Genomic DNA, 55,515 nt, shown 5'->3' with positions numbered 1-55,515 from the left:
TCTTTGCAGATGGGGTTTCGCACCTTGGCGCTGGAAAAGCGCTCCAGCGAAGTCTGGCAGGTGCTGGGTGCTGTGAAAACGGAGTTCAGCAAATTCGGCGATGTGCTCGCCAAGGTCAAGTCACAAACCGAGACCGTACTCAAAACGCTGGACAGTGCCGAGGTGCGCAGCCGAGCCATGGGCCGTGCCCTTAAAAAGGTAGAGGCTCTGCCAGAAACCCAGTCGCAGGCGCTGCTCCCTATCGATAGGGATCTAGACCGCGACCCTGACAGCGCGGGCCTATGACACCTCCAGCGCAGAGTCCTTGGGCCTTGTTGCGGCTCATCTCAGGCCATGTCTGCCTGCATGCCAGCATGGCAGGCATGCGCTTGGCGGCTCCGCTGTGGGCCTTGCAGCAAGGGTACGGGCCCTTGGCGGTGGGCTCTTTGCTGTCGCTGTTCTCCCTGTCGCAAGTGTTTCTGGCATTGCCGGCCGGGCGGTTTGCGGACCGCCATGGCTTGCGCAAGCCGGTATCGTGGGCCGTGGGTGCCTCCATGGCCGGGCCTGTGGTCGCCGTGCTGTTTCCCAGCTTTGAAGCGTTGTGCATTGCGGCGTTGATGATGGGCGGTGCCACAGGGGCTGCTGCAATTGCCTTGCAACGCCATGTCGGTCGGGCGGCTGCCGATGCCACCGACCTGCGCCGTGTGTTCAGCTGGCTCTCCATCGGGCCTGCGGTGTCCAACTTTTTAGGGCCGGTGTGTGCGGGTTTGTTGATTGACCATGCGGGCGTCTGGTCCGGGGGGCAGGTGGCCGATGCACAGGGTTTCACCGTTGCATTTGCTTTCACCGCCTTGTTGCCATGTCTAGCGTGGTGGTGTGTGCGCTCCAGCCAGGAGCTGCAGCGGGTGCCGCAGCCGGCGGGCGGCCCGGCCAGCGCATGGCCTTTGCTGCGTGACCCGATGATGCGCCGGCTGTTGCTGGTGAACTGGCTACTTTCGAGCTGCTGGGATGTACACACCTTTGTGGTGCCGGTGTTGGGGCACGAGCGGGGCTTTAGTGCCTCGGTGATCGGGACCATCCTCGGTGCGTTTGCCGTGGCTGCGGCGGTGGTTCGTGTGTTCCTGCCGCTGATGGCAGCCCGTTTGCGGGAGTGGGCGGTGGTGACTAGTGCCATGGTGATCACGGCAGTCTTGTTTGCCGTCTATCCCTTCATGCCCACCCCGTGGGCCATGGGCGCCTGCTCGGTGCTGCTGGGGCTGACACTGGGTACGGTGCAACCCATGATCATGAGCACCTTGCACCAGATCACCCCCCATGCCTTGCACGGCCAAGCCATTGCGCTGCGCTTGATGACCATCAATCTCTCCAGCGTGCTGATGCCCATGTTTTTTGGCACCGCTGGCGTGGTGGTGGGGGTCTCGGTGGTGTTTTGGACCGTGGGCGCCCTCGTGGGGCTGGGCTCACACGCAGCCTTTGGGCTGCGTGCCGGAACTCAGAGCGGCAGTCCGTAGAAGGTCCGGATAAATTCCCAGGCCTCTTCGGGGTCGTCGGTGTATTTCAGCAAGTCGAGGTCGCCGGGGGAAATCGCGCCTTCTTCGACCAACACGTCCATGTTGATCAGGCGTTTCCAATAGTCGGTGCCGAACAGGATGATAGGCACCGGCTTGGCTTTTTTGGTCTGAACCAGGGTGATGACTTCGAACAGTTCATCTAAGGTGCCGAAGCCGCCCGGAAACGCCACCAGTGCTTTGGCGCGCATCATGAAATGCATTTTGCGGGTGGCAAAGTAATGGAACTTGAAGCTCAGGCTCGGTGTGACGTAGGGGTTGGCACGCTGCTCGTGCGGCAGGGTGATGTTGAGCCCCGGCGTGAGGGCACCCATTTCATGGGCACCCCGGTTGGCCGCTTCCATGATGCCGGGGCCGCCACCGGTGCAAATGAACAGGCGCTCTTCGCGTGGCTTGCGTGCGCTGTGGCCGGCAACCAAGCGGGCAAACAGGCGCGCGTTGTCATAGTGCTTGGAGTTGCGCATGTGACGCTGGGCAACGGCCATTTCCTGCGCGTCGCCGCTGGCCGTGGCGGCTTCGAGTGCAGCGCTGGCTTCTTCGGGCGAGGGGAAGCGCGCGCTCCCGAAAACCACGACCGTGTTGTCCACGCCTTGTGCCGCCTGGTCGAGGTCGGGCTTGAGCATTTCGAGCTGGATGCGGATACCGCGTGTCTCGCGGCGCAGCAAAAACTCGGGGTCCGCAAATGCCAAGCGGTAAGCGTCGGTGTCGAGCGCACCGCCTTGGTCAGAATGGTTTTGCAGATCCGCCCAAGCGTTGGCGATGCGGCTTTCGTTGAGGTTTTGGGTGTTTTCCATGGCTTCATTGTGCGGTAGTTTCGAGGCACTTTGAACGCAAGGGGCATGCCATGTTGTCTCGGGTGTTTGGGCCCATAAAAAAAGCTCCCGAAGGAGCTTGTTTTCTGGAGGCGAGGGGTTGCCCGCTCGCTTCAGGCGGGTATCAGACGCGCTTGCGGTATTCGCCGGTGCGGGTGTCGATTTCGACCTTGTCGTTTTGTGCCACGAAAATTGGCACGCCGATTTCGAAGCCGGTTGCGATCTTGGCAGGCTTGAGCACCTTGCCGGAGGTGTCACCCTTCACAGCGGGCTCAGTCCAGGTGATTTCGCGAACGACGCTGGTTGGCAGTTCCACAGAAATGGCCTTGCCTTCGTAGAACACCACTTCGGCGGTCATGCCGTCTTCGAGGTAGTTCAGGGCGTCGCCCATGTTTTCGGATTCGACTTCATACTGGTTGTAGTCAGCATCCATCCAGACGTACAGAGGATCTGCAAAGTAGGAGTAGGTGCAATCCTTCTTGTCCAGAATGATCTGGTCCATCTTGTCGTCGGCCTTGAACACCACTTCGGTACCGAAGTTGGCGATCAGGCTCTTGAGCTTCATGCGCACGGTGGCAGAGTTGCGGCCGCCGCGGCTGTATTCGGTTTTCAGGACGACCATGGGGTCTTTGCCGTGCATGATCACGTTGCCGGCGCGGATTTCTTGTGCGATTTTCATAGGGTTGCTAGAGCGAGTGTCGCGAGTGGCGACTGTAGGCCGCAGTCTGCGGCGGGGCATGAATCGCCCCAAAACTCGGGCGGCAAATTCAGCAAAGCCTCGTATTTTATCGCTTTTTCTCTACGAAATTGAGGAGCTGGCTGACCAGATCGGGCTGCGCCATGAGCCGGCTGCGCCAGTTTTGCGCGGCTGCGAGCATTTCTGCGGCGTGCAAAGTGTTCCAGTCCCACGGTTTGCCGTCAGCCTCGCCCGCCAGTGCGACCCCATTCCACGCGCCGTGAAGTGCGCGCAGTGAAGGCGGCGCATTCAGGCAGTCCAGAAAGGCCTGCAGTTTGTCGGCGTGGGCGCCGTCGTCCTGGGGGTAAATGTTCCAGATGAACGGCTTGCCTGCCCAGAGCGCGCGCACCAGCGAGTCTTCGCCCCGCACCAGATTGACATCGCAGCTGCCCAGCAAGCCGTCAAATTCGGTTTGGCTGAGTAAGGGCAGGTAATGAACCCGCAAATGCCCTTGGCCGTCTTGCAAGCCCGCTGCAGCCAGCGCTTCGGTCCAAATGGCTTTCACCGCGCGGGTAGCCCGCCCCGGCGTCACCAAAAGGAGAGTGGGCTCGGGGCCGGCCATCCAATGCGCCAGTGCGGCACCGAGGGCAGGGGGCTCGTAGCAAAACAAGCTGATGAGGCGCTCACCCTGCCATGCCACTCCATGGACCTGGAGCCAGGCAGTGCGCTCAGTTGGTCCCCAGTTTGCCTCGTCCTGAAGCAATGCCGGCTCGCGCAACAGCCCCCCGGTTCCTTGCGTAAAGCCGGGGTAATAAAAGTTCTTGGTCCAGCCCTTTGCGGGGCCTTGCATCACCGGTGAGGGCAGGGCATGGCAGCGCTCAACATAGCTCTCGGCGGAAAGGTACTCTAAGTTGATCCAGACCGGTGGTTTGAAGTGATTTTCGCTTCCGGCCCTTATAAAATCTGCGCATGCCGCTATAAATTCAGGAGCAATTTCGCAGCCGAACCCTTCAATCCACACCGTGGCCGGTGGCAGGCTCGCAACATAGGCGCTGTTGTGGCTAAGGGCCCAATCCAGTACCTGCACTCCGGGCCATGTGCCCTCGAGTGCACCGGGCGCCATCCATTGGAGCGGGCTGCTGTCGTCGGCCCACAGGCGAACGTGGTGCCCGCGGCTCGCAAGGTCTGCGCACAGGCGCCAGCACACGCCGATATCGCCAAAATTGTCGATGACCCGGCAAAACACTTCCCACTGGGAGTGGGGCAGGTTCGTTAATGGGGCGTCAGGAGGCAACAGGTGGGCGGGCAAGGACATGCGCCCGATTGTGCACAAGCCCGGCCACTGGGCTGACAATAGCGCCCCATGAGTGAAACCCATCCCGAAGAGCTGCTGCGCGAAGTGGCAGCCCTGCCGTCTTTGCCCGGCGTGTACCGCTATTTCGATGCCGAAGGCCAGGTCCTGTATGTGGGGAAAGCGATCAGCTTGAAGAAGCGGGTGAGCAGCTATTTCCAGAAAAATCATGGCGGCACCCGTATCGGCCACATGGTGAGCAAGATTGTGCGCATGGAGACCACGGTGGTGCGCTCTGAGGCCGAGGCCTTGCTGCTGGAAAACAACCTCATCAAGACGCTGAACCCGAAGTACAACATCCTGTTCAGGGACGACAAAAGCTACCCCTACCTCAAGATGACTTGCACGCCGCCTGTGCCCAAGAACATGGCGCCTGCGGAGTCACCGGTGTCTGCCCGTGCGCCGCAGCCGGTGGAGTTTGCCCGTGTGTCGTATTACCGTGGGGCGGTGGAGAAAAAGCACCGCTATTTCGGGCCGTACCCGAGTGCTTGGGCCGTCAAAGAGGCCATCCTGCTGATGCAAAAAGTGTTCCGTCTGCGCACCTGCGAAGACTCCATTTTTGCCAACCGCACCCGGCCTTGCCTGCTTTACCAAATCAAGCGTTGCTCAGGGCCCTGTGTCGGGCACATCCAACCCTTGGACTATGCGCAGGATGTTGCGAATGCCGAGCGTTTTTTGCGGGGGGAGGCGCAAGATGTCATGCGCGGACTCGAAACCCGGATGATGGCCCATGCCGACAAACTGGAGTTTGAGAAAGCGGCCGAGTTGCGCAATCAGGTGGCGGCGCTCTCGAATGTGCTGCACCAGCAATCGGTCGACAACGTGTCGGACCGCGATGTGGACATTCTTGCGGTCAAGGTTCAGGGCGGCAAAGCCTGCGTAAACCTCGCCATGGTGCGCGGCGGGCGGCACCTGGGAGATCGCCCTTATTTTCCGGTGCATGTTGAAGATGCCTCGCTCATGGAAACCGTGGAGGAGAGCATGCGAGCCTCTTCCGTAGAGGCCCAGGTTCTGGAGGCATTCATTGCCCAGCACTATTTGCAGGTTCCTATGCCGTCGGTGCTGGTGGTGAGTGAGCCGGTCAGCAAAGCGCTGATGCAGGCACTCGCAGAGCAAACCGGTGTGAAGGCCAGTGCGGTACATCAGCCGCGGGAGCAGCGGCGGGCTTGGTTGGACATGGCTCAGACCAATGCGGCCCTTCAGTTGGCGCGCTTGCTGTCCGAAGAGGGTTCCCAGCAGGCCCGGACACGGGCCTTGGCCGACGCGCTGGATCTGGCCATGGACAACCTCGATGACTTGCGGATTGAATGCTTCGACATCTCACACACCGCAGGCGAGGCAACCCAGGCCTCGTGTGTGGTGTTCCAGCAGCACAAAATGCAAAACGCGGAGTACCGGCGTTTCAATATTGACGGTATTACCGGCGGGGATGACTACGCGGCGATGCGGCAGGTGCTAACCCGGCGTTACAGCAAGCTTGCTGAAGCGCTGCGGGAAGCCAAGCACAGCGGGAGTGCACCGACGGGCAGCGCGCGCTTGCCGGACCTGGTGCTGGTGGATGGGGGAAAGGGTCAAGTCTCCATGGCCAAGGAAGTGTTTCAGACCTTGGGACTGGATCTATCGCTGATCGTTGGCGTAGAAAAAGGGGAGGGGCGGAAGGTCGGTTTGGAGGAGTTGGTGTTCGCCGACGGGCGCGACAAGGTGTACTTGGGCGCCGACTCAGCGGCGCTCATGCTGGTGGCGCAAATTCGCGACGAAGCACACCGTTTTGCGATTACCGGCATGCGGGCTGCCAGAGCCAAGGTCCGGACCGGCGGCAGCAAGTTGGAGGAGATTCCTGGAATCGGTCCAAAGCGACGGGCCCGCTTGCTGCAGCGTTTCGGCGGGGTGCGCGGCGTGGAGCAGGCCAGTGCCCAAGACATCGCCTCAGTCGATGGAATCTCTCGCGAATTGGCGGAGGAAATCTACCGGGCGCTGCATTAAGCCGTGCCACAATCCTGACATGTTTACCACCATCCCCACCATCATGACCTGGGCGCGGATTTTCGCGATTCCCCTCATTGTGGGCGTGTTCTACCTGCCCGGTAGCATGGCCAGCGATTACGATAAAAATCTCGTTGCGACCGTCATGTTCGTGTTGTTCGCGGCGACCGATTGGCTTGATGGTTATCTGGCGCGCAAGCTTAATCAGGCCTCTTCATTTGGTGCTTTTTTGGATCCGGTGGCGGATAAGTTTTTAGTCTGCGCCTGTGTCCTGGTGCTGGTGCATTTGCAGCGGGCAGATGTATTCGTGGCGCTGATCATCATCGGGCGGGAAATCGCTATCTCCGCCCTGCGCGAATGGATGGCCCAGATTGGCGCGAGCAAGAGTGTCGCGGTCCACATGATCGGCAAACTCAAGACGGTGGTCCAGATGGTGGCTATTCCGTTTCTGCTATTCGATGGCATGTTGTTCGGGGTGATTGACACCCATCTCTGCGGAGTGTGGTTGATCTGGATTGCTGCTGTTTTGACAGTCTGGTCGATGGTGTACTACCTGCAAAAAGCGATTCCTGAAATTCGTGCACGTGCACAGTGAATGCTGCTAACTGCCTCAGATTCACCTTTCAGTCCACTGACAATTACGCACAATAAAAAAATTAAGCATCGGCGAGAAGGGCCTTGATTTCGGTCTAGAATTTGCCTCCGCACTGTTTGAAAACAGATGCACAAAGCGTGGTTCGTAGCCTCCCGCAGAGCGGATGTGTGCAGATACGACCCACCAGAAATTTGAAGAGACATTGTCTAACTCCGTTTCCGATTAAGGGGCCCTTGTGAACAAAACAGAATTGATCGAGCACATTGCCAAGCACGCAGATATTTCTAAGGCTGCTGCTACACGCGCTTTGGAATCCACTATCGGCGCAGTGAAGACCACCCTGAAAAAAGGCGGTACAGTGTCGCTCGTAGGTTTTGGTACATTTGCAGTGGGCAAGCGCGCTGCACGTACAGGTCGCAATCCTCGCACCGGCGATGCGATTAAAATCAAAGCCGCCAAGGTTCCAAAGTTCCGTCCAGGCAAAGCATTGAAAGATGCCCTGAACTGAAATCCGGTTATCGGGAGGGTGATTAGCTCAGTTGGTAGAGCGTCTGCCTTACACGCAGAATGTCGGCGGTTCGAGCCCGTCATCACCCACCACCCCTACCCAGCAAAGGCGAACAAATTGTTCGCCTTTTTTGTTGTTCAAATGGAGAGTTAGCGCATGTTTGATTTTGTTCGCAAGCACACCAAGGTGTTGATGTTCTTGATGTTCTTGCTGATCATTCCCGCCTTCGTGTTGGTGGGTGTTGATGGCTACAAGAGCATGGCAGGGCAGGGCGAGACGGTCGCGACCGTTGGCAACGTCAAGATCACACGCGAAGAGTGGGATTTTGCGCACAAGAATGAGTCGGATCGTTTGCGCTCTTCGGTGCCTAATTTGGATCCAAAGCTCTTGGATTCCCCCGAAGCCCGTTACGCTACGCTGGAGCGTCTGGTGCGTGACAAGGTAATGGCGGAGGCGGTGGAGTCAGCCCATTTGACAATGAGCAATGCACGTCTGGCGCGCGAGTTGCAGCAAAACCCGACGATTGCCGGCTTGCGCAAAGCCGATGGCACCCTGGATATGGAGCGCTACCGTCAACTAGCGGCTAGCCAAGGCCTCACGCCCGAGGGCTTTGAGGCCCGCGTACGCCGTGACTTGTCTTTGATGCAAGTTGAATCTGCAGTCTCTTCGACTGCGTTCTCACCCAAGGCCTTGTCCGATATTGCACTGAATGCGTTTTTCGAGCGCCGGGAAATCCAGGTGTTGCGCTTCAATCCGGCAGATTACCTTGCCAAGTTGAATCCTTCTGACGCAGACCTGGAGGCTTATTTTCAAGCCAACACGGCGCAGTTCCAATCAGTGGAAACTGCCAACATCGAGTACTTGGTGCTGGATCTTGAGGCGCTGAAAAAGACAGTCGTGGTAAGCGAGGCTGATTTGCGCGCCTACTTTGAGCAAAATGCAAGCCGCTTGAGTGGGAAGGAAGAGCGCCGTGCCAGCCACATTCTGATCAATGCACCCAAGGACATGGCGGCGGCGGACCGTGCCAAGGCGAAAGAGCGTGCGACTGCCTTGCTTGCGCAAGCACGCAAAGCCCCTGATTCTTTTGCAGAGCTCGCCAAGAAGAACTCCCAAGACGCGGGTTCTGCTGTTCGCGGCGGAGACCTCGACTACTTTGGCCGCGGTGCCATGGTGAAGCCTTTTGAAGATGCTGCATTTGCATTGAAAAAGGGAGAAATTAGCGAAGTGGTGGAGTCCGACTTTGGCTTCCACATCATCAAATTGGTAGATATCAAAGGTGCGAAGCAACCGACTTTTGATGAAGCAAAAGCTAGTTTCGAGCCCGAACTGCGCGCCCAGTTGGCGCAGCGCAAATTCGCTGAAGCCGCTGAATCATTCACCAACGGCGTCTACGAGCAATCAGACAGTCTGAAGCCGGTAGCAGAACGTTTGAAGTTGGAAGTCAAGACTGCAAACAACGTTCAGCGTCAGGCGCAACCTGGTGCCACCGGACCTCTGGCCAACAGCCGTTTGCTTGAAGCTATTTTTAATGCAGATTCTCTGGAGAAAAAGCGCAACACAGAGGCTTTGGAGTTGGGTGCGAACCAACTGGTATCGGCGCGCGTGGTTTCCTACAACCCGGCCCGAGCGCTGACCCTCGCAGAGGTCAAGCCGCTGGTTCGTGAGCGCTTGATTGCAAGTCGTGCTTTGGAGCAGGCTAAAAAAGAAGGCGCTGATAAGCTGGCCGCTGCGCAGAGCAACCCCACTGCTGGGAATTTTTCGGCTGCGATTACCGTGTCCCGTGATGCTCCCCAGGGTCAACTAGGTTCTGTAGTAGATGCTGCACTGCGTGCGAACCCCTCTAAGCTGCCTGTTGTGGTCGGCGCTGACCTGGGTACTCAGGGTTACGCGGTGGTTCGCGTCAACAAGGTCATGCAACGCGCGGCGGTAGAAGAAGCAAAGGCAAAACAAGAGCAAGCGCAGTACTCTCAATGGGTTGCCGCAGCGGAGAGCACGGCCTATTACGAGAGCCTGAAGCAGCGCTTTAAGGTCCAAATGAAGGTTGCCGCACCCTGAATCGAATCTGGGCGCACTCGGGAAAAAGGACTTTTTTTCGGGTTATAATTTAGCTCTACGGTGGCTGTAGCTCAGTTGGTAGAGTCCAGGATTGTGATTCCTGTTGTCGTGGGTTCGAGCCCCATCAGCCACCCCAAAATAAAAAAGCCCGCTAGCGAAAGTTAGCGGGCTTTTTGCTTTGTTGATTCCTCTATTCGGGAACCGGTGCGAAGGCGTTTCTACAAACTTCCCTCGCCGGATTAACCCGTCAGGCCTTCAAGTCTTCAGGTATTCACCAAAACCAGTTTGCCCATCACCTTGCGCGAACCCATGTGGGCATAAGCTGCCTTGGCGTCTGCCATTGGCATAGTCCGGTCGATGACTGGCTTAATTTTTCCCTGCAAATACCAAGTGGCAAGTTCTTGCATCATGGCGGCGTTTTTCGCTGGTTCTTTTTTTGCAAAGTCGCCCCAGAAAACGCCGACAAGGGAGGCGCCCTTCAGCAGTGCAAGATTCCAGGGAAGTGCAGGGATGGGGCCGGCCGCAAAACCCACCACCAGGTAGCGGCCGCGCCATGCAATGGAGCGGAAGGCTGGCTCAGCCAGATCGCCACCGACAGGGTCGTAGACGACGTCGGGTCCGCGCCCTCCGGTCAGTGCTTTGACGGCCTCGCGCAGGTTTTCGGTGCTGTAGTTCACCGTCGCATCGGCACCCGTGCGGGTGCAGAGGTCGCATTTTTCTGCGCTAGAGGCTGCCGCTATCACCTTGGCCCCCATGGCTTTGGCAACTTGAATGGCGGCGGTTCCCACCCCTCCTGCGGCCCCGAGGACCAGCACCGTTTCACCGGCCTTTAGCTGTGCCCGATCAATTAACGCATGGTGTGAGGTCGCGTAGGTCATGATGAATGCTGCCGCATCCACCATCGGAAACCCCTTGGGTAGGGGCATGCACAGTGCGGCGGGAGCAATAGTGTGGGTTCCGAACCCGCCGGTGCCGCTCAGACAGGCGACGGCCTGTCCCGGTTTCAAATGGCTGACGCCGTCACCCACAGCCACCACGGTTCCCGCGTACTCGGAACCGGGCACAAAAGGGAGCGCCGGTTTCATTTGGTATTTGTTCTGAACGATCAACAGGTCCGGAAAATTCAGACTGGCCGCGTGAATTTCCAAAAGAACTTCGCCATCTCCCGGTGTCGGGGTGGGCATTTCCGTCCAGGTTAAGGCGTCAACGCCGGTCGGGTTTTCACATAGCCAGGCATGCATGGTGCTTCTCCAAAAATGAGCATCCAAATCATAGGGCTCACGGTAGAAGGCAGCCGCGCGGATTGTCCTGACGGCGACCCCGGCCAGCCCTGCGACCTACAATGCCTCAACACTACTTTCCGCTATGAAAATTCTCATTTCCAACGACGACGGTTATCAGGCTCCAGGTATCGTGGCTCTCTATGAGGCGCTCAAAGATGTTGCGGAGGTCGAAGTCATTGCGCCCGAGCAAAACAACAGCGCGAAATCCAATGCGCTGACGTTGCATTCCCCCCTGTATGTGCATCAGGCCGTCAATGGGTTTCGCTACGTCAATGGCACGCCGGCAGATTGTGTTCACATCGCGTTGACGGGTCTTCTGGACTACCGGCCTGATCTGGTGGTGTCCGGCATCAATAACGGCGCCAACATGGGTGATGACACCATCTACTCCGGCACGGTGGGTGCGGCCATGGAAGGGTTTTTGTTCGGGATTCCAGCTGTTGCGTTTTCTCAGGTCGAGCGTGATTGGGTTCACCTGCAGTCCGCAGCCCAAAAAGCCCGCGACATGGTGCTTGCCATGCAGCAACAACACATGATCACCACGGCACCATGGCTGCTCAATGTCAATATTCCCAACCTGCCGTTTGAAGACATTGGTGTTGCCAAACTGTGCCGTCTGGGCAAGCGTCATGCGGCGGAAAAGGTGATCAAGCAACAAAGCCCGCGCGGCGAAACCATGTTTTGGATTGGTGCGGCCGGTCCGGTGAAAGACGATGCGGATGGCACGGATTTTCACGCCACAGCACAGGGCCATGTGTCGGTCACGCCACTCAAAGTCGATCTGACGGACCATGACAATTTGGGGTATTGGGCTCAATCCATAAACAGATTGAGTGCCGCAGCGCCGGTATGAAAGACCGGCCCTCTTTTCCCGCGCGTCTGGATACGACGCTCGCTCAAACCCGCCCTCATCCTTCAGGCTCCGCGGTGGCGTTAGGCGCCCGTGCACCGGCAGGGGCTGCGGCAGTTTCACTGAAACTCCAGACTGGAAAGAGTCCCGTGCCTGGTATCCCCAGGCCCCAGGGCCTGGGCATGGATTCGTTGGCGGTCAGGCAGCGCATGGTGCAAAAACTGGCAGGGCAGGGGGTAACGGATCCCTTGGTCCTGTCGGCCATGGGTTCGATCGAGCGGCACCGGTTTGTGGACAGTGCATTGGTCAACCAAGCCTACGAAGACACCAGTCTACCCATCGGCCTGGGGCAAACTATTTCTAAGCCCGGCGTGGTATCGCGCATGATCGAGCTATTGCGCAACGGGGTGAGTGGTCCCATGGGACGGGTCCTGGAGATCGGCACGGGTTGCGGCTATCAGGCCGCGGTGTTGAGTTGCGTGGCCACCGAGGTGTACAGCATTGAGCGACTGCGGGGCTTGCATGACAAAGCCCGCGACAACCTGAGGCCTCTGCTCCTGCCCAATGTGCACTTGCTGTTTGGTGATGGCATGGCCGGCTATGCGAAAGGCGGGCCGTATTCGGGCATCATTTCTGCCGCTGGTGGCGACGCTTTGCCGCAAGCCTGGGTGGATCAGCTGGCCATGGGGGGCCGACTAGTGGCGCCTGTGGTTCATGCCGGGGGACAGGCTTTGCTGGTCGTGGACAAAACTCCCCAAGGCTTGCGCCAGAGCATTCTGGAGGCGGTACATTTTGTACCCCTAAAATCGGGCGTTGCCTGAAGGGAAAATTCAATATGGTCGGTTTGCGTAGTGTGTGTTTTGGCGTAGCGGGTGCTGCGCTGGTGGTGCTTGCCGGGTGTGGCTCAAAGCCGATTACCCGGGCACCGGTGGAAGATCGTTCCAACCAGGCGCCTCAGCAAACTGTCAGCACAGACCCGCGGACCCAGGCGGTCAAGCAGCCTCCGGGTTTTGAGAATGCCGGCAAACCCGGCTACTACACGGTCAAGCCCGGCGACACCTTGATCCGCATCGGGCTGGAGAGCGGGCAGAGCCACAAAGACATTGCCCGCTGGAATGCCTTGGACAACCCCAACAAAATTGAAGTGGGACAAGTGCTGCGAATTGTTCAGCCGCTTGCGGTAGTGGAAGCGGCGGGAACCAAGCCTGTGGTTGCGAGTACCGCGACCGTGACGCCTTTGCCACCTGCTGCAGCCAGCGCACCTGCCAAGCCCGCATCGGCCACGGCGGCGGCCAGTGCACCCGCACCGGCCAAAGCGGCTTCCGCAGCGGCCAGTGCCCCGGCCGTCGCAGCGGTCACTCCCGCAAGCGCCACCGATGACGCGGTCGCTTGGATCTGGCCGGGCAATGGTGCCGTGTTGGCGGGTTTCGATGAAGTCAAAAACAAGGGCTTGGACATTGGTGGCAATGCCGGTGACCCTGTGTTGGCGGCAGGCGAAGGCAAGGTGGTTTACGCCGGTGCCGGCCTGCGAGGCTATGGCAATCTGATCATCTTGAAGCACAACAATACCTATCTCACCGCCTACGCCCATAACCAGACCCTGCTGGTGAAAGAAGACCAAACCGTCAAGAAGGGCCAAAAAATTGCGGAGATGGGCAGCAGTGATGCAGACCGCGTCAAGCTGCACTTCGAGGTACGCCGCCAGGGCAAGCCGGTGGACCCTGTCAAGTACCTGCCAGCACGGTAGCCCGTATGCCTGACGATCCCGCCCCCGCTCACGATGACCCGCAAGTCGGTCGTGAGTGTGGTGAGTGGGAAAATGAGGTAAATCGGCCTCTAGCCCCCGTAGATATTGCGCAGGTAGCTCCTGATTTTATAGCGGATACAGCTCCGCCCGGCCCGCGTGAGCTCTTGGCCGAGGCCGATGAGTCCGGCTTGGGGCCTGATGCCTTGGCTGTCTATTTGCGGGGAGTCAGGCGAACCCCCTTGTTTACCGCAGCAGAAGAACTGGATGCCGCAACCCGGGCCCGCGCCGGGGACTTTGCTGCGCGGCAGAGCATGATCGAGCACAACCTGCGGCTGGTCATCAGCATTGCCAAGAGTTATGCCGGACGCGGGGTGCCACTGGCCGACCTGATTGAAGAGGGCAACCTGGGCCTGATGCATGCCATCGACAAGTTTGAGCCGGAACGGGGTTTCCGGTTCTCCACCTATGCAACATGGTGGATCCGGCAGGCGGTGGACCGGGCTTTGATTTACCAGGGGCGGGCAGTCCGCCTGCCTGTGAATGTGGTGCGCGAAGTGCAGCAAGTGCTTCGGGCCCGGCGACTGCTTGAAAACGATGGACTGCTTGCGGCGCAGCGGCCGGAGGGAATCCGGGTGGACGACATTGCCCATCTCCTGGGACGGGATGCCGCGGATGTTGCCGACCTGCTGGCCCTGGCTGAGGCGCCGCGCTCCTTGGACGCACAGTCTGATGCAGGCGGGGATCAAGCTACCTTGGGCGACAAGCTGGCGGACACGCATTCCGTGTCGCCGGATTCCAGCGCGTTGGCCCATGAGGTCGACGCCTTGCTCCATCAATGGCTGGCTACCTTGAATGCCCGTGAGCAAGAAATACTGGAAGCGCGTTTCGGTCTGGACGACCGAGATGCAGAGACGCTCGAAACCCTCAGTGCCCGGCTGGGTCTGACGCGTGAGCGCGTCCGGCAGATCCAGAACGAAGCACTTTTCAAACTGAAGCGGCACCTGGCTCGCCGCGGAATCAAAGCGGAGTTTTTGATGTGAGGCGGTCTGACCTGAGACAATTCAGGCATGACAGACGCAAACAACAACGAAATCGTAGCAACGCCGCAGCTGCCCGACGGGTGGCTGGCCGTGAAATCTCTTGACCTCGAAGCCCAGGGTGTGGCGCACCGGCCTGACGGCAAAGTGGTGTTTATTGAGGGTGCGCTTCCATTTGAGGTGGTCAGTGCCCAGATGCACCGCAGCAAAGCCAGCTTTGAAAAGGGCACGCTCACCGAAATCCACACCGAGTCCTCGCAGCGGGTGCAACCGGCATGTCCGCATTTCGGCTTGCATGAAGGCGCTTGCGGGGGCTGCAAGATGCAGCACCTGCACGTGGGCGCCCAAGTGGCGGTTAAGCAGCGGGTGCTGGAAGACAACCTGCACCACATCGGCAAGCTCAAGCCTGATAACGTGGTCCGCCCGATCGAAGGGCCCTCATGGGGCTACCGTTACCGGGGGCGTTTGTCGGTGCGCTTTGTCCGCAAAAAAGGCGCGGTCCTGATCGGTTTTCATGAGCGCAAGAGCCGCTATGTGGCCGACATGAAGGTGTGCCACGTGTTGGCACCGCGGGTGAGCGCCATGTTGATGCCACTGCGCCAGTTGATTGAGTCCATGGACGCGGTGGAGACCATTCCGCAGCTGGAATTGGCCATGGGGGACATCAGTGACCAGCAGGACAACCAGGCCGGCGTGATAGCGTTGGTACTGCGGCACATGGAGCCCTTGTCGGAGGCTGACAAAGGCCGCCTGCGGTCGTTTGCTGCGACGCAAGCCGGCCTGCAATGGTGGCTGCAGCCCAAGGGCCCGGAAACCATTCATCGCCTCGACGAACTACCCGGCCACGAGACCGGCGAGCTGGCCTACAGCTTGCCCGACTTCGGCATCACCATGCCCTTCCGGCCCACCGATTTCACGCAAGTCAACCCGCATATCAACCGGGTGCTGGTATCTCGCGCATTGGGGCTGTTGCAGGTGCAAAAGACGGAGCGGGTGATTGACTGGTTCTGCGGTCTGGGCAACTTCACTCTGCCGCTGGCTACCCAGGCGCGCGAAGTGCTGGGGATTGAAGGCGCAGAAGCCCTCGTGGCCCGTTCGCGTGAGAACCTTGTTTTCAATGCACAGCGCAAAGCGGCTGCAGTGCCCGCAGAGTCTGCGCTGGCAGCTACAGAATTTGTAGCGCGCAACCTGTTTGAGATGACGCCTGACCTGCTGATTGCAGACGGTTCTGCAGACAAGTGGCTGATTGACCCTCCGCGTGAAGGCGCTTACGCACTCGTGCAGGCGCTCGCAGCGCTGCATGTCCAACCCGAGCTACGCAAAGGCTGGACACCACCGAAGCGGATTGTGTACGTGAGTTGTGCGCCATCCACCCTCGCACGGGACGCGGGTGTACTGGTCAACGAAGCAGGCTACACCTGTACCAAGGCCGGGGTGGTGAATATGTTCCCCCATACGGCCCACGTGGAGAGCATTGCGGTGTTCGAGCTTAAGGACTAAAAAAGCGGAGCCTAGTGCTCCGCTTTTGCTTTGGGCTTGGCCTTGGTGCCCTCTTCCTTCTCTGTGACCATCTCATCTGCCGATGGCGGAGGTGGTGGAGGAGGAGGGGGCTTCAGGCCCTGAGGCGCCACGCCCTCGATTTTGTTCTCACGCATGTAAAGGTCCATCTCTTTCCAGCCATTGAAGATGGCGGATTTGGATGCCTTTTCGTTGAGCGAATAGCAGTCTTCAATGCTGCGCAGGCCGTGCCTGCAGGCACTACCGATGGCTTTGGCTTCGGCCTCGCGCTGGGCGATCTTCGGATCGGCCATGGCTGCCTGGATGGATTGCAGATCACAACCCGAGAGCAGCATGGCAGAGAGCAACAGGAGAGGGCGTAGTGTCATAGGGCGGATGAAGTGCTACTAGGGTTATCGGCAGCCAGAGTTTTAAGTTGACAATAAAAAAGGCCCCGGAGGGCCTTTTTTTGATAGGCAGTTCGCTGCCGTCTTCCTGGAGTAGCGCTTAGTCGCGCTCGCCGCCGAAGATACCGAGCAGTGCCAGCAAGTTTTGGAACACGTTGATGATGTTCAGGTACAGGCTCAGGGTCGCGGTGATGTAGTTGGTTTCGCCACCGTCTACGATGCGCTTCACGTCATACAGCATCCAGAAGCTGAAAATACCGATGGCGGCTACCGACAGCGCCATCATGCCCGCTGTGGAGCCCACAAAGGCGTTCACCAGCCCACCCACCAGCAGCACGATCGTGCCTACAAAAAGCCACTTGCCCATGCCGCTCAGGTCGCGCTTGATGACGGTTGCCAAGCTGGCCATCGCAAAGAACACGCCGGCGGTACCTGCAAAGGCCGTCATGATGAGCTGAGGTCCGTTGCTAAAACCCAGCGTGCGCTGGATCAGGGGCGACATCATCAGACCCATGAAAAAGGTGAAACCCAGCAGGACTGGAACACCTGCCGCAGAGTTCTTGGTTTTTTCAATCGCAAAAATGAAACCGAAGGCCACTGCCATAAACAGCACGAAGCCCAAAATGCCGCTGAAAACAGGCGCCAGATTGAACGCCACGCCGACCCAGGCGCCCAAAACGGTAGGGAGCATGCTCAGCGAGAGCAGCCAATAGGTGTTGCGCAGCACTTTATTGCGTTGCGCGCTTGATGCGCCATAGCCCAGGCTCTGGCCAAAGGTAGTAGTGCGATCGGTCATGATGTAGCTCCGTTGTGTGTCTTCCCGGGCCACACCAATGTGCAGCCTTAAAGAACAGTGAAAACATTCTAGGGCTTCGGCCTCCCATCCCCACGGCTTGTGTGCCTATTGCAGTGAAATTGGGTGGGGCAGATCTCCGGCAGACAGCAGTAAACAGCGCCCTAGTTTGGTTATGCTCAGAGTTTTTACTCAGCCCACGAGCACATTCCATGAAAACCAAAGCCGTTCTTGAATTTTCCGACGTTGCTGCCATTGCCGCTGCTGCACAGGCCGAGGCTGCTAAAAACAGCTGGGCGGTGAGCATTGCCATCGTGGACGATGGTGGTCACCTCTTGTCTTTCCAGCGCCTGGACGGTGCTGCCCCCATCTCTTCGCACATTGCCCCCGGCAAGGCGCGCACAGCCGCATTGGGCCGTCGCGAAAGCAAGGTCTATGAAGACATGATCAATGGCGGACGGGTGTCTTTCCTGAGTGCGCCCAACCTCGACGCATTGCTGGAAGGTGGCGTGCCGATCATGAAGGACGGCCAGTGCTTGGGCGCGGTGGGGGTGAGCGGCGTCAAATCCAATGAGGATGCGCAGATTGCCAAGGCTGGCATTGCAGCCATCGGCCTGTAAAGCACCGCACTGCTATCAAAAAAATAGCTCTTGGCGCACGTTCTACGTGGGCTAGGAGCTATTTTTGTATCTAAACGGCTATTTGGTCAGAATCAGCTTGCCGGCCTTGGTGGTTTGCAGGCGGTAGCGCTGGCCCTTGTATTCAATGTCCACGCTCTGGCGCTCGCCTAACAGCGTGCTGGCTTTCAACACCCGGGCGTTCACCGCCACAGCCGGCGTGGCCGCTTGGCCATTGCCCAGCCCGATCGAGCCGGGCATGGGCGCCAAGGTTCCGGGCACTATGTTCGGAGCTTGCATAGGTCAGGTCACGGTGCGCGCGCTTAACGCGCAGGCTCGGAAATGAAGCCGATTTTGCGCAATCCCGCTTGCTGGGCAGACGCCATGGCCTGTGCCACAAACTCGTAGCGCACCGCCTTGTCGCCACGGATATGCAGCTCCGGCTGGGGCTCCTTGGCGGCTTCTGCCTGCAGTTGGCTGCTGAGTGCTTCGGCGGCCACGGGGTTTTGGTTTAAGAAGTAACCGCCCTGTGCATCCACGCTGAGCTGCAAGGTTTCGGGTTTGACTTGCTGCGGTTGGCTGGTGGCGGTGGGGAGCTCTACGTTGACCGCATGCTTCATGACCGGCACGGTGATGATGAAGATGATGAGTAGCACCAGCATCACGTCGACCAGGGGCGTCATGTTGATCTCGTTCATCACTTCGGTGTCGCCATCACCGGCGGCGTCTTGCATTCCGAATGACATGGTTCAGTTCCTTGTGCGGCTCAGGCTTTTTTCATGGCAACGACTTTGCTGTCACCGCTTTGCACGTGGGTCACACGGGCGCCGGTTACAAAGTAGGCGTGCAAGTCGTGGGCAAAACGGTTGAGCTTGGTCAGGATGGACTTGTTACCCCGCACCAGTGCGTTGTAGCCCAGCACGGCGGGAATGGCCACGGCCAATCCCAGCGCGGTCATGATCAGGGCTTCGCCGATAGGGCCTGCCACCTTGTCGATGGTGGCCTGGCCGGAGGCACCAATGCCCATCAGCGCGTGGTAGATGCCCCAAACAGTGCCGAAGAGCCCCACAAACGGCGCGGTGGAGCCCACAGAGGCCAACACCGCCAAACCGCTTTGAAAGCGCGCAGTGCTGTCGTCAATGCTGTTGCGCAGGGAGCGGCTGATCCAGTCGCTGATGTCCAGTGCATCGTGCAGCTGGGTCTGGGTATTGCGGTGGTGGGTGGTGGCTTCTTGGCCGGAGCGAGCCAGTTGCACAAACGGGCTGTCAGCTTGCTGGCCGAGGGAGGCGATGCCGGATTCAAAGTCGGCGCTGTGCCAGAAGGTCTCTGTGCGACCGGCCAGGGACTTGAACTTCACGATATCCATGGCCTTGATCAGGATCACGATCCAGGAGGCCAATGACATGCCCAGCAGGAGCACTGCGACCGATTTGGTGACCCAGTCGCCTTGGTTCCAGAGGGTGATGAGGCCGAGTTGCGATTCCATAAATGACTCCGAGGAAAAAAGAAAGAGATAAGAGAAAAATTAACGGGTGAGTTGCCAGTTGAAGGGCACGTCAAACCACATGCCTTGCGCTACACCGGCGCGCTTGCCCGGCACATAGCGCCACTTCAAGGCGGTCTCTACCGATGCCTGGTCCAGCCTGTCAAAGCCGCTGCTTTGCTTGATGCTGGCCTGACCCGCTTGCCCGTCCACATCAATAAACACCCTGACCACCACCCGCCCTTGTTCCCCGAGGCGCTTGCTCAGGGCCGGAAAGGCGGGCTTGGCGTTGTTCAAATAATCGGCATCACTGGAGGGCAATTCGATCCGCGGCGTGGCGGGCGGGGCTGGGGGCGCCGCCGGTGCATTGCTGCTGCCGCTCGCCGTACTTGGGGTGGCCGACACGGCCGCAGGCGCTGCCGCGGTGGGGGCCGGCGTATTGGCGGCCGGTGCGATGGCCAATGGCGTCGGGGCCGGTTGCGGTGTGGCAACGGGCGCCGGTGTCACCGGTGCGGCTTGCTTGGGGGCGCTGGTCTTCGCCGGAGCTTTGGGTTGGGGGGTAGGGCGCGGCGCAGGCGGGGGGGAGGCGGGAGCCATGATTTCCACCAGAATCTCTGCCGGCACCACTATTTCAGCGACGCGTCGCAAAAGGCCGGTTTGCATGGCCCAGAGTACGGCGACATGCAAAGCGATGACGCTGATGACGACCGTCGTATTGCGCCCCATGGAGGGGAGGAATCCGGCGTTGTTCGAAGCAAGTGAGGACATCGTTGAGGGAGTTGTCAAAGGGGTGTCCGTAGGGTTCAGGTATCTGCCCACATGCGGAGCATGTTGTGATAAACGCCGGTGAGGGCCGTGGTCTCTTCTGAGTCTCCATGGCGTCGGCGCATGGCGAGCAGGTTCATATCGAGCTCATAGAGCATGCGGCGTTGCTCATCGCTGCGCACTAGGCTTTCGACCCAGAAAAAGCAGGCAATGCGGTGGCCGCGAGTCACTGGCTTGACCTGGTGCAGGCTGGTGCCGGGGTAGAGCACCGCGTGCCCGGCCGGTAACTTGACGGTTTTTTCGCCATAGGTATCGGCAATGGTCAGCTCGCCACCGTCGTAATCGTCAGGGTTGTTCAAAAACACCGTGCACGACACATCGGTGCGCAGCCGCTGCCCGCTGCCGGGCATGTAGCGCACAGATCCGTCAATGTGGTTGCCGTAAAAGTTGCTGTCGCCGCCATACCGGTTCACACGGGGTGGGAACACTTTTTTAGGTAAGGCTGCAGAGAAGAAGGTGGGGCTGCGATCCAAGCCCCGCAGCACTATTTCGCGGATGCTGCGGGAGATGTCGCCATCGTGGTCCAGTTGCTCGTTGTTCTTGACCTGTTTGGCCAACTCGCCAGTGCCTTTGCGCCCATCCACCCACGGTGCCTCTTTCAACAAGTTTTGGGCGTGGGCCACCTCGTCAGAGGTGAGTAGATCGGGCAGGTGCAAAAGCATGGCGGTCGGCGACAGGTTGTGAAACAGGGGTTAGAACTTGTAGTTCAAAGTGGCTTGGATGTTGCGACCGGAGCCCGGCACATAGAAGTTGGTGTACAGAGAGTCTGCGTACAACTTGTCCAAGGCATTAGTCACGTTGACTTTCAGGGTCACTTTTTCATCGAACTTGTATTCGCCCATCAGATCCAGCGTGGCGTAGCCGGGAGCCATGAAGCCGGGGTTCGTCGCGGGCGCTTGCTCGCTACGGAAGTTGATGCCGGCGCCCAGTCGGGTCTTGGGTGTGAACTGGTAGGTGGTCCACACGGTACCGCTGTGAATCGGGGTCAAGCCCGGGCGCGCACCTTGCTTAGCGGCGTCTGTGGTGGCATTGGATTTGTCGATCATGGCATCAGGCATCCACATGTAGGAACCGTAGATTTCCCACTGAGGTGTGATGCGTCCGGATGCGTCGATTTCCAATCCCGTGGTGTGACGCTGACCTGAAAGCAGCGCTTGCGTGGCGGCGGAGTCCGGGTCTGTGTTGCGCTCGTTGAATTTGGTCGACTGGAAGATGGCGAAACGGGTGGTGTACATCCGGTCCGCGCTGTCTAGCTTGGCCCCGAATTCGACGTTGCGGCTCTGCTCCGGCGGCGTGTTCTGGCTGGTGGAGCTGTAGGAGTAGGTATCGGCGGAGGTGTTGAACGAAGTCCCCCACGAGAAGTGGAAGGAGCTCAACTCGTTAGGTTGGTAAAGTGCGCCGACGCGCTGGCTCCAATCCCCGATCGTCTGTTCATAGGCACCTGTTTGACGGCCGGCGGTGTTGTAGGTGGCATAGTTGCCCCGCATGCGGTCAAAGCGCAAGCCGCCCAGCAGTTTCCAATCGGGAGCTACTTGCACCATGTCCTGGGCGTACACACCGATGTTGTCCGCAGCGAAAGCGTTGGACAGCGTGATAACGCGGGACGATTCATTCACACTGCCGCTTCCGCTCGTGCTGGTCGCCACGGTGCTGGCCTTGGTAATGGCGGTGCCGGCAAATACCCGCTTGCCTTCAAGCGCCAGGTCTACGCCCGCCAGTACCTCATGGCGGAGGCCGAACGCTTCAAACTTCGTGTTGTAGTCACTTTGAACATAGGTGCTGTTCATGTCCTGAATTTTCAGAACCGTACCGCGTGTGATGAGTGTGGCATCCGAGAAATTGTTGATGCCGGTTGCTACGCCATTGGTGGTGCCGTAGTTGATCGTGCTGGCACGTTGGTCACGCGAGAACACGCCGTGACGAATGGTGGTTTTTAACTCCGAGTCGTCATCGAAACGATGGGTGTGACTTGCATTGAGGTATTCGGCCTTACCCTTGTTGTAGTCACTGTCCAGGCCGTAGTAGGTCGAGGGCTTAATAGCCTCGTTGATCGTGCTGGTGCTGGTTGCGGACGCCGAGGTCGGCTTGATCCAGCGCATGCCGTAGTTCACGCCGTTGTCGTTTTGCAGGCTGAAGAGTCCGACTTGGAATTCGTCTTTTTCGCCGATGCCGGTCCGGTAGGACGCCGCGACGCCGCGTTTGTCGATTTTGGTTCCCGCGCCATTGTTGTCGGCCTTCGTTGTCATAGCGTTGAGGCGCAGTGCGGAACTCTCACCGGTCACGATGTTGAAGTCGCCGGTAACCCGGGCGTAGTTGTAGCTACCCAAGGTCGTGGTGATTTCATTCTGGTCCACTAAATAGGGTGACTTGTTGACCTGATTCACCGCTCCACCGGTGGAGCCGCGGCCGAACAACATAGAAGCGGATCCGCGCAAGAGCTCAATGCGGTCGTTGTTGAACGTATCCCGCTCATAAAACGCCGGGTCCCGCATGCCGTCAATGAAGATGTCACCCGAGGTAGCAAGCGAAAAACCGCGCAAGCGGATGTCTTCTTCGCCGCCTTCAGCTGCTTGAAACGTTACGCCTGCGGTGTTGTGCAGCACGTCCTTGAGGGTGTCCAGATTGCGGTCATCAACCAGCTTCTCGGTGACCACGGTGATGGACTGCGGAATGTCGCGCAGTTCCTGCTTGCCTTTGCCGATGCTGGTCGAAGTCGCGCGAACCGAGTCCTTGCCCTGAGCCTCTTCGGCCTTTTCGGTGATCGTGACGGGTTTGAGGGACTTGACGGGTTCGGCCGTGGCCTCTTGCGCTACGGCAGAGAAAGAACCGGCCAGCAGCATGGCGCCCAGCGGGAGCAGAGTAACAGGCGTGGCCGCTAGTGGGGTGGTGGCCGGGAAGGGGCGAGTGGTAGGCATAGCGCTCTCAACGTTCAGTGAAATGAATTTGCTGGCTATTTCTCGCGCCGCTTGTTCGGCATGGGACGTGGCTTGCTAACGATATAAGCAAACAAGAAGCATTCCTGTTTGCGTAGAAAAAAACGACTTACAGGTGGCGTGTCATCGTGATGGTTTTCCAGGCACCGTGCACCATGGTGGCGTTGGCGTGGCACTGCTCCACCACATCACGGGCGCAATCCTCGCAGCGGCCGCATTGAGTGGCGACACCGAGATCGATCTGAATGTCTTCAAAGCTCTTGCCTTCACTGGCGTGAAGGTGAATTTCTTTGTCGGATACGCGGTGGCAGACACAAACAATCATGGGAAGTCCGGTGCTGAGGAAAAAATTGATTGTAAATGAGAAGTTGTCGCATTTGCATTTATAGTCGCTAAAAATATTTACGTTTGTTTACCATGTCTGCTCCTGATCTTCACTTGTCACCCACTCAAGCCGTTCTTGACTCCCTGTTGCCGCAGGACTGGCAGGCACTCGTCCATGCGGAGCCGGTAACTGCAGCGCGTTGGATGGAGGCCGCAGCGCAACTCGGCAGTGGCGATGCACAAGCCATTTGCGGCCAGTGGCGGCTCGACGGGCACGGGTTGCCGCGGGACGCACAGGCCGCGCGGTCCTATTTCCTGAAAGCAGCCCAGCAAGCGCACCCGATGGGTATGAACATGGCCGGTCGTTGTTTTGAAAACGGTTGGGGTGGTGAGGCCGACTTTTTCGCCGCTGCCAACTGGTACCGGCAGGCCGCCCACTCGGGGCTGGACGCTGCGATGTACAACTACGCCAACCTGCTTGCCACCGGCCAAGGTGTCGCCCGCGACGACGAGGCCGCCCTGGAGTGGTACCGCCATGCTGCGGCGCGGGGGCACGCCAAGTCCAAAACGAAGATCGGCTACTTCTATGAAGACGGTAGGGTGGTGGCGCGTGACCTGGATGCGGCGTTTGTCTGGTTTGAAGGCGGCGCGCTGGGCGGGGACTTTCGCGGGCAATTCAACTACGCCACGCTCCTGGCGCAGCGGGGTGACTTGCAAGCGGCCTTGCACTGGCTTCACAAAGTGCCTGCGACCGCGACACCGGCCTACCAGCGCAAAGCTGGAGAGAAGTTGATGCAGTCCAACTACCCCGAGATACGGGCCTTCGGCGAAAAAATGATAGAAAATGCCGCCTAGCCCTTGTAGATATTGCGCAGATAGCTATCAAAAAGATAGTAAAACAGCGTGATTGTCCCAGCCCTGGCCTAGACGGTGCCGCACGGTCGAGCCGGTGGTGCCGGTTGGCAATGCGCCCAAAAGCGCCTCTTGGCTGCCCCCGGCGAGAAAACCCGACGCCATGGGCATCAGGGCACCGGCCGTCTGCAGGGGCCATGCACCGCGCCATTCCCCCGACGAAGACCAGCCGGCCACCTGACCGGCATAAGTGCTGCTGATCCAAAAGGTGTCCCCGGCCCAGCAAATGTCTCCGGCGTAGCCTTGCCAAGCAGCGGGTGGCGCTGTCCACGGAACGGCTTTGAGCCCTTCCGGGCCGAGAATTGCCAAGGCGGGCGCTGCCTGGCGCAGTTCGGGGTCGGCGTGTTCTGCTTGCAGGGCGACCGCCAGCGTGCCATCGGGGGCCATGGCCAGGTGGCGCAGACTCAAAAACCGGTCGTCCAGCGCAAACTGCTCTCGAATCTGCCCGCTTTGGGTGCCGATGCGGCTCAGGTTGGGCTCCATGCGCGGAATGTTGCGCTTGCGTCGCCCGGTCTCCGGTAGGGTCAGAATTCCGCCGTTGGCCACCATGAGCTCACCGTTGTTTGCCCACAGCAGCGCGTGCGGGCCAATGCCGCCGCTGGCGAACTCGCGCACCACCTCCAGCGTGTGGGTATCGCGCTGGGCAATGAGGCCCTGGCCTGTATCGCCATCGCTTTCGGTCGTGAAGATGAAACGCCCGTCCGGAGATTGCACCGCATGGCCGCCCAAGTAGCGGTCGGACTCCATGGTGTGCAGTTGCAGCAGGCGCCCGCTGCGGGTGTCGACCCGAGCCAAGTATTCGCCGGGCCGCCGTGCGACCACCAGCGCCTGCTGGCGCCGGCCAGCGCCGGTGCCGAGAAGCGGCAACAGTTGATGGGCGCGGTCAGGCAGGGCGGTCGCCCAACGAGTGCCTTGTGGGGTCCAGACGCCGGCATAGGCCCGGCCACCGGTCTGCCAAGCGGTGAGCACTTGCAGTGTGTCGGATCGCACCTGCTGTGCGGCCTCTGCCCTAGTGGACGAGCACGCCGACCACGCAGCCACGCCCAGGGCACCGAGCGCCCGTCGCCTTGTGGGGGCTGCACGGGGCGCTTCGGGGTCAGTCGCCATCGGCATCGGTAAAGCCCTGGCTGAAGTCGAAGAGCTGGCTCCCCATGTCACTTGCCAGAGTGTGCAAAGCCAGCAGCGCTTGCTGCGCGCGCTGCACACTGGCGGGCCTGCTCGGGTTGGCCGCCAGCACCGCCTGCTGGCTGATGGCGAGTTGCCGCTCCAGCCGGTCGGCCGGTGCCAAGTGGCCGCGTGAGCGCAACAAGTCGGTAAAGCTGTGGGGCGCTTCGTTCGCCGCTCCGCAGCGGCGGGCCGCGCTGCCCGCCAGAAAAAAGGCAATGCTCTCCCACTGCTCCGCCCACGCCGGTGCGGTTTGGCCGCTCACCCCCCGGACCCAGATTGCGCTGTCTTTGCCCCGGGTGTTGGCCCGCATTTTTTTCAGGCGCAGCTGGTCGAGGCTTCCCATGCACTGGGTGAACCACTCGCCGTAGTCGGTCCAGGATTGCGCCTCGTCCACCGCCTCCGGTGCACGGGCTCGCGCTTGGTAGTCTTGCAAAAGCACAGCGGCCTCTGCGTGGAGCTCAGCGCAGAGGGCAGAGGCCAGGGCGCGGGTGCCGGGCTCGTTGGCTTGGTGCCAGAGCAGCCACTCCAGCGCCGGCAGGCCCTTGGCACCCACACCGGCTGCGCGCACCCGGTTGGCCAAGAGCGCGGGCTCTTGGGTGTTGGCGGATTGCAGCAGCTCTTGTATTTGCACGGTGCGGGTGGGCCAGAAGTCGAGGGTCCGCACCGAGCGGCGCTCCAGCACGGCACCCACCGGCACGGCGGCGAGCCGCTCCCAGTCCAGCATGCAGCGCACCCACGCCAAACGCATCGCGCTCGTGGGGCTGGAGGCGGCGCGCACCGAGCGCTCCAACTCCGCGGCGGACTGTGCGAAGGCTTGCGCACGCGGCAGCCAATGGGTTTGCATGCCGCCCAAGGTCAACGCACTAGCGCGGTAGTAGGGCGTGGCGACCACAGGCCCTGAGCGGCAGCCGGTTGCTATGATTTCAGGAGCTGCTTGCGCATATTCTGTGAGGGCTAGAGCACTAAAAGGCACTAAAACAAGAAAAGCACGCCGGTTCATAAAGATTCCACAAACGCGACCAGCGCCTGGCGGTCGCGGGCATTGAGTTGAAGCACCTGTTGGCGGGCTTGTCCAGCCTCTCCGCCGTGCCACAAAATGGCTTCGAGCACACCGTTGGCGCGGCCATCGTGCAGCAGGCGGCGGTGGCCGTTGACGTCGTGGATGAGGCCCACGCCCCAGAGTGGCGGAGTCTTCCATTGCTGGCCATGGGCGGCGTAGTCCGGCCGACCATCGGCCAGCCCGGACCCCATGTCGTGCAACAAGAGGTCGGTGTAAGGCCAGATTTTGAGGCCCGACACCTTGGCGCTGGATAAGCGCGGGAAGGGCGGGGCACCGGTGGTGTAGCTCGGGCGGTGGCAGCTGGCGCACTGGGCTTGCACAAACAAGGCCTCCCCCCGCACAACAGCGGGCCGGTCGACATTGCGCCGCGCCGCGGGTGCCAGAGTGGCCTGGTAAAACACCACATCGCCCAGCGTGCGGTCGTCAATTTCAGGGGCCTTGCCCTGGGCGCCTCTGGGGGCCGCCAGGCAGTCTTTTTGCGAAGGCGTGCAGGCCTCTTCAGGGTGCTGGGTCGAGGTGATGCCGATGTCACCTAAAAAAGCTCCGGCGGTTTGGCTGGCCAGACTGGCCTGGTTGGCCTTCCAGCCGAAACGGCCCAGGCGGTGTGCGCCCGCAAAGTCGTCCCACACCCGGTTGGGCGTGCCTTTGATGGGGCCAGTCATCGCGGCCTGTGCACTGGCATTGGCGAGGATGTCGGCCTCTGCAATGGCTTCGAGCAAACCCACACCCGCCATCTGCGGCGCAATGCGCGGGCTGAGCATGGCGCCCGGTGCCAAGGGGCCGTAGGCCAAGCGTGTGAGGGAGTAGACGGGTTTGCGCAGGGTGTAGGGCGTGCCGTCGGCAAAGCGCCCGCGTATCAGCTCGTGGCGTATGTGGACTTGCCCTTCGGGCTCGACGCCTTGAATGGCTGCGTTGTTGAGCTGGTCGCCATACACAGGGTCGGGTACCACACCGCCGTGGGGCCCGGTGCCGGGAACGGACAGGCGCATCAGCAGTGCAACGGGCTGATCGCTCAGGCCTTGGCGGAAGTCGGGTGGGGCACCACGGCCATCTTGCACATGGCAGCCGCCGCAGGAGCGGGCGATGAAATGCGGGCCAAGGCCATCGCGTGCGGTGGTGGATGCAGGCGCCTCGACCCAATTGCGGCGAAAAAACGAGTTTCCCACGGCAAACCGTGCGCGCTCCTCGTCATCCAGCGTGGGCAGCGGCATAGAAAACGCGTTGCGCCCGGTAACAAAAGCAGTGGCTTGGTCAGCCGTGAGCTCACCTTGGGCGCGCCCGGCTTTGTCACCCTTGCTGTGGCCCCAGAGAGGCCACAGCAGGGCGGCAACAGCGCCCCCGGCTGCAATGAGCAGCCCCAGTTTTTGACGGGGGCGCAGTTTCATTTGGCTTGTGCCAATTTCGTAATACCCAAGGCGGCTGCGGCTTCGGTAATGTCTTTGCTTTGTTGCACCAGGCTGTCGATAGTTTTTTGTACCCGCACACGGCCGGGTGCATCTTTAGCGCCCACGATTTCGCGGTCAAACGGGGCCTGAATGGCGGTGGCGTTGGCAACGCTTTGTGCAATCTGCTGACTCACTTTGTCGGCCAGGCCGGCGTTCTTGGCGGCCACCAGGTCTTTCAGCGAAGCGCCTTGCAACAGGCTGCCGTCCAGGCGCTGGTAGCGACCCAGCCAGACGTTTTGGATACCCTGGGCATTGGCCACGACATCGCGGTGGGTGTTGTCAGAGAAGCAGGAGTGCTCGTCTTCTTTGTCTTGCGTGTTCATGGCCACCTCGAGGCGCTCGCCGGCCAGTTCACCGCGGGACAGCGAGCCCAGGCCCACAATCATCTTGCGCACGGACTGGATTCCGCCTTGTTCAAACTTGGCGCGGTAGTTTTTAGCGCCGGGAGTCCAGGCTTTGACGAGGAAGCTCAGGTCGTCGATCAGCAGCTCGGTCACCACAGTCAGGTAGGTGCGCCGACGGTCCGCGTTGGCGGCCTTGCCATCCACAAAGTCTTCAAACGAGCGATTGCCGGGGCCGGTGTCACTCTGGTCCTGGCCCCACAGCAGAAATTCAATAGCGTGCCAACCGGCGGCAATGTTTTCCTCGCCACCGCGCTCATTGAGCTTGGCGAGGGTGGCTTTGTTGATTTTGACTTTGAGGTTGTTGACGATGCCGGCTTTGGGCTTGCCCGCAACGCTGTCGATGTAAGACTCATCCAGGGGCCACGCATTCAGGCGGCCTTCAGGGCCGTTGTCATCGTCGATGGGGCCGCTGTAGAAGCGGAAGGCTTCCGTTTGGCCATAAAACTCACGCGCGGCGAGCCAGGCCTTTTTGGCGTCTTCAAGCCCTTGGGCAGAAGGGCTGGCGGTCAGTGCACCAATGGTTTTTTGCAAAGTCAGGGCACTGGTCAGCGTGTCCTGGTAGTTGGCGGACACCAAGGCTGCGTAGTTCCGGACCACGGTGGGCGCATCCACAGTCTGCGCATGCAGAGGCAGGCCGCTCAACAGTGTCGCCACGAGAAAGGTGCCTTGAAGGAAGCTACGTTTTTGCATGAAGTCTTTCTACCAAAAGTGGAGTAAATGCGTATCTTAATGCAAATCGTTCTCAATATTGGCGAAAAAAAACGCTGAGCGAGTCAGCGTTCTGGCGTGGTGTTGGGGTGCTCTTGCTTAGGAGACTTCGCCCATCTGCGACTGCAGGTAGTTGGGCAGGCCGACTTTGGCGATCAGGTCGATCTGGGTTTCCAGGAAGTCGATGTGTTCTTCGGTGTCGTCGAGAATCTTTTGCAGCAAATCCCTGGACACGTAGTCGCGGACAGATTCGCAGTGCGCGATGCCAGCTTTGATGGTTGCCTGTGCGCCGGTCTCCGCTTTCAGGTCGCATTCCAAGGCCTCAGGTACCGATTCGCCGACCATGATTTTGGCCATATCCTGCAGGTTGGGCAGGCCGTCCAGCATGAAGATGCGGTCCATCAACATGTCGGCGTGTTTCATTTCGCCAATGGACTCGCTGTATTCCTTCTTAGCGAGTTTTTCAAAGCCCCAATGCTTGTACATCCGGTAGTGCAGGAAGTACTGGTTGATTGCGGTGAGCTCGTTTTTGAGTTGGGCCTGCAAATGGCCAATGACTTGCGCGTCGCCTTTCATACGGGGCTCCTTTTTTGAAAAAAGCCATTATCCCTTTGAGCTTGTCCGGGCTACATGGTGGCGATCAAAAAATAGAAGAACCCTGCGTAAATATTTTATTAAATGAGAATGATTCGCATATACTAAAGATTCAACAGTGCTCGCTGTGAGCCTGTCGCCCCAAGGAGAGGACGATGCCCGTGCATTGGAAACCACAAAATGAGGAATACATGATTCCGAGCGCCGAAGCGCTATTGGCCAGCACCATGGCCTTGATGACGGGTCATGTGCAGTCGTTTTGCGCTGAGCACCGTGAGGCAATGGCGACCAAGATCGTGAGTAATTTGTCCCGGCTGTCCTCGGACCCTTTGCTGTCGCCGGGCTTTCAGGCGCTGTTGTGGTCTTTGCGGCAGCGGTGGTTAGCCCAAGGGCATGTTTCGACCGCGGTACGGCCGGTGCGCGGGGAAGGTGGCTTTTGGCACCCCACGCCGGAGGCTGTGCAGTGAGCGCGGAACACACCGCTCATCGCACTGGCGGGCGCTATCGCTCGATGTGTCCCTGCTGTGACCCTGAAGCCGAGGTAGTGCGGGGCCGTCCCGTGAAACAGGCCAGGCTCCGGCCGGTCATGGCCTGGCGGGTCCGGCTCGCCAATGGCCTCGAAGACCTCGTAAGCCTGCGTACTGAAACCGAAGAAGAGTAATCATGCCAATCACCCTACCGGAGCCGAAGCCCCGCAATATTCCATCGAGCTACCTGGAGCCATGTCCTGACACCCATGTGCCCCCGACCGCTTCTACCGGCTCACGCAGAAAACGCATCTGGGAATTGGGCACCCATTGCCATTGCCCCTTGGTGGGGGTGAGTTTGCCCATGGAGGTGTTGCGCCGCTTGGTGAACAAATCGCTAGGCGCCAACGCGGTGGCTAACGACTACGAAGTGCACGCAGGCGCCGTGTCGGAGGCGGCGCGTCGCTGCAAACTCTCGGAGTTGATGCAAAGTGAGTTGGAGGCGCGCTATGTGCGCGAGATTTATGCCTTCAAAGCCGCCAAGAGCAGTCTGGCGGTTGCCGAGATGTGGGTGAGCTATCTGAAGGCGGGTGACATAGCGGGTGCTTTTTGGGCAGCATTGACGCATCCGCGGTGTGATGCTGCTTTGCAAGACGCCATGTGCAAGGACTTGCACATGTTCCAGCACCAGGCTGGCGCCGGGGTGCGTTTGGAGATTGCCCGTTTCAACGCACTGGCAGAAGAAAACGCGGTGCTCGGGCGGGAGCTCGGGAAGGTGCAGGAGCGCATCAGCCGGGTGATGGCGCAGAAGACCGCAGATATTGATCGGCTCCAGGCGGAGCTGCTGCAGGTGCGCGCTGAGTCCATTGCGAAAGACAGTCGCTTGGCATTTATGGCGCAGGATATTGCGGCTTTGCAAGCATCGGTGCCGGACCTCGAAGACCGCCAACGCTTGCAAAAGCGCATTGATCACATGCTGCAGCGCCAGCACGAGCAAGAGCAGGTGTTGGCGGCTTACCGGCGTCAATTGCAAGCGGCCGAACGCAACGTGCTGGATAAAGCGCGTCAAGACCGGGCAACTAGCAACCTGCCGGCAGCACCTGCTGCTGCCGAGGTAAAGCTGCATGAGGCCCGGTTTGATCGCAAGGTGGTGCTCTGCGTCGGTGGGCGCACGGGCAATGTCTCAAACTACCGCGATGTGGTGGAGCGGGTGGGCGGGCGCTTTGCGCACCACGACGGTGGTCTTGAGGACAACGCGGCGGTGCTGGATGCGAACCTCGCGGCAGCGGATCTGGTGATCTGCCAGACCGGTTGCATCAGCCACAACGCTTACTGGCGGGTCAAAGACTTCTGCAAGCGGACCGGCAAGCAGTGTGTTTATGTCGAGAGCGCCAGCACATCGTCTTTGGAGCGAGGGCTGGCACAGCTTGTAGTCACAGCCGCAGCCCCTGAGGTAGACCTCCAAAAAAATGACTAAATAGCCCCTAAGCCCAGAACTGCTGTGCGGGGGTAGCTATGAAAAAGATAGCTATCTTCAGTACACCAGCCGCTCGGGGTGGATCTCCTGCAGGATGGTGGTGGCGATTTCTTCGATGGACTTGGTGGTGGTGGACAGCCAGCGAATGCCGGTGCGGCGCATCATCGCCTCGGCTTCGCTCACCTCCATGCGGCAGTTCTCAATGGACGCGTATTTGGAGTTAGGCCGCCGTTCGTTGCGGATCTCGCTGAGGCGTTCGGGTTGGATGGTCAGGCCGAAGATCTTGCCCCGGTGGGGCACCAGCGCAGGCGGCAATTGGCGGCGCTCAAAGTCTTCGGGGATCAGCGGGTAGTTGGAGGCTTTCAGGCCATATTGCATGGCCAGGTAGAGCGAGGTCGGGGTTTTGCCACTGCGGCTCACGCCGACCAGAATCACATCACTCTGCTCCAGGTCGCGGTTGCTCTGGCCATCGTCGTGGGCCAGCGAGAAATTGATCGCCTCAATGCGGTTGTGGTACTCCTTGCTCTTGCTGGCATCACTGAAGCGACCAATCCGATGGTTGGACTTTAAACCCAACTCCTGCTCCAATGGGTGCACAAACATGCCGAACATATCGAGCAACATGCCCTGGCAGCCCTCCTGGATGACTCTCAGCACATCCATGTTCACCAAGGTCGTAAACACAATCGGCTTGTTGCCGTCGACCACGCCGGTGTGATTGATCTGCCTGACTGCCTGATGCGCTTTGTCCACGGTGTCCACAAATGGCAGTCGCACATGTCGTGCTTTGGCCTCGAACTGGGCCAGGATCGCGTTGCCGAACGTCTCGGCAGTAATGCCGGTGCCATCAGAAATAAAAAATACGGTGCGTTGGGGCATGGTGGAAGTGGAGTCGAGGGTGTCAGTCAGTTGCAAGGGCCTGGCGGGTTTTCGTAATCCGGTTACACGATGCGCCCACCTACAATCACCGCAATTTAGCGCATTTAGGTACCGGTTACGTTTCCCACAACATCAACAACAGGAAAGTGACAGGCTGCGCGACCCGCCCGATGCAGGCCCGGCGGGTCAAACAAAGGTTTTAACTTCTGGAGCATCCTATGTCTGACCTTTTCAATGCGACCGACCTGGTCGTGCCTTTCGAGCGCTTGCGCATGACGGACGTTGAGTCCGTCGGCGGCAAAAACGCCAGCTTGGGGGAGATGATTTCCCAGCTTCCGCAAGGCGTCCGGGTCCCTACGGGCTTTGCCACGACAGCCCACGCATTCCGCCAGTTCCTGGCCCATGACGGCTTAGCCGACAAAATCAGCGCCAAACTCAAGACCCTGGACACCGAAGACGTGCGTGCGCTGGCTTTAGTCGGTGCAGAAATCCGCGCCATGGTTGAAGCGCAGCCATTCCCCGCCGACTTGGAGCAAGCGATTCGTGACGGTTTCGCCACCCTGTCGGCCGGTAACGATCAGGCGAGTTTTGCAGTGCGCTCGTCTGCCACGGCAGAAGATCTGCCCGATGCGTCGTTCGCGGGCCAGCAGGAAACCTTTTTGAATGTGGTCGGCATCGAAGACGTGCTGCACAAAATGAAAGAAGTGTTTGCCAGCCTCTACAACGACCGTGCCATCAGCTACCGCGTGCACAAGGGTTTCGCCCACGACGTTGTTGCCTTGAGCGCTGGCGTGCAGCGCATGGTGCGCTCCGACCTGGGCGCTGCCGGTGTGATGTTCACGATCGACACTGAGTCAGGCTTTGACCAAGTAGTCTTCATTACCTCCAGCTACGGCTTGGGCGAAACCGTGGTGCAGGGCGCAGTGAACCCTGACGAGTTTTATGTGCACAAGCCCATGCTCAAGGCCGGTAACCGCGCCGTGATCCGCCGCAATTTGGGTTCTAAGTTGCTGCAAATGGTGTTCACCAGCCCGGAAGAAAAGGCGGCTGGCGGCAAATTGGTCAAAACGACCGATGTGCCCACCGAGCTGCGCAATCGCTACTCCCTGACTGACGCCGATGTGGAGCAGCTCGCTAAGTACGCCTTGGTGATCGAGGAGCACTATGGCCGCCCGATGGACATCGAGTGGGGCAAAGACGGCATTGACGGCCAGCTCTACATCCTGCAAGCCCGCCCTGAGACTGTCAAAAGCCAGGCCGGCACCGCTGCGGAATACCGCTACAAGCTCAAAGGCAAGGGCGCTGTGGTCGCCGAAGGCCGCGCTATCGGCCAGAAAATCGGCACCGGGCCTGTGCGCATCGTGCACAACATCAGCGAAATGGACCGCGTCCAGGCCGGCGATGTGTTGGTGACCGATATGACCGACCCCAACTGGGAGCCGGTGATGAAACGCGCCAGCGCTATCGTGACCAATCGGGGCGGTCGTACCTGCCATGCGGCCATCATTGCCCGCGAGCTGGGCATTCCTGCGGTGGTGGGTTGCGGCAACGCCACCGACTTGCTCAAAGAAGGCATGTTGGTCACGGTGAGCTGCGCGGAGGGAGACACAGGCTTTATTTACGACGGTCTGCTGGAGACAGAAGTCTCTGAAGTGCAGCGCGGTGTGATGCCGGAGATTCCGGTCAAAATCATGATGAACGTCGGCAACCCCCAGCTGGCATTCGACTTCTGCCAGCTGCCTAACGAGGGCGTGGGCCTGGCGCGCTTGGAGTTCATCATCAACAACAACATCGGTGTCCACCCCAAAGCGATTCTGGACTACCCGAATGTGGATGCTGATTTGAAAAAGGCGGTGGAGTCGGTGGCGCGCGGTCATGCTTCGCCGCGGGCTTTCTACGTCGATCGTGTGGCTGAAGGTGTGGCAACCATTGCGGCAGCCTTTTGGCCCAAACCGGTGATCGTGCGTTTGAGTGATTTCAAGAGCAATGAGTACCGCAAACTGATCGGTGGCAGCCGCTACGAGCCGGAAGAAGAAAACCCGATGCTCGGTTTCCGCGGAGCTGCCCGCTACATCAGCACCGAGTTCGGCGAAGCGTTTGCCATGGAGTGCGAAGCGATCAAGCGTGTTCGCAACGAAATGGGCTTGACCAATGTGCAGGTTATGGTTCCTTTTGTCCGGACCTTGGGACAGGCCAAACGGGTGACCGAGCTCTTGGGTCGCCATGGTTTGCGCCGCGGCGAGGCTGAGCTCAAGCTCATCATGATGTGCGAGATTCCGAGCAATGCCATTTTGGCGGACCAGTTCCTGGAGTATTTCGACGGATTCTCCATCGGCTCCAACGATCTGACCCAGCTCTCGCTGGGGCTGGATCGCGACTCCGGACTGGAGCTGTTGGCGGCCGACTTTGATGAGCGTGACCCCGCGGTTAAAGCCCTGATCTCCATGGCGATTGACGCTTGCAAGCGACAAGGTAAGTACGTCGGAATCTGCGGCCAAGGGCCTAGCGATCACCCCGACTTTGCCAAATGGCTGGAACAGCAGGGCATCTCGTCCATCTCGCTGAATCCGGACTCCGTGATTGCCACCTGGCAGCAACTCGCGGTTTGATGCCCCAAGAGACAAACCGGCGCAAGTGGCACCTGCATGCAGTGCTGCTTACGCTGTGGTTTGTCTTTTCTTTCGGGGTCAGTTTCTTTGCCCGTGACCTGAGCGCTACGGTTTTCTCCTGGCCGTTGGCCTACTGGCTGACGGCGCAGGGCGGGCTGTTGGTCTTTATCGGCATCGTGGTGGTGTTTGCCTTCGTGGCAAACCGTCGTTCCCCCGAAGCCTTTCTGTTTGATCCCACCGAATACGCGCAGTACACCCGCTCCTTGCGGCGCCGGTTTTTCGGCTTCATTGCGGGCTTGTTGTTGTTCGTATTGGCCTTGGGACTTGCCGAGCAGTACGGCTTGCCCAAACCTTGGGTGGCGGGCATCTTCCTTTCAGTGACCCTCGTGCTCTATGCGGTGATTGGGGTTTTTGCCCGTACCGCAGACGCCAACGAGTACTACGTCGCGGGGCGTCGTATCCCCGGGGTCTACAACGGCATGGCGACCGCGGCGGATTGGATGAGCGCCGCGTCATTCATCAGTCTGGCAGGGGGCTTGTACACCCAGGGCTTCAGCGGGTCGGGCAACCAGCCCGGCGGCTTGGCCTATGTGCTGGGCTGGACCGGAGGATTCTGCCTGGTCGCACTGCTGGTGGCACCCTATTTGCGCAGCATGAATCTGTATACCGTGCCGGATTTTTTCAGGGTCCGCTTCGGTGGCCAGTGGCCCCGGCGGATTGCGGCCTGGTCTGCCGTGTTGTGCTCGTTCACCTATGTCGTGGCCCAGCTTTACGGCGTGGGCTTGATTACCTCCCGAATCACCGGCGTGCATTTCGAGATCGGCATTTTGCTGGCCTTGGGCGGGGTGCTCGTGTGTTCGTTTTTGGGGGGTATGCGCGCCGTGACGTGGACGCAGGTGACGCAGTATGCGGTGATCATCCTGGCATTTTTGATTCCTGTGTCCTGGTTGTCCTACCAGCAGACCGGCAACCCCTTGGCCCCGATAGCCTATGGGCAGCAACTCGGGAAAATTACCCAGATGGAGCAAGCCTTTGCTGTGTCCCCGCAAGAGCAGGAGGTCATTGCGATCTACGCCCGGCGTGCCGAGGAGTTCAAACTCAAATTGGTGGATGTGGAGTCTTCCCTGTCTGCAGAGCGCGACGAGTTGCGACGCCAATTGCGTGTGCTCGGAGACAGCAAGGCGCCCGATGCGCTGGTACAAGCCACACGAAAAACTTTGGCTGCCCTGCCCAAAGACGCCCGGGCCGCCCGCGAGTTGTGGACGCGGGGCTGGCTTGAGAACGCCGAAAGGGCGAAGGCCTTGGGTGGCATGGCCCCGCAAACCCGGCCCTTTGCCGGGGATCCGGAAGGCTCTGTCGCTGAGCAGAAGGAATTTGCCGATTCGCGAGCCAATTTTTTGGCACTGATGTTTTGTTTGATGGTGGGAACAGCCGGTCTGCCTCACCTCTTGACCCGTTACTACACCACTCCCGGCGTTGCGCAGGCCAGGCGCTCCGTGGCGTGGTCCGTGATCTTCATTGCACTTTTGTACCTGTCCGCACCGGCATTGGCCGTGCTGGTGAAGTACGAGGTGATGGCCAATCTCGTAGGGCAGCCGTTTGATGCCTTGCCGGCGTGGATGCTGCAGTGGTCACGCGATCCCAACTTGCTATCGTTCAGTGATGTCAATGCCGATGGGGTGTTGCAGTTCGCCGAGCTGCGGGTAGGTGCAGACCTGGTGATGCTGGCGTCGCCGGATATCGGTGGCCTGCCGTATGTCGTGTCCGTGTTGGTGGCTGCAGGTGGTCTGGCGGCTGCGCTGTCGACGGCGGATGGCTTGTTGCTGACCATTGGCAATGCGTTGGCACACGATGTGTACTTTGAAGGCAACAGCAACAAGGCCGAGGCCATGCGGCGTGTCATGTTGTCTAAATTCGCGTTGCTGGTTGTTGCGCTGATGGCGGCCTATGCGGCAGCCCAGCGTCCAGCTGGAATTTTGTATTTGGTGTCGGCGTCTTTTTCTTTGGCGGGTGCGGCTTTTGTGCCGGCCATGGTGCTGGGCATTTTCTGGAAGCGCATGACCCGCGTGGGGGCGGTTGCAGGCATGTTGGCCGGCTTGGGGACCACAGTGTGCTACATGGTCCTGAACTTCCCCGTTTTGCGGCAGTGGTTCGGATTTTCGGGTGAGTACCTGTGGTTCGGTATTCAGCCCGTGTCTGCCGGTGTTTTCGGGGTTCCGGTGGGTCTGGCCGCGGCTGTCGTATTCAGTTTTCTCACGTCCCCTGACGCTGCCGAAGAGCGCGATTTGTCTCCCCCATTGGGTTAGGCTATAATCATGGGCTTCGCCTTGCTGCACCTCGCCTAGACGCCGGGGGCAGCTTTCATAGCCGGCATGCAAATGCCGGAAAACCCAGATGCTGGGAAATCCTCAAGGAGTATCAATGCGTCATTACGAAATCATCCTCATGATCCATCCGGATCAGAGCGAGCAAGTTCCTGCAATGCTGGAGCGTTACAAGGGCATGATCACCGCTGGCGGTGGCAAGGTGCACCGTGTTGAAGACTGGGGCCGTCGTCAGATGGTTTACCTGATCAACAAGCTGGCCAAGGCTCACTACCTGTGCGTCAACATTGAAGCTGACCAAGCTGTGATGTCTGAACTGGAGCACGCGTTCAAGTTCAACGACGCCGTGTTGCGTCACCTGACAGTGTCTAAGAAGAAGGCCGAAACCGGTCCTTCTTCCATGATGAAGACTGTTGAGCGTGAAGACGCGCGCAAGGCCCAGCAGGCCGAGTACCAAGCCTAATTGATCGGGTCAACGAACCTTTCTTACTGAGGAGTGCAGACAAACTCACTGGTTCTAGGTGCTTGCATCGCAGAGGTTGAAACCATGCGTTACACACCGTCAGGCCTTCCCGCTCTCAATCTCCGGCTCGAACATGAGTCGCAAGTGTCTGAAGCAGGGTCGGTAAGAACCGTGAAGGTAGCAATGAAAGCGGTGGCTTTCGGCACATTGGCTGAGCGGCTTGCAAAGCAAGCAGTAGGCAGTGTGTGGCAGTTCACCGGGTTTATGGCTAATGCGCGCCAGGGAAAGTCAGTCGTTTTCCACATTCAAGAATTTTTGCAAAATTAATTTTTAGGAGTCCATCATGCCCGGACCAAAACGTTTCAATAAAGACAAGCGCCCTAAGCGCAACACGCAATCGTTGCTGTTCAAGCGCAAGCGTTTCTGCCGCTTCACAGTGACTGGCGTCGAAGAAATCGACTACAAAGACATCGACACATTGCGTGACTTCATTGCTGAAAACGGCAAGATCATTCCCGCACGCCTTACCGGCACCCGCGCTATTTTCCAGCGCCAACTGAACACCGCTATCAAGCGCGCTCGCTTCCTGGCGATGTTGCCTTACAGCGACCAGCACAAGATCTAAGGAGTCTCGACCATGCAAATTATTCTGCTCGACAAGGTCGTGAACCTCGGCAACCTGGGCGAAATCGTCAAGGTGAAAGATGGCTACGCTCGTAACTTTTTGATCCCTTCCGGCCGTGCACGCCGCGCTACCGAATCTGCCAAGGCAGAGTTCGAAGCCAAGCGCGCTGAACTGGAAAAAGCTGCAGCAGCTAAGTTGGCTGAATGCCAAGCTTTGGGTGAAAAGCTCGGTGGTACTACCATCAAGCTGACTCAAAAGGCTGGTGTGGATGGCCGTTTGTTCGGTTCCGTGACCAACTATGACATCGCTGAAGAACTGGTGAAAGCCGGTTACAAAGTGGCTAAAGCCCAAGTGCGTATGCCTAACGGCCCTATCAAGGTCGTGAGCGACAGCACTGTGAGCGTGGCTCTGCACACCGACGTAGTGGTTGATATCACTGTGTCCGTGTACGGCGAAACTGCTTAATCAGCACTGTTCGTACAGTCCGCTTGCGGGCTGAACACACCAAAGCCGCCAGGGTCCGCCCTCGCGGCTTTTGTATTTGGGGCTTGGGTTTATCCCTTTGTTTGCACAGTTTTTCCACAACTTGCCCCCAGCTTCTCACTCGACGCTGGGCGCTGCGCGCCTTAGGATAAAGGGCACATAGGAAACCACATGTCTGCTGTACCGTTTGCTACCGAAGGATTTGAAACCGACCGCCAGATCGCCCAGCTAAGGGTGCCGCCTCATTCGATAGAAGGGGAGTCCAGCGTCATTGGGGGTCTGCTTCTCGACAACGAGGCGTGGGACCGCGTGAGCGACATCTTGATGGACGCAGACTTCTACCGGCACGAGCACCGTCTGATTTACGCCTCCATTGGTGTCCTGATCAACGGCAACAAACCGGCTGACGTCATCACCGTTTTCGAACACCTGCAAAACCAAGGCAAAGCAGAGGAGGTGGGGGGACTCACATACCTGAATTCCTTAGCGCAGTATGTGCCGAGTGCAAGCAACATCCGCCGCTACGCAGAGATTGTTCGCGACCGCTCGATCCTGCGCAAACTGGTGAGCGCCAGTGACGAAATCGCCACTAACGCCTTCAATCCCAAGGGGCGGCCGGTGTCAGAGATCGTGGATGAGTCCGAGCAGAAGATTTTCAACATCGGGGAAGCTGGCAAGCGCAACAAACAAGGCTTCCAGTCCATGGACAGCCTGGTGGTCAACCTGCTGGACCGTGTCCAGGAAATGGCCGATAACCCGAACGACGTAACGGGTGTGCCCACAGGTTTCATCGATTTCGACCGTATGACCGCCGGCTTGCAAGCGGGCGATTTGATTGTGCTTGCGGCGCGTCCGTCCATGGGTAAAACAGCGTTGGCGATCAATATCGCCGAACACGTTGCCCTGAACGAAGGCTTGCCGGTCGCCATTTTCTCGATGGAAATGGGTGCAGCACAGTTGGCAGTGCGTATCGTCGGCTCCATCGGTCGTGTAGACCAAGGCCATTTGCGTACCGGCAAGCTCACTGATGAGGAATGGCCGCGTTTGTCGGAAGCCATTGAACGCTTGCGCACCATCTCGCTGCACATCGATGAAAGCGCAGGTTTGAATTCGAGTGAAGTGCGTGCGAATGCCCGCCGTCTAGCTCGCCAGTGCGGTCAGTTGGGTTTGATTGTGGTCGACTACTTGCAGCTCATGAGCGGAAGCGGCGGCGATGGTGAAAACCGCGCTACGGAGCTGGGCGAAATTTCTCGGGGATTGAAGATGCTGGCGCGTGAATTGAAGTGCCCGGTGATTGCTCTCTCTCAGCTCAACCGCTCGGTGGAGCAGCGACCTGACAAGCGCCCCATGATGAGTGACTTGCGCGAATCCGGCGCTATTGAACAGGATGCGGACATCATCATGTTTATCTACCGCGATGAGTACTACACCAAAGACCAGTGCAAAGAACCGGGTGTGGCCGAGGTCATCATTGCTAAGCAACGTAATGGCCCGACCGGTACGGTAAAGCTCGCTTTCATGAACCGCTTTACCAAATTTGAGAATCTCGCCCACAGTGGCGGTGATGACTATTAAGTAGTCAGTTCCGGGGCAAAAAAAGGGTTGGAAGCCATAATGGCTTCCAGCCCTTTTGCGTATTTCGCCTCTAGCTATTTAATTTATAGCACTTCGCTCGCAAAATCCGCCAGGCGCGAGCGCTCGCCACGGGCCAGAGTGATATGCCCGCCGTGCGGCCAGCCTTTGAACTTGTCTACGGCAAACGTGAGACCGGAGGAACCTTCGGTGAGGTAGGGCGTATCAATCTGCGCCAGGTTACCCATGCAGATAATTTTGGTGCCCGGCCCTGCACGGGTGATCAGGGTCTTCATCTGCTTGGGCGTCAAGTTCTGCGCTTCGTCGATGATGACATATTTGTTCAAAAACGTCCGACCGCGCATGAAGTTCATGCTCTTGATCTTGACCCGGCTGCGGATCAACTCATTGGTGGCAGCGCGCCCCCATTCACCGGCATTGGTGTCGGTTTTGCCGAGAACCTCAAGGTTGTCGTCGAGAGCACCCATCCAGGGGCCCATCTTCTCTTCCTCGGTGCCTGGCAGAAAGCCGATGTCTTCGCCCACGCTCACAGTGGCGCGCGTGACGATGATCTCGGTGTAGCGGCGGTCATCGAGGACCTGGGTCAGGCCGGCAGCCAGCGCCATCAAGGTCTTGCCAGTGCCGGCGGTACCTGTCAGGGTGACGAAATCCACTTCCGGGTCGGTGAGCAGGTTCATGGCGAAGTTCTGCTCGCGATTGCGGGTTGTCACGCCCCAGACCGCGTTCTTCAAGTGGTTGAAGTCTTTCAGAGTTTTCAGTACCGCGGTGGTGCCGCGGATTTCGGTCACACGGGCATACAGGCTCGGTTCGCCGGGGGATTCGAAGTACACAAACTGGTTGATTAGCATGTGGGGCACCGAGGGGCCGTCAACCTTGTAAAAGGTGTGCGGGCCTTGCTGCCAACTCTCGACGCTCTGGCCGTGGGTAGCCCAGAAGTCGGTAGGAAGGGCGAGTGAACCTGAGTACAGCAGGTCGCCGTCTTCCAGCGTCTTGTCGTTCTGGTAGTCGTCGGTGCCGAGGCCCAGCGCCCGGGCCTTGACGCGCATATTGATGTCTTTGGACACCAGCACCACTTCACGCGGGGCGTAATGCTGACGCAATGCCTCGACTACACCGAGAATCTGGTTGTCCGCTTTGCCTTGGGGCAGGCTGGTGGGCAAGGTGTAGTTGAGCGGCTCCGTCTGGAACATGAGCTTGCCGCGCGCATCCTTGTGGCCGGTGCTGTCCAACATGAACCCAGCGGTGATGTCTGCACCGGGGGCTCCGGCGAGTGCGTCCAGCGTGCGGCTGGTCTGGCGGGCGTTGCGGGCGACCTCGGTCATGCCCTTTTTGTGGCCGTCCAGCTCTTCAAGCACGATCATCGGCAGGTAGATATCGTGTTCTTCAAAGCGGAACAAGCACATGGGGTCGTGCAGCAACACATTGGTGTCCAGCACAAACAGCTTTTTAGGCCCGGTACTCTTGGGGCGCTTGCTTCGCTTGGTCTCAGGGCTTGCCACTGGTGCCGGAGTGGGCTTGGGTGCCGGTGCGAGGGCTGCAACGGCAGGCGCTACTACCGGGGAGTGGGTCAAGGCTGCGGATTGTGAAGATTTCTTGGGTTCGCGCTCCACCGGGCGCTTCGCGGCGACGGTGGTGGCGGGCGGGGCGGCGGTTACTTCTGTCGGGGCCTTGCGGGCTGCGCGAGGGGTTGCGCGCACAGGAGCCTCAAAGTCTTTGGCGGTCAATCGGTCAGCACGCTTGGACGGGGCAGTGGGCAGTGGCATGGAGTGGATTCGCAGAAGTTGAGAAGTGAAAAAACGATGCCGAAAAAGCGAAAAAGCCGCCTTGAGCCAAGGCGGCTTTTTGTGTGATCGCGGTTGCAAGCTTCAACGGCATGCGAACCATTATGCATGAGCCCCGTGACGCCTATTGGCAACGGGTGCATCAAAACAACAGGGCGATCAGGCAGCTTTTTTGAGGACTTTGACGGCCTTCAGGACGTCATCCACATGGCCCGGGACCTTGAGCCCGCGCCACTCTTCTTTGACCAGGCCATCGGCGCCGATCAGGAAGGTGCTGCGCTCGATGCCCTTGACCTTCTTGCCGTACATGATCTTGTTTTTCACCACGCCGAACATGTGGCACATTTTTTCTTCGGTGTCGGCAATCAATTCAAAGGGCAGTTCAAGCTTGGTCTTGAACTCATCATGGGACTTCATGTTGTCGCGGGAAACACCGAACACCTCGGCACCGGCTTTCACGAAATCTTTGTATTTGTCCCTGAATTGCATGGCTTCGGTGGTGCAACCGGGGGTATTGTCTTTAGGGTAAAAGTACAAAACCATGGTTTTCCCGACGTGGGTGGTGTTGGTCACCTTGATGCCGCCGGTAGCGTTGGCTTCGAATTCGGGAAGGGGTTTGTTGACAACAATCGCCATATGGAATTTCAATCTCGGTGTTTCAGTCCGGCACGCCGGACTGGTCAGTCATAGGGGACAGCGTCGAACGTGACAGCAATTCTTCGCTCTGGACCGCAACCCATGATTTTACTCTGAAAAGGGCCCGCCCGGACGCCTTTCCAGAGGAGCCTGCTATCTATATGAGGAGTGCAGCCACTACTTTGCGTCCTTCGCCGGACAGAAAGTTGTAAGTCCGGCACGCGGCCTGGGTGTCCATGGTTTCTACGCCGATACGCGCGCTGTAAAGCGGAGACACCCACTGCGGATGGGGAAAGCGGATTTTGTCGCCGCTCCCGAATAGCACCAGCTCGGGCGCCAGTGCCGCCAGTTCCTGAAAGTGCGCATCGGTCAGGTCCTCAAAGCGGGTGCAGACCCACGGCCGGCAGATGCCTTGGCTGCTCACAATAATGCTGCTGTGGTGTTTTTCACCGTTGACTTCGACCCAGTCAGGGCCATAGCCGGTAATAGACGGGCCTTGTGTTGCGTCGGGTATGAATTTCATGGGGAGCTTGCTGGCGGAAGTGGCAAGCGGAGTGCTTGCCGAACTGTGGTCAAATTATAGGTTTCGCCCTGTGCTGAACACTCCCGGAGGGACTTTGAAAACCATTCAGAAATCTGCCAAGCTGGCCAATGTGCTCTATGACATTCGCGGTCCCATCATGGACGCCGCCCGTCAGATGGAGGACGAAGGCCAGAAGATCATCAAGCTCAATCTGGGCAACTTGGCGGTGTTCGGTTTTGATGCGCCCGAGGAAATCCAGCAGGACATGATCCGCAACCTGCCCAACTCGGCCGGCTACTCGGACAGCAAAGGCATTTTTGCAGCCCGCAAAGCGGTCATGCACGAGACGCAAAAGCAGGGTATCGCCGGCGTGACCTTGGACGATATTTACTTGGGCAATGGCGCCAGTGAATTGATCACCATGGCCACCAACGCCTTGCTGGACAACGGCGATGAGTTGCTGTTGCCCATGCCCGACTACCCCTTGTGGACCGCGGCCACCAGCCTGTCCGGCGGCACCCCGGTGCACTACCTGTGTGACGAAAACAATGGCTGGATGCCCGACTTGGACGATATCCGCGCCAAGATCACGCCCCGGACCAAGGGCATTGTGGTCATCAACCCCAACAACCCGACCGGTGTCTTGTATTCCACCGAACTGCTGCAGGGCATCATTGAGGTCGCCCGCGAGCATGGTCTGGTCATTCTGGCCGACGAGGTCTATGACAAGGTGCTGTACGACGGTATTCAGCACACGGCGCTGGGCAGCTTGTCGACCGACGTGCTGACGCTCACCTTCAACTCCCTGTCCAAAAGCTACCGCTCCTGCGGCTACCGCGCGGGCTGGCTGGTGGTGTCGGGCAACAAGAAGTCGGCGACCGACTACATCGAGGGCCTCAACATGCTCTCGAACATGAAGCTGTGCTCCAACGTGCCCGGCCAGTGGGCGATCCAGACCGCTTTGGGCGGTTACCAAAGCATTAACGACCTGGTGTGCGAGGGCGGTCGCCTGCGCCGCCAACGCGACTTGGCCTATGAGCTGATTACCGCCATCCCCGGCGTGACCTGTGTGAAGCCGCAGGCCGCGCTGTATATGTTTCCCAAGCTGGATCCTGCGGTGTACCCCATTGCAGATGACCGGCAATTTTTCCTGGAGCTGCTGCGCGAGACCCGCGTCATGCTGGTGCAGGGAACCGGCTTTAACTGGCATGCGCCCGACCACTTCCGCATTGTTTTCCTCCCGCATGAAGACGATTTGCGCGAAGCCATTGGCCGCATTGCCCGGTTCCTTGAGAGCTATCGCAAGCGCAACGGGAACTGACTCACTCTGATTTTGATAGCTGCCCGCGCAATGTTTGCAAGGGCTAGAAGCACTTTTTACGTAGAAACGATATGAAACCGATACAAGTAGGCCTGCTCGGCATTGGCACCGTAGGTAGCGGCACATTCAATGTGCTCAAACGCAACCAGCAAGAGATTCAAGGCCGTGCCGGCCGCGGTATCGAAATCACCATGGTGGCTGACCTCGATGTGGCGCGTGCCCAAAGTGTGGTCGGCCCCGATGTGAAGGTGGTGAACGACGCGCGTGCAGTCATCGCCAACCCCGACATTGACATCGTCATTGAGCTGATCGGCGGCTACGGCATTGCCAAAGCGTTGGTGCTCGAAGCCATTGCGGCTGGCAAGCATGTGGTCACTGCCAACAAGGCCTTGCTCGCCGTGCACGGCACCGAAATTTTTGCCGCAGCATCCGCCAAGGGCGTGATGGTGGCGTTTGAAGCGGCTGTGGCCGGTGGCATTCCCATCATCAAGGCGCTGCGCGAAGGCCTGACGGCCAACCGCATCCAGTGGATTGCCGGCATCATCAACGGCACCACCAACTTCATCTTGTCCGAGATGCGCGACAAGGGTCTGGACTTTGACGTGGTGCTCAAAGAAGCCCAGCGGTTGGGTTACGCCGAAGCCGACCCGACCTTCGACATCGAAGGCGTGGACGCCGCCCACAAAGTCACCTTGATGAGCGCGATTGCCTTCGGCATTCCGGTGCAGTTCGACAAGGCCTATGTGGAAGGCATCACCAAGCTGGGCGCGGCCGACATCAAGTACGCCGAGCAACTGGGCTACCGCATCAAGCTCTTGGGCATTACCAAGCGCACGGCCGCCGGTATTGAGCTGCGCGTGCACCCCACACTGGTACCGGCCAAGCGCCTGATTGCCAATGTGGAAGGCGCCATGAACGCCGTCATGGCCCATGGCGACGCTGTGGGCACCACGCTGTATTACGGCAAGGGCGCGGGCTCTGAGCCCACTGCCAGCGCGGTGATTGCCGACTTGGTGGACATCACCCGTCTGCACACTGCAGACGCTGCCCAACGCGTGCCGCACTTGGCTTTCCAGCCGGACGCCATCAGCAACACCCCGGTCGTGGCGATGAGCGAAGTCGTGACCAGCTACTACTTGCGCTTGCGCGTGGCCGACGAGGCCGGTGTGCTGGCCAAGGTCACCGGCTTGCTGGCCGAAGCCGGCATCAGCATCGACGCGGTGCTGCAACGTGAAGCGGACGAAATCAGCGGCGAAGCGGCTACGCAAACCGACGTCATCATCCTGACCCACGACTGCGTAGAAGCCAAGATGGACGCGGCGCTCGCCCAAATGCAAGCGCTGCCCACCGTGTTGCAACCCATCACCCGCATCCGCAAAGAAGAGTTGGCGTAAACAGGAAGCTGCCGCATGCAATACCTCTCAACCCGCGGTCACCCGGACCGCAAACGCTTCTGCGAAATCCTGCTCGAAGGCCTGGCGCCGGACGGCGGCCTGTACCTTCCAGTGGCCTACCCGCAGGTGGACGACGCCACGCTGACCCGCTGGCGCAAGGTCTACCACGAGCAGGGCTACGCCTCGCTGGCGTTTGAAATTTTGTCCCTCTACATCGACGACATTCCGGCCGACGATCTGCGCACCCTGTGCGCCAAGACCTACACCGCCGAAGTGTTCGGCACCGGCGAGATCGTGCCCTTGCGCCACTTGCAAGATGGTGTCTGGATCGAAGCGTTGTCCAACGGCCCGACCCTGGCGTTCAAGGACATGGCCATGCAACTGCTGGGCAACCTGTTCGAATACGAACTGGGCCGCCGCGGCGAAGAGCTCAATATTCTGGGCGCCACCAGTGGCGACACCGGCAGCGCTGCCGAACACGCCATGCGCGGCAAAAAGGGCGTGCGCGTCTTCATGACCAGCCCGCACGGCCGCATGAGCCCGTTCCAGCAGGCCCAAATGTTCAGCCTGCAGGACGCCAACATCTACAACATCGCCATCCAGGGCGTGTTTGATGACTGCCAGGACATCGTCAAGGCCGTGTCCAACGACCTCGAGTTCAAGCGCAAATACAAAATCGGCACCGTCAACTCCATCAACTGGGCGCGTTTGCTGGCCCAGGTGGTGTACTACTTTGCCGGCTACATCCAGGCCACCGAGTCCAATGCCCAAAAGGTGTCGTTCAGCGTGCCGAGTGGCAATTTCGGCAACGTCTGTGCCGGCCATGTGGCCCGCCAGATGGGCCTGCCGGTCGACAAGCTGGTGGTCGCCACCAACGAAAACGATGTGCTCGACGAGTTCTTCCGCACCGGCGTGTACCGCGTGCGCGGCACCGCAGACACGCACGAGACCTCCAGCCCGTCCATGGACATTTCCAAGGCCAGCAATTTCGAGCGCTTTGTGTTCGACCTGCTGGGCCGCGACGGTGCGCGGGTCAAGGCGCTGTTTGGCGAAGGCCTGTCCAAAACCGGCCAGTTCGACCTGAGCGCCGACCCGGTGTTCGCGCAAGCGGCCACCAAGTACGGTTTCGTGAGCGGCAAGAGCACCCACGCTAACCGCCTGGGCACCATCCGCGCCACCTACGAGCAGCACGGAATGATGATCGACACCCACACTGCCGACGGCCTGAAGGTGGCCCTGGAGCACCTGACTGCCGGTGTGCCCATGGTGGTTCTGGAGACCGCATTGCCCATCAAGTTTGCAGCCACGGTGGTCGAGGCCCTGGGCCGCGAGCCCGAGCGGCCCCCGCAGTTTGAAGGCATTGAAGCCCTGCCCAAACGCGTGGTGGTGATGGGGGCCGATGTGGCCGCTGTGAAAGCCCTGATCGAGCGCGAGTGCGCCTGATTTTTGAGTGAAATAGCTGCCTAGCCCGCACAGCGTTTGCGCTAGCAGCTCTTGATTTGATAGCACATGACCACTGCGACTGCTGCGCCCCGTAAGCCCCTGATGCCCTTGGACGATGCGCTAGTGCAGCTGCTGGCGGCCGCCGAGCCGCTCGCTGGCGCCGAGTCGCTCGCTACCTTCGACGCTGATGGCCGGGTGCTTGCCGAAAACGTGGTTTCCTCCCTGCAGGTGCCGGCCTTCGACAACAGCGCGATGGACGGTTACGCCGTGCACGCTGCCGATGTGTTGCTAGGGCAGGTCGAGTTAGAGGTGAGGCAACGCATTGCTGCAGGCACCGCGGGGGCTGTGCTCCTGCCGGGCACTGCAGCCCGCATTTTTACTGGTGCGCCGCTGCCCTCCGGGGCCGATGCGGTGGTGATGCAAGAGGATTGCACCCGCCTGAACGACGAGCGTCACGCCGGGCCCGAAACCATCCGCATCCACAGCGTGCCTTTGCCCGGCCAGCATGTGCGCCACGCCGGGGAAGACGTGCAGCGTGGCGACACCGTGTTGGCCGCCGGCACCCGGCTGGGGCCCGCCGAACTGGGCCTGGCCGCCGGAGTGGGGCGCGCCGAGTTGAGGGTAGCCCGCAAGCCCCGCGTGGCCTTGTTTTCCACCGGTGACGAGCTCATCATGCCCGGCACCGTGGCCCCGCAGGACATGCCGCCCGGCGCTATTTACAACTCCAACCGCTTTTTCCTGCAGAACCTTTTGCGCCGTATGGGCTGTGAGGTGGCGGACTTGGGCATCGTCCCCGACAACCGGGCGGCCACTATCGCGGCACTCCAAGCCGCAGCGGCGGATAACGACGTCATTCTCACCAGCGGCGGCGTGTCGGTGGGTGAGGAAGACCACATCAAACCCGCGGTGCAGCAGCTGGGCACCCTGGACCTGTGGCAGATCGGCATGAAGCCCGGCAAACCGTTTGCGCACGGGCGCCTTGGTGCGGCGCACTTCATCGGGTTGCCGGGCAACCCGGTGTCGAGCTTTGTGACCTTTTTGCTGCTGGTGCGCCCGTTTTTGCTGCGGCTGCAAGGCGTGCAGGATGTTGCTATGAAACCCATAGCAGTCCGCGCAGACTTTGATTGGCCCCAGGCCGATAAACGTCGTGAGTTTTTGCGGGTGCGGCGCAACGCCAATGGCGGCCTGGACCTGTTTGGCAACCAGAGCTCCGCCGTGCTGACCTCGGCCGTCTGGGGCGATGGCCTGGTGGATGTGGCTCCCGGCGAACCCATTGTGTACGGGCAAACCGTGCGCTACCTACCTTTCAGCGAGTTGTTGGCATGAGAGTGACCGTGCGTTATTTCGCCTCCATGCGCGAGGCCATGGGCACCTCCAGCGAGGCGCTGGACACCGATGCGCTCACCTTGGCCCAGTTGCGTGCGGAGTTGATCGCACGCGGTGGCCGGGGCGCGGAGGCCTTGGGCACAGACCGCTCGGTCCGCATGGCGCTCAACCAGGTCATGAGTGAGCCAGACACCCCACTCGCCGCAGGCGACGAAGTAGCGTTTTTTCCACCGGTCACCGGTGGTTGATTCGGGCAGTACGGTGGCTCTCACCATGACCCATAGCAGCACACCCTGGGTGCGGATTCAGACCGCCGCGTTCGATGTAGCGGCCGAACTCGCGGCCCTGCAAGCCGGTGACCCGCGCGTGGGCGCTGTGTGCAGCTTTGTCGGCACTGTGCGCGACCGCAATGCACCGGGGGCTGCCGGTTCGGTGCAAACGCTGGAGTTGGAGCACTACCCCGGAATGACCGAAAAATCCATCGAGGTTATGGTGGACGAGGCGTTTGCGCGCTTCGACATCTACGGCGCTCGCGTGGTGCACCGGGTGGGCGTGCTCCTGCCGACCGAGGGCGTGGTGCTGGTGGCAGTGACATCTGCGCACCGGGGCCAGAGCTTTCAGGCTTGCGAGTTCATCATGGACTACCTCAAGACCCAGGCGCCTTTTTGGAAAAAAGAGACCACACCCGATGGCGCGCACTGGGTGGATGCCCGTGTGAGCGACGACGACGCGCTGGCCCGCTGGGGCATCACGGCGCGCAACGCCTGAGCCGGGCCGGGCGCAGACCCGCTTAGTTGAGGTACTTGGGCCGCTCGGCGTGGGTGAAGGCGTCCCACTCACCGGCATCGTCTTCCTGCGGTTCAGGTGCGCGCAGCACCGGTGCCTCCGTGGCACTAGCTCCGCCAATGCCCCAGCCGCTGGCCTGAAGGCCCAGGCGCAGCACATGCAGCAAGGCCAAAGCGGTTTCGCTCACCATGTTGATCTCGATGCTCCGGGCCTCGGTCTGGCCTTTGAACTTTTCGTCAAAGCGCAAGCTCATTTCCTGCTCGTTGCGCAACTGGTAGTGGGCGGTGGTAACCAGCAGAGGGCCGGCCGCATCGTCCGGCGACACCTCCTGGTAGGGAGTTTCAAAGTCGGACTGGCTCAAGGTTTCTTCTTGCTGGTAGGCGCGTACTGCATGGTCTGCCGCGCCATCGTGGCCCACGGCGCTTGCGGTGCTCAGGCTCAACTCGTGCACCGCCTTGTCCAGATGGGGAAAGAGGTTGAGCATCAAGCGACGGGTCAGCCACAGGCTTTGCTCGTCGCCCGCGGTCGAATTCATGCGCACCAGAATGCGGTCTTGTTCTGCGACGTAGCTGACTTGAAACTGGTGGACTTGCATGCGGACTCAAAGACAAAATGGCCAGAGCGCATTATCGGGCGCACAGGCCCGTATGGCGCGAGTTTGCGCTAGGTCAAACACGGCGCGCCTGGCTCACTTGAAAAGCACCCGCCGGGCCCCAAGCTGATGCATAACCGGATGAACCGCCAGGAGGAACCCCATGCGAATCGACAAACTCACCACCAAATTTCAAGAAGCTTTGGCTGAAGCCCAGACCCTGGCGCTCACCCACGACAACGCCTTTATTGAGCCGGTGCACGTGCTGGCCGCCATGATCCGCACCGACGACGCCCCCAAAGCGCTGATGAACCGCGCCGGTGTCAACGTGGCGGGCTTGCTGGCCTCGGCCGAGGCTGGCATCAAGCGCCTACCCCAGGTGCAGGGCCACGAGCAGGTGCAAGTGGGGCGCGACATGGTGTCGCTGCTGCAGGCTGCGGAAAAAGAAGCCATCAAGCGGGGCGACCAGTTCATTGCCGGCGAGCTGTTTTTGCTGGCCGTAGCCGACCACAAGGGCGACGCCGGGCAAATGGCCCGCGCCAACGGCCTGACCCGCAAGAGCCTGGAGACCGCCATTGACGCAGTGCGCGGCGGCCAGAAGGTCGATAGCTCGGACGCGGAAGACCAGCGCGAATCCCTCAAAAAATACTGTATCGACCTGACCGAGCGCGCCCGCATGGGCAAGCTGGACCCGGTGATCGGGCGGGACGACGAAATCCGCCGCGCCATCCAGGTGCTCCAGCGCCGCACCAAGAATAACCCTGTGCTGATCGGTGAGCCCGGTGTGGGCAAGACCGCCATTGTGGAAGGCCTGGCCCAGCGCATTGTGGAAGGCGAAGTGCCCGACAGCCTCAAAGGCAAACGCGTGCTCTCGCTGGACATGGCAGCACTCTTGGCCGGTGCCAAATTCCGCGGCGAGTTTGAAGAGCGGCTGAAGAATGTGCTCAAGGATCTGGCCAAGGACGAAGGCCAGACCATTGTGTTCATCGACGAGCTGCACACGATGGTGGGTGCCGGCAAGGGCGAGGGCGCTATGGACGCGGGCAACATGCTCAAACCCGCGCTGGCGCGTGGCGAGCTGCATTGCGTGGGCGCCACCACGCTGGACGAGTACCGCAAATACATTGAAAAAGACGCTGCGCTGGAGCGCCGCTTCCAGAAAATTCTGGTGGGCGAGCCTACGGTCGAGGCCACCATCGCCATCCTGCGTGGCCTGAAAGAGCGCTACGAAGTGCACCACGGTGTGGACATTACCGACCCTGCCATCGTGGCGGCGGCCGAGCTGTCGAACCGCTACATCACCGACCGCTTTTTGCCGGACAAGGCCATTGACCTGATCGACGAGGCCGCCTCCAAAATCAAGATCGAGCTGGACTCCAAGCCCGAGGTCATGGACAAGCTGGACCGCCGCTTGATCCAGCTCCAGATCGAGCGTGAGGCTGTGAAGCGCGAGAAAGACGAAGCCTCGCTCAAGCGCCTGGAGCTGATCGACGAGGAAATCCAGACGCTGCAAAAAGAAATTGCCGACCTCGATGAAATTTGGAAGGCCGAAAAAGCCACCGCCCAGGGCAGCGCCCAGGTGCGTGAAGAAATGGACAAGCTGCGCACCGAGATCGAAGCCCTGACCCGCAAGGGCGACCTGGCCAAGGTGGCGGAGCTGCAATACGGCAAGCTGCCCGAGCTGGAAAAGCGCCTCAAAACCGCGCAAGACCAAGAGGCCGGCAAGGCTGCCAGCGGCAAAGCCAACCAGCTGCTGCGCACCCAGGTGGGCGCCGAAGAAATTGCCGAAGTGGTGAGCCGCGCCACCGGCATTCCGGTCAGCAAAATGATGCAAGGCGAGCGCGACAAGCTGCTGCAAATGGAAGGCAAGCTGCACGACCGTGTGGTCGGGCAGGACGAAGCCGTCTCGGCCGTGGCCGACGCCATCCGCCGCTCGCGCTCAGGCCTGAGTGATCCGAACCGGCCCACCGGTTCTTTTCTGTTCCTCGGGCCCACGGGCGTGGGCAAAACCGAGCTGTGCAAAGCGCTGGCCGGTTTCTTGTTTGACAGCGAAGAGCACCTGGTCCGCATCGACATGAGCGAGTTCATGGAAAAGCACAGCGTGGCCCGCCTCATCGGCGCGCCGCCCGGCTATGTGGGTTACGAGGAGGGCGGTTATTTGACGGAGGCCGTGCGCCGCAAGCCCTACGCGGTGCTGCTGCTCGACGAGGTGGAAAAAGCCCACCCCGATGTGTTCAACGTGCTGCTGCAGGTGTTGGACGATGGCCGCCTGACCGACGGCCAGGGCCGCACCGTGGACTTTAAAAACACGGTCATCGTGATGACCAGCAACATCGGCAGCCAGCTCATCCAGAGCATGGTGGGGCAGGACTACGAGGATGTGAAAGAAGCGGTGACCGGTGAGCTCAAAAACCACTTCCGCCCCGAGTTTTTGAACCGGATCGACGAGACCGTGGTGTTCCACTCGCTGGACGCTGCCAACATCGCCTCGATTGCCAAAATCCAACTCGCCACCCTCATGGGCCGCCTGGCCAAGATGGACCTGACGCTGGCGGTGAGCGACGCGGCGGTGGCCGAGCTGGCCAAGGTGGGATTTGACCCGGTGTTCGGTGCCCGGCCCTTGAAGCGCGCTATCCAACAGCGCATCGAGAACCCGCTCTCCCGGCTACTGCTGGAAGGCAAGTTCGCGCCCAAGTCGACGATTCAAGTGGGCGTGGACCCGATTCTGGCGCCGGGACAGTTCAGCTTCAACTAAAGGCTGGTCAGGTGGGTTTAGAGGTGTTTTTGGCCTCTAGCCCACATGAAACCTGCGCGAGTAGCTATTGAATTGATAGCTTGCGCGCCAGCCGTTCAAATGCCATGTCGGCCGCTACGGCCAGCAGGCCCACCAGCACCGCACCTTGCAACACATACGCCGTGTTGAACCCCGAGAGCCCGACGATGATGGGCGAGCCCAGCGTTTTGGCGCCCACCGTGGACGCAATGGCGGCTGTGCCGATGTTGATGACGACCGACGTGCGCACACCCGCCAGCCACAAAGGCAGCGCCAGCGGGATCTGCACCTGGGTGAGCAAGTGCCACGGCGAGAGGCCCATGGCGCGGGCAGATTCCAGCACCGGGCGTGGCACCGACTCCAGCCCCGCCAGTGTGCCCTGCAGCACCGGCAGCAGCCCGAAGAGGGCGAGGGCTATGAGCGCTGGCAGCTCACCGAAACCCACCGCGGGCACCGCCACCGCCAACACCGCCACGGGCGGAAAGGTCTGTCCCATGGCGGCCAGTGTTTCCATCAGCGGCTTGAAGGCGCGCCCCGTCGGCCTCGTGGTGGCCAAGCCTGCGGCGGTACCGGCGAGCACTGCCACGGCGCTCGACAGCAGCACCATCCCGAGGTGCTGCCACAACAAAGTGGCCAAGGGCTCTTGCAGGTACACCGGGCGCGGGAGGGCAGGAAACAGAGCCGCGAATAAGGGTTGGGAATACGGCAGCCCATAGGCCAGCGCCAGCAGTGCTGCCACGGTCCAAGCCAGCCGGTCGGCCCACCAGTGGCCCGCTGTGTCAGCCATGCCGTGCTTCCAGCAAGTCCGCAGCCCGCACCTGGCCGAGCAGGCTGCCTTCGGCATCGCACACCCCCAGCACCGACACGCCCAGCGCCGCCATTTGCGAAATGGCTTCGCGCACCGTGGCGGTATCTGCAATCACGTGGGTGGGCGCGGCTCCCTGCACGGCTTGCACCGACGTGGCCACCGGGCGCAGTGAAAGCTGCTTGAGCCCCACGTCTGCGCGGCCTATAAAGTCGGCCACAAAGTCGCTGGCGGGTTGCTGCAGCAGCTCCAGCGGCGTGCCCACTTGCGCAATGCGGCCCTGGTTCAGCAACACGATGCGGGTGGCGAGCAGCAGGGCTTCGTCGATGTCGTGGGTGACCAGCACAATGGTTTTTCCGGTAGCGCGGTGAATGCGCTTGAGCTCCAGTTGCAGGCTAGCGCGGGTGACCGGGTCCAGCGCGCCAAAGGGCTCGTCCATGAGCAACACATCGGGGTCGGCAGCCAGCGCACGGGCCACGCCCACCCGCTGCTGCTGCCCGCCGGAGAGCTGGTGCGGGTAACGGCTGGCGTATTGGGCGGGGGCCATGTCCAGCAGCTGCAGCAGCTCGGTCACCCGGGCTTGCACGCGGGCGGGCTCCCAGCCCAGCAGCGTGGGCACGGTGGCAATGTTGCGCGCCACCGTCCAGTGCGGGAAAAGGCCCACGGACTGAATGGCGTAGCCCATACGGCGGCGCAAATCCTGCACATTGAAACTGTAGATTTCTTCGCCGTTCAGCAGGATGCGGCCACCATCGTGGTCGACCATGCGGTTGATCATTTTGAGCGCGGTGGACTTGCCCGAGCCCGAGGGCCCGAGCAACACCACCAGTTCGCCTTGGGCGATGAGCAGGTTCAGGTCGGTGATGGCGGAGGTGCCGCCATAGGATTTGCAGGTGTGGTCAAACGTGATCATGCGGCGGGCATCTCCAGCAGGGTGCCAAGCATTTTGAAAAAACTGTCTGCCAGCACCGCCAGCAGCACGATGGGAATCACACCCAGCATCACCAGCTCGTTGGCCGCGCTGAACAAGCCGTCAAACATGATGCTGCCTAATCCCCCAGCACCCACCAGCGCAGTCACAGCCGCCAGGCCCGTGGTTTGCACGACCGCGGTGCGCAGCCCGATCAGCAGCACCGGCAAGGCCAGCGGCAGCTCAACATGCCACAGTACTTGGCGTGGCGTCATGCCCATGGCGCGCGCCGCGGTGACGGTGGCTTCTGGCACCTGCTCCAGCCCGACCAAGGCCGAGCGCACGATGGGCAGCAGCGCATACAGCAGCAGCGCCAGCACCGCAGGCGCCAAGCCCACCCCGCTGATGCCCAGCCGGCCCAGCGCAGGGGCTTGGGCGGCCAGCCACGCCAGCGGCGCCATGAGCAGGCCAAAGAGGGCGATAGAGGGAATGGTCTGAATCACATTGAGCACCGGAAACAAGGTCTCGCGCAGGCGCGGCGCGCGGGTCATGCGCCAGGCCAGCGACACGCCAATGGCCACGGCCGGTGCAATAGCCAGCAGCACGATCTGCAAGTGGCGCCAGATAGCGGGCGCGAATACATCGCGGTGGTTGGCGTATTCCTTGGCAATCGACAAGTCCTGCCCCGCAGG

General features: G+C 60.1%; 55 protein-coding genes and 2 tRNA genes (2 of these 57 only partly in view). 31 read left to right on the top strand and 26 right to left on the bottom strand.

Annotated elements, in window-relative coordinates:
• Positions 1-285, top strand: the end of a protein-coding gene (gene rmuC, locus QZW03_RS01105; protein ID WP_296507548.1) for a DNA recombination protein RmuC. Its footprint begins 1,119 nt before the window's first position; the window shows 285 of its 1,404 coding nt (coding positions 1,120-1,404); its start codon lies beyond the left edge, outside the window; its stop codon occupies positions 283-285.
• Positions 282-1,490 carry an MFS transporter gene (locus QZW03_RS01100; protein WP_296507546.1) on the top strand — a complete coding sequence of 403 codons (1,209 nt, stop codon included), beginning with the start codon at positions 282-284 and terminating at the stop codon, positions 1,488-1,490. Before rmuC ends, QZW03_RS01100 begins: the two co-directional genes overlap by 4 nt.
• On the opposite strand, the gene QZW03_RS01095 is transcribed toward QZW03_RS01100, so the two are convergent.
• The 3 genes from QZW03_RS01095 to earP form a co-directional block, all read right to left on the bottom strand.
• A complete protein-coding gene (locus QZW03_RS01095; protein ID WP_296507544.1) occupies positions 1,472-2,341 on the bottom strand; it encodes a TIGR00730 family Rossman fold protein in 870 nt (289 codons plus the stop codon). The genes QZW03_RS01100 and QZW03_RS01095 overlap by 19 nt on opposite strands.
• 142 nt (positions 2,342-2,483) lie before the next feature.
• Entirely contained in the window at positions 2,484-3,038 is a 555-nt protein-coding gene (gene efp / locus QZW03_RS01090) for an elongation factor P (RefSeq protein WP_296507542.1), read from the bottom strand.
• A 106-nt stretch (positions 3,039-3,144) separates the two neighbouring features.
• Positions 3,145-4,350, bottom strand: a complete 1,206-nt coding sequence (gene earP, locus QZW03_RS01085; RefSeq protein WP_296507540.1) for an elongation factor P maturation arginine rhamnosyltransferase EarP — start codon at positions 4,348-4,350, stop codon at positions 3,145-3,147.
• A 48-nt stretch (positions 4,351-4,398) separates the two neighbouring features.
• Here earP and uvrC point away from each other — a divergent pair, with 48 nt between their 5' ends.
• From uvrC to QZW03_RS01055, 6 genes are all read left to right on the top strand, one after another.
• The gene (gene uvrC, locus QZW03_RS01080) at positions 4,399-6,369 is read left to right on the top strand and encodes an excinuclease ABC subunit UvrC (RefSeq protein WP_296507537.1); all 1,971 of its coding nucleotides are present in this window, start codon (positions 4,399-4,401) and stop codon (positions 6,367-6,369) included.
• A 19-nt stretch (positions 6,370-6,388) separates the two neighbouring features.
• Positions 6,389-6,964: a CDP-diacylglycerol--glycerol-3-phosphate 3-phosphatidyltransferase gene (gene pgsA, locus QZW03_RS01075; RefSeq protein ID WP_296507535.1), complete on the top strand. Its 576-nt coding sequence runs from the start codon at positions 6,389-6,391 to the stop codon at positions 6,962-6,964.
• Positions 6,965-7,199: 235 nt separating this feature from the next.
• Positions 7,200-7,472, top strand: a complete 273-nt coding sequence (locus QZW03_RS01070) for an HU family DNA-binding protein (protein WP_142810653.1) — start codon at positions 7,200-7,202, stop codon at positions 7,470-7,472.
• Positions 7,473-7,488: 16 nt separating this feature from the next.
• A tRNA-Val gene (locus tag QZW03_RS01065) sits at positions 7,489-7,564 on the top strand.
• A 64-nt stretch (positions 7,565-7,628) separates the two neighbouring features.
• Positions 7,629-9,527 carry a SurA N-terminal domain-containing protein gene (locus QZW03_RS01060; protein WP_296507528.1) on the top strand — a complete coding sequence of 633 codons (1,899 nt, stop codon included), beginning with the start codon at positions 7,629-7,631 and terminating at the stop codon, positions 9,525-9,527.
• A 60-nt stretch (positions 9,528-9,587) separates the two neighbouring features.
• Positions 9,588-9,663, top strand: a tRNA-His gene (locus tag QZW03_RS01055).
• 127 nt (positions 9,664-9,790) lie between these two features.
• Here QZW03_RS01055 and QZW03_RS01050 read toward each other — a convergent pair.
• Complete coding sequence (locus QZW03_RS01050; RefSeq protein WP_296507527.1) at positions 9,791-10,768, bottom strand: NADPH:quinone oxidoreductase family protein; 978 nt, start codon at positions 10,766-10,768, stop codon at positions 9,791-9,793.
• A gap of 124 nt (positions 10,769-10,892) precedes the next feature.
• On the opposite strand from QZW03_RS01050, the gene surE reads away from it, so the two are divergent.
• The 5 genes from surE to rlmD are packed head-to-tail and all read left to right on the top strand — an operon-like array spanning position 10,893 to position 15,944.
• Positions 10,893-11,663, top strand: coding sequence for a 5'/3'-nucleotidase SurE (surE, locus tag QZW03_RS01045; protein WP_296507526.1), 771 nt, complete (start codon positions 10,893-10,895; stop codon positions 11,661-11,663).
• Complete coding sequence (locus tag QZW03_RS01040; RefSeq protein WP_296507525.1) at positions 11,660-12,481, top strand: protein-L-isoaspartate(D-aspartate) O-methyltransferase; 822 nt, start codon at positions 11,660-11,662, stop codon at positions 12,479-12,481. Before surE ends, QZW03_RS01040 begins: the two co-directional genes overlap by 4 nt.
• Positions 12,482-12,495: 14 nt before the next feature.
• Entirely contained in the window at positions 12,496-13,407 is a 912-nt protein-coding gene (locus QZW03_RS01035) for a peptidoglycan DD-metalloendopeptidase family protein (protein ID WP_296507523.1), read from the top strand.
• Positions 13,408-13,412: 5 nt separating this feature from the next.
• Positions 13,413-14,447: a sigma-70 family RNA polymerase sigma factor gene (locus tag QZW03_RS01030; RefSeq protein ID WP_296507522.1), complete on the top strand. Its 1,035-nt coding sequence runs from the start codon at positions 13,413-13,415 to the stop codon at positions 14,445-14,447.
• A gap of 27 nt (positions 14,448-14,474) precedes the next feature.
• The gene (gene rlmD / locus QZW03_RS01025; protein ID WP_296507520.1) at positions 14,475-15,944 is read left to right on the top strand and encodes a 23S rRNA (uracil(1939)-C(5))-methyltransferase RlmD; all 1,470 of its coding nucleotides are present in this window, start codon (positions 14,475-14,477) and stop codon (positions 15,942-15,944) included.
• 11 nt (positions 15,945-15,955) lie between these two features.
• Here rlmD and QZW03_RS01020 read toward each other — a convergent pair whose 3' ends face one another.
• On the bottom strand, positions 15,956-16,330 hold the full coding sequence (locus tag QZW03_RS01020) for a hypothetical protein (protein ID WP_296507518.1): 375 nt from the start codon (positions 16,328-16,330) through the stop codon (positions 15,956-15,958).
• A 118-nt stretch (positions 16,331-16,448) separates the two neighbouring features.
• Positions 16,449-17,144, bottom strand: a complete 696-nt coding sequence (locus QZW03_RS01015) for a Bax inhibitor-1/YccA family protein (RefSeq protein ID WP_296507516.1) — start codon at positions 17,142-17,144, stop codon at positions 16,449-16,451.
• A gap of 209 nt (positions 17,145-17,353) precedes the next feature.
• On the opposite strand from QZW03_RS01015, the gene QZW03_RS01010 reads away from it, so the two are divergent.
• Positions 17,354-17,761: a heme-binding protein gene (locus tag QZW03_RS01010; protein ID WP_296507515.1), complete on the top strand. Its 408-nt coding sequence runs from the start codon at positions 17,354-17,356 to the stop codon at positions 17,759-17,761.
• A gap of 78 nt (positions 17,762-17,839) precedes the next feature.
• Here the strand turns inward: QZW03_RS01010 and hemP are convergent, their stop codons facing one another.
• The 7 genes from hemP to QZW03_RS00975 form a co-directional block, all read right to left on the bottom strand.
• Positions 17,840-18,058, bottom strand: coding sequence for a hemin uptake protein HemP (hemP, locus tag QZW03_RS01005; protein ID WP_296507514.1), 219 nt, complete (start codon positions 18,056-18,058; stop codon positions 17,840-17,842).
• 23 nt (positions 18,059-18,081) lie between these two features.
• Positions 18,082-18,504, bottom strand: coding sequence for a biopolymer transporter ExbD (locus tag QZW03_RS01000; protein ID WP_296507512.1), 423 nt, complete (start codon positions 18,502-18,504; stop codon positions 18,082-18,084).
• A gap of 20 nt (positions 18,505-18,524) precedes the next feature.
• Entirely contained in the window at positions 18,525-19,244 is a 720-nt protein-coding gene (locus QZW03_RS00995; RefSeq protein ID WP_296507510.1) for a MotA/TolQ/ExbB proton channel family protein, read from the bottom strand.
• 39 nt (positions 19,245-19,283) lie between these two features.
• Positions 19,284-20,009, bottom strand: coding sequence for an energy transducer TonB (locus tag QZW03_RS00990; protein ID WP_296507509.1), 726 nt, complete (start codon positions 20,007-20,009; stop codon positions 19,284-19,286).
• A 35-nt stretch (positions 20,010-20,044) separates the two neighbouring features.
• A complete protein-coding gene (locus tag QZW03_RS00985) occupies positions 20,045-20,728 on the bottom strand; it encodes a Fe2+-dependent dioxygenase (RefSeq protein ID WP_296507507.1) in 684 nt (227 codons plus the stop codon).
• Positions 20,729-20,758: 30 nt separating this feature from the next.
• Complete coding sequence (locus tag QZW03_RS00980; protein ID WP_296507505.1) at positions 20,759-22,981, bottom strand: TonB-dependent siderophore receptor; 2,223 nt, start codon at positions 22,979-22,981, stop codon at positions 20,759-20,761.
• A 127-nt stretch (positions 22,982-23,108) separates the two neighbouring features.
• Complete coding sequence (locus QZW03_RS00975; RefSeq protein ID WP_296507504.1) at positions 23,109-23,324, bottom strand: (2Fe-2S)-binding protein; 216 nt, start codon at positions 23,322-23,324, stop codon at positions 23,109-23,111.
• 113 nt (positions 23,325-23,437) lie between these two features.
• Between QZW03_RS00975 and QZW03_RS00970 the strand changes: the two genes are divergently transcribed.
• On the top strand, positions 23,438-24,178 hold the full coding sequence (locus QZW03_RS00970) for a tetratricopeptide repeat protein (protein ID WP_296507502.1): 741 nt from the start codon (positions 23,438-23,440) through the stop codon (positions 24,176-24,178).
• A 27-nt stretch (positions 24,179-24,205) separates the two neighbouring features.
• Here the strand turns inward: QZW03_RS00970 and QZW03_RS00965 are convergent, their stop codons facing one another.
• The 5 genes from QZW03_RS00965 to bfr all read right to left on the bottom strand — a co-directional run bounded on the left by QZW03_RS00965 (position 24,206) and on the right by bfr (position 29,595).
• Entirely contained in the window at positions 24,206-25,348 is a 1,143-nt protein-coding gene (locus QZW03_RS00965; RefSeq protein WP_296507500.1) for a DUF1513 domain-containing protein, read from the bottom strand.
• On the bottom strand, positions 25,332-26,402 hold the full coding sequence (locus QZW03_RS00960; RefSeq protein ID WP_296507499.1) for an imelysin family protein: 1,071 nt from the start codon (positions 26,400-26,402) through the stop codon (positions 25,332-25,334). The genes QZW03_RS00965 and QZW03_RS00960 overlap by 17 nt, the downstream gene beginning before the upstream one ends.
• The gene (locus tag QZW03_RS00955; RefSeq protein ID WP_296507497.1) at positions 26,399-27,847 is read right to left on the bottom strand and encodes a di-heme oxidoredictase family protein; all 1,449 of its coding nucleotides are present in this window, start codon (positions 27,845-27,847) and stop codon (positions 26,399-26,401) included. The genes QZW03_RS00960 and QZW03_RS00955 overlap by 4 nt, the downstream gene beginning before the upstream one ends.
• Positions 27,844-29,001 (bottom strand): imelysin family protein, encoded by a 1,158-nt coding sequence (locus QZW03_RS00950; RefSeq protein ID WP_296507495.1) that lies wholly within the window; start codon positions 28,999-29,001, stop codon positions 27,844-27,846. Before QZW03_RS00950 ends, QZW03_RS00955 begins: the two co-directional genes overlap by 4 nt.
• A gap of 117 nt (positions 29,002-29,118) precedes the next feature.
• Complete coding sequence (gene bfr, locus QZW03_RS00945; protein WP_296507493.1) at positions 29,119-29,595, bottom strand: bacterioferritin; 477 nt, start codon at positions 29,593-29,595, stop codon at positions 29,119-29,121.
• A 209-nt stretch (positions 29,596-29,804) separates the two neighbouring features.
• On the opposite strand from bfr, the gene QZW03_RS00940 reads away from it, so the two are divergent.
• Positions 29,805-30,080 carry a hypothetical protein gene (locus tag QZW03_RS00940; RefSeq protein ID WP_296507492.1) on the top strand — a complete coding sequence of 92 codons (276 nt, stop codon included), beginning with the start codon at positions 29,805-29,807 and terminating at the stop codon, positions 30,078-30,080.
• A 196-nt stretch (positions 30,081-30,276) separates the two neighbouring features.
• Positions 30,277-31,557, top strand: coding sequence for a DUF2325 domain-containing protein (locus tag QZW03_RS00935; protein ID WP_296507490.1), 1,281 nt, complete (start codon positions 30,277-30,279; stop codon positions 31,555-31,557).
• Positions 31,558-31,614: 57 nt separating this feature from the next.
• Here QZW03_RS00935 and QZW03_RS00930 read toward each other — a convergent pair whose 3' ends face one another.
• Positions 31,615-32,436, bottom strand: a complete 822-nt coding sequence (locus QZW03_RS00930) for a pyruvate, water dikinase regulatory protein (protein WP_296507488.1) — start codon at positions 32,434-32,436, stop codon at positions 31,615-31,617.
• 218 nt (positions 32,437-32,654) lie between these two features.
• On the opposite strand from QZW03_RS00930, the gene ppsA reads away from it, so the two are divergent.
• The 7 genes from ppsA (at position 32,655) to dnaB (ending at position 40,515) form a co-directional block, all read left to right on the top strand.
• Positions 32,655-35,045 (top strand): phosphoenolpyruvate synthase, encoded by a 2,391-nt coding sequence (ppsA, locus tag QZW03_RS00925; RefSeq protein ID WP_296507486.1) that lies wholly within the window; start codon positions 32,655-32,657, stop codon positions 35,043-35,045.
• Entirely contained in the window at positions 35,045-37,351 is a 2,307-nt protein-coding gene (locus QZW03_RS00920) for a VC_2705 family sodium/solute symporter (protein ID WP_296507483.1), read from the top strand. The genes ppsA and QZW03_RS00920 overlap by 1 nt, the downstream gene beginning before the upstream one ends.
• Before the next feature lie 115 nt (positions 37,352-37,466).
• Positions 37,467-37,832, top strand: a complete 366-nt coding sequence (rpsF, locus tag QZW03_RS00915) for a 30S ribosomal protein S6 (RefSeq protein ID WP_296507481.1) — start codon at positions 37,467-37,469, stop codon at positions 37,830-37,832.
• 33 nt (positions 37,833-37,865) lie between these two features.
• Positions 37,866-38,159: a primosomal replication protein N gene (priB, locus tag QZW03_RS00910; protein ID WP_296507479.1), complete on the top strand. Its 294-nt coding sequence runs from the start codon at positions 37,866-37,868 to the stop codon at positions 38,157-38,159.
• A gap of 16 nt (positions 38,160-38,175) precedes the next feature.
• Entirely contained in the window at positions 38,176-38,457 is a 282-nt protein-coding gene (rpsR, locus tag QZW03_RS00905) for a 30S ribosomal protein S18 (RefSeq protein ID WP_029708819.1), read from the top strand.
• Positions 38,458-38,469: 12 nt separating this feature from the next.
• Positions 38,470-38,922, top strand: coding sequence for a 50S ribosomal protein L9 (rplI, locus tag QZW03_RS00900; protein WP_296507477.1), 453 nt, complete (start codon positions 38,470-38,472; stop codon positions 38,920-38,922).
• Between the two features lie 189 nt (positions 38,923-39,111).
• The gene (gene dnaB, locus QZW03_RS00895; protein ID WP_296507474.1) at positions 39,112-40,515 is read left to right on the top strand and encodes a replicative DNA helicase; all 1,404 of its coding nucleotides are present in this window, start codon (positions 39,112-39,114) and stop codon (positions 40,513-40,515) included.
• Between the two features lie 83 nt (positions 40,516-40,598).
• Here the strand turns inward: dnaB and QZW03_RS00890 are convergent, their stop codons facing one another.
• From QZW03_RS00890 to QZW03_RS00880, 3 genes are all read right to left on the bottom strand, one after another.
• A complete protein-coding gene (locus QZW03_RS00890) occupies positions 40,599-42,296 on the bottom strand; it encodes a PhoH family protein (protein ID WP_296507472.1) in 1,698 nt (565 codons plus the stop codon).
• Positions 42,297-42,473: 177 nt separating this feature from the next.
• Positions 42,474-42,950, bottom strand: a complete 477-nt coding sequence (locus QZW03_RS00885) for a peroxiredoxin (RefSeq protein ID WP_296507470.1) — start codon at positions 42,948-42,950, stop codon at positions 42,474-42,476.
• A gap of 157 nt (positions 42,951-43,107) precedes the next feature.
• The gene (locus tag QZW03_RS00880; RefSeq protein WP_296507468.1) at positions 43,108-43,473 is read right to left on the bottom strand and encodes an Mth938-like domain-containing protein; all 366 of its coding nucleotides are present in this window, start codon (positions 43,471-43,473) and stop codon (positions 43,108-43,110) included.
• Positions 43,474-43,567: 94 nt separating this feature from the next.
• Here QZW03_RS00880 and QZW03_RS00875 point away from each other — a divergent pair, with 94 nt between their 5' ends.
• The 6 genes from QZW03_RS00875 (at position 43,568) to QZW03_RS00850 (ending at position 49,725) form a co-directional block, all read left to right on the top strand.
• Positions 43,568-44,794, top strand: a complete 1,227-nt coding sequence (locus QZW03_RS00875) for a pyridoxal phosphate-dependent aminotransferase (protein ID WP_296507467.1) — start codon at positions 43,568-43,570, stop codon at positions 44,792-44,794.
• Positions 44,795-44,865: 71 nt separating this feature from the next.
• A complete protein-coding gene (locus QZW03_RS00870) occupies positions 44,866-46,188 on the top strand; it encodes a homoserine dehydrogenase (RefSeq protein WP_296507466.1) in 1,323 nt (440 codons plus the stop codon).
• A gap of 15 nt (positions 46,189-46,203) precedes the next feature.
• A complete protein-coding gene (gene thrC, locus QZW03_RS00865) occupies positions 46,204-47,631 on the top strand; it encodes a threonine synthase (protein WP_296507464.1) in 1,428 nt (475 codons plus the stop codon).
• 66 nt (positions 47,632-47,697) lie between these two features.
• A complete protein-coding gene (glp, locus tag QZW03_RS00860; RefSeq protein ID WP_296507463.1) occupies positions 47,698-48,957 on the top strand; it encodes a gephyrin-like molybdotransferase Glp in 1,260 nt (419 codons plus the stop codon).
• On the top strand, positions 48,954-49,205 hold the full coding sequence (moaD, locus tag QZW03_RS00855; protein WP_296507461.1) for a molybdopterin converting factor subunit 1: 252 nt from the start codon (positions 48,954-48,956) through the stop codon (positions 49,203-49,205). Before glp ends, moaD begins: the two co-directional genes overlap by 4 nt.
• A gap of 25 nt (positions 49,206-49,230) precedes the next feature.
• Positions 49,231-49,725, top strand: a complete 495-nt coding sequence (locus QZW03_RS00850) for a molybdenum cofactor biosynthesis protein MoaE (RefSeq protein WP_296507460.1) — start codon at positions 49,231-49,233, stop codon at positions 49,723-49,725.
• A 22-nt stretch (positions 49,726-49,747) separates the two neighbouring features.
• Here the strand turns inward: QZW03_RS00850 and QZW03_RS00845 are convergent, their stop codons facing one another.
• On the bottom strand, positions 49,748-50,338 hold the full coding sequence (locus QZW03_RS00845) for a hypothetical protein (RefSeq protein WP_296507458.1): 591 nt from the start codon (positions 50,336-50,338) through the stop codon (positions 49,748-49,750).
• Between the two features lie 160 nt (positions 50,339-50,498).
• On the opposite strand from QZW03_RS00845, the gene clpB reads away from it, so the two are divergent.
• Positions 50,499-53,090, top strand: coding sequence for an ATP-dependent chaperone ClpB (clpB, locus tag QZW03_RS00840; protein WP_296507456.1), 2,592 nt, complete (start codon positions 50,499-50,501; stop codon positions 53,088-53,090).
• 64 nt (positions 53,091-53,154) lie between these two features.
• Here the strand turns inward: clpB and QZW03_RS00835 are convergent, their stop codons facing one another.
• The 3 genes in view from QZW03_RS00835 to QZW03_RS00825 are tightly spaced (each overlapping or abutting the next) and all read right to left on the bottom strand, a layout consistent with a single transcriptional unit that may run on beyond the window.
• Positions 53,155-53,895 carry an ABC transporter permease gene (locus QZW03_RS00835; protein ID WP_296507454.1) on the bottom strand — a complete coding sequence of 247 codons (741 nt, stop codon included), beginning with the start codon at positions 53,893-53,895 and terminating at the stop codon, positions 53,155-53,157.
• Positions 53,888-54,826: an ABC transporter ATP-binding protein gene (locus tag QZW03_RS00830; protein WP_296507452.1), complete on the bottom strand. Its 939-nt coding sequence runs from the start codon at positions 54,824-54,826 to the stop codon at positions 53,888-53,890. Before QZW03_RS00830 ends, QZW03_RS00835 begins: the two co-directional genes overlap by 8 nt.
• A protein-coding gene (locus QZW03_RS00825; RefSeq protein ID WP_296507450.1) for an ABC transporter permease crosses the window boundary here: on the bottom strand, positions 54,823-55,515 show its 3' portion. The gene runs 498 nt beyond the window's last position; 693 of the gene's 1,191 nt are visible here — the last part of the coding sequence; its start codon lies beyond the right edge, outside the window — the gene reads right to left on this strand; the stop codon is at positions 54,823-54,825. Before QZW03_RS00825 ends, QZW03_RS00830 begins: the two co-directional genes overlap by 4 nt.

This window comes from Rhodoferax sp., from assembly GCF_013297935.1.
Taxonomy (GTDB): Bacteria; Pseudomonadota; Gammaproteobacteria; order Burkholderiales; family Burkholderiaceae_C; genus Allorhodoferax.
Note: the sequence above shows the minus strand (reverse complement) of the source record. Positions and strands in the feature narration are given on the sequence as shown.

Excerpts from the sequence above, each read along its gene's own strand:
- QZW03_RS01020 (WP_296507518.1), bottom strand. The coding sequence starts at position 16,330 with ATGACACTACGCCCTCTCCTGTTGCTCTCTGCCATGCTGCTCTCGGGT.
- QZW03_RS01000 (WP_296507512.1), bottom strand. The coding sequence starts at position 18,504 with ATGTCATTCGGAATGCAAGACGCCGCCGGTGATGGCGACACCGAAGTG.
- QZW03_RS01100 (WP_296507546.1), top strand. The coding sequence starts at position 282 with ATGACACCTCCAGCGCAGAGTCCTTGGGCCTTGTTGCGGCTCATCTCA.
- QZW03_RS00955 (WP_296507497.1), bottom strand. The coding sequence starts at position 27,847 with ATGAAACTGCGCCCCCGTCAAAAACTGGGGCTGCTCATTGCAGCCGGG.
- QZW03_RS01095 (WP_296507544.1), bottom strand. The coding sequence starts at position 2,341 with ATGGAAAACACCCAAAACCTCAACGAAAGCCGCATCGCCAACGCTTGG.
- QZW03_RS00885 (WP_296507470.1), bottom strand. The coding sequence starts at position 42,950 with ATGGCGATTGTTGTCAACAAACCCCTTCCCGAATTCGAAGCCAACGCT.
- thrC (WP_296507464.1), top strand. The coding sequence starts at position 46,204 with ATGCAATACCTCTCAACCCGCGGTCACCCGGACCGCAAACGCTTCTGC.
- earP (WP_296507540.1), bottom strand. The coding sequence starts at position 4,350 with ATGTCCTTGCCCGCCCACCTGTTGCCTCCTGACGCCCCATTAACGAAC.
- QZW03_RS01010 (WP_296507515.1), top strand. The coding sequence starts at position 17,354 with ATGAAAACCAAAGCCGTTCTTGAATTTTCCGACGTTGCTGCCATTGCC.
- QZW03_RS01015 (WP_296507516.1), bottom strand. The coding sequence starts at position 17,144 with ATGACCGATCGCACTACTACCTTTGGCCAGAGCCTGGGCTATGGCGCA.
- QZW03_RS00850 (WP_296507460.1), top strand. The coding sequence starts at position 49,231 with ATGACCCATAGCAGCACACCCTGGGTGCGGATTCAGACCGCCGCGTTC.
- QZW03_RS00950 (WP_296507495.1), bottom strand. The coding sequence starts at position 29,001 with ATGCAAAAACGTAGCTTCCTTCAAGGCACCTTTCTCGTGGCGACACTG.
- QZW03_RS00985 (WP_296507507.1), bottom strand. The coding sequence starts at position 20,728 with ATGCTTTTGCACCTGCCCGATCTACTCACCTCTGACGAGGTGGCCCAC.
- efp (WP_296507542.1), bottom strand. The coding sequence starts at position 3,038 with ATGAAAATCGCACAAGAAATCCGCGCCGGCAACGTGATCATGCACGGC.
- QZW03_RS00975 (WP_296507504.1), bottom strand. The coding sequence starts at position 23,324 with ATGATTGTTTGTGTCTGCCACCGCGTATCCGACAAAGAAATTCACCTT.
- QZW03_RS00835 (WP_296507454.1), bottom strand. The coding sequence starts at position 53,895 with ATGGCTGACACAGCGGGCCACTGGTGGGCCGACCGGCTGGCTTGGACC.
- rpsF (WP_296507481.1), top strand. The coding sequence starts at position 37,467 with ATGCGTCATTACGAAATCATCCTCATGATCCATCCGGATCAGAGCGAG.
- QZW03_RS00935 (WP_296507490.1), top strand. The coding sequence starts at position 30,277 with ATGCCAATCACCCTACCGGAGCCGAAGCCCCGCAATATTCCATCGAGC.
- dnaB (WP_296507474.1), top strand. The coding sequence starts at position 39,112 with ATGTCTGCTGTACCGTTTGCTACCGAAGGATTTGAAACCGACCGCCAG.
- bfr (WP_296507493.1), bottom strand. The coding sequence starts at position 29,595 with ATGAAAGGCGACGCGCAAGTCATTGGCCATTTGCAGGCCCAACTCAAA.
- QZW03_RS00995 (WP_296507510.1), bottom strand. The coding sequence starts at position 19,244 with ATGGAATCGCAACTCGGCCTCATCACCCTCTGGAACCAAGGCGACTGG.
- QZW03_RS00870 (WP_296507466.1), top strand. The coding sequence starts at position 44,866 with ATGAAACCGATACAAGTAGGCCTGCTCGGCATTGGCACCGTAGGTAGC.
- glp (WP_296507463.1), top strand. The coding sequence starts at position 47,698 with ATGACCACTGCGACTGCTGCGCCCCGTAAGCCCCTGATGCCCTTGGAC.
- QZW03_RS00880 (WP_296507468.1), bottom strand. The coding sequence starts at position 43,473 with ATGAAATTCATACCCGACGCAACACAAGGCCCGTCTATTACCGGCTAT.
- QZW03_RS01040 (WP_296507525.1), top strand. The coding sequence starts at position 11,660 with ATGAAAGACCGGCCCTCTTTTCCCGCGCGTCTGGATACGACGCTCGCT.
- QZW03_RS00830 (WP_296507452.1), bottom strand. The coding sequence starts at position 54,826 with ATGATCACGTTTGACCACACCTGCAAATCCTATGGCGGCACCTCCGCC.
- hemP (WP_296507514.1), bottom strand. The coding sequence starts at position 18,058 with ATGCAAGCTCCGAACATAGTGCCCGGAACCTTGGCGCCCATGCCCGGC.
- QZW03_RS01060 (WP_296507528.1), top strand. The coding sequence starts at position 7,629 with ATGTTTGATTTTGTTCGCAAGCACACCAAGGTGTTGATGTTCTTGATG.
- uvrC (WP_296507537.1), top strand. The coding sequence starts at position 4,399 with ATGAGTGAAACCCATCCCGAAGAGCTGCTGCGCGAAGTGGCAGCCCTG.
- QZW03_RS00940 (WP_296507492.1), top strand. The coding sequence starts at position 29,805 with ATGATTCCGAGCGCCGAAGCGCTATTGGCCAGCACCATGGCCTTGATG.
- rplI (WP_296507477.1), top strand. The coding sequence starts at position 38,470 with ATGCAAATTATTCTGCTCGACAAGGTCGTGAACCTCGGCAACCTGGGC.
- QZW03_RS00890 (WP_296507472.1), bottom strand. The coding sequence starts at position 42,296 with ATGCCACTGCCCACTGCCCCGTCCAAGCGTGCTGACCGATTGACCGCC.
- QZW03_RS00965 (WP_296507500.1), bottom strand. The coding sequence starts at position 25,348 with ATGCCGATGGCGACTGACCCCGAAGCGCCCCGTGCAGCCCCCACAAGG.
- QZW03_RS00960 (WP_296507499.1), bottom strand. The coding sequence starts at position 26,402 with ATGAACCGGCGTGCTTTTCTTGTTTTAGTGCCTTTTAGTGCTCTAGCC.
- surE (WP_296507526.1), top strand. The coding sequence starts at position 10,893 with ATGAAAATTCTCATTTCCAACGACGACGGTTATCAGGCTCCAGGTATC.
- QZW03_RS00920 (WP_296507483.1), top strand. The coding sequence starts at position 35,045 with ATGCCCCAAGAGACAAACCGGCGCAAGTGGCACCTGCATGCAGTGCTG.
- QZW03_RS00845 (WP_296507458.1), bottom strand. The coding sequence starts at position 50,338 with ATGCAAGTCCACCAGTTTCAAGTCAGCTACGTCGCAGAACAAGACCGC.
- pgsA (WP_296507535.1), top strand. The coding sequence starts at position 6,389 with ATGTTTACCACCATCCCCACCATCATGACCTGGGCGCGGATTTTCGCG.
- ppsA (WP_296507486.1), top strand. The coding sequence starts at position 32,655 with ATGTCTGACCTTTTCAATGCGACCGACCTGGTCGTGCCTTTCGAGCGC.
- QZW03_RS01035 (WP_296507523.1), top strand. The coding sequence starts at position 12,496 with ATGGTCGGTTTGCGTAGTGTGTGTTTTGGCGTAGCGGGTGCTGCGCTG.
- QZW03_RS00990 (WP_296507509.1), bottom strand. The coding sequence starts at position 20,009 with ATGTCCTCACTTGCTTCGAACAACGCCGGATTCCTCCCCTCCATGGGG.
- rlmD (WP_296507520.1), top strand. The coding sequence starts at position 14,475 with ATGACAGACGCAAACAACAACGAAATCGTAGCAACGCCGCAGCTGCCC.
- QZW03_RS01030 (WP_296507522.1), top strand. The coding sequence starts at position 13,413 with ATGCCTGACGATCCCGCCCCCGCTCACGATGACCCGCAAGTCGGTCGT.
- moaD (WP_296507461.1), top strand. The coding sequence starts at position 48,954 with ATGAGAGTGACCGTGCGTTATTTCGCCTCCATGCGCGAGGCCATGGGC.
- clpB (WP_296507456.1), top strand. The coding sequence starts at position 50,499 with ATGCGAATCGACAAACTCACCACCAAATTTCAAGAAGCTTTGGCTGAA.
- QZW03_RS00930 (WP_296507488.1), bottom strand. The coding sequence starts at position 32,436 with ATGCCCCAACGCACCGTATTTTTTATTTCTGATGGCACCGGCATTACT.
- QZW03_RS01050 (WP_296507527.1), bottom strand. The coding sequence starts at position 10,768 with ATGCATGCCTGGCTATGTGAAAACCCGACCGGCGTTGACGCCTTAACC.
- QZW03_RS00980 (WP_296507505.1), bottom strand. The coding sequence starts at position 22,981 with ATGCCTACCACTCGCCCCTTCCCGGCCACCACCCCACTAGCGGCCACG.
- rpsR (WP_029708819.1), top strand. The coding sequence starts at position 38,176 with ATGCCCGGACCAAAACGTTTCAATAAAGACAAGCGCCCTAAGCGCAAC.